We start from the raw sequence: 57671 nt of genomic DNA, 5'->3' as shown, positions 1-57671 counted from the left end.
GCCAAGGGCGGCGGTGGTTCCGGGTCCGGTGCTCCGGGGGAGGGTGCGCCGGGTGGTGGCGCGCCAGGTGGTCCTGGTGGGCCCCAGCCCCTGAACGACCGTGAGGCCAAGCTCAATGAGCGGGACGCCAAACAGGATGAGCGCGAGACTCGACAGAATGAACGCGATGCCCAGCAGGACGAGCGTCAGGCCGGCCAGGATGCCCGCGAGGCACAGCTGAACGAGCGTGCGCACCAGGCCCCCGCGGCCCCGCACAATGCGGGTGCCGGGCCGAGTGAGAACCGGCCAAGCGCCGGACCCGCTCCCGTGGCCCCGCACCAGGCTCCGGCCGCTCCGCCGCCAGCCGCGCCGGTGGCTCCGCATCAGCCGCCGCAGCGGTACGACGATGGAGACTTGTCGCGGCGCATGTAGGCGCAGCGGCTGCGGTCAGGGCCCGGGATCGAGAATCACGGCCGTGTCCACACCGTCTACCACGGCGCGCGCCAGATCAGCCAGTCGTTGATTGGTTCGTCGCGCGTGCGCGCGAAGTAGCGCGAATGATTTATCCATGTCGATCCCGCCGCGTTCGGCGAGCACACCCTTGGCTTGCTCGATGATCGTCCGCGTATTGAGAGCGCTGTGCAGCTGCTGGTTGACGACCTCAGCGCGCATGAGGATGCGGTGGTGCAGTATCCCGACAGCGGCGACGTCGGACAGCCCCTGACCCACCGCGAGGTCCCTTGCTGACATTGGACCCGGCTGGGTGCGCAGGAGATTTACAGAGCCGACACTCTCTTCGCGCAACCGCAGCGGAAGCGCGAACGCCGCCGAGAAACCGTACTCGGCGGCGCACTCGGCGAATGCGGGCCAGCGGTCCCGTGTTTCCTGGATTTCGGGTACCGGCACGGTTTGCCGGGTGAAGTAGGCCTCTAGACATGGGCCGGCGTTTGCTTCGACTTGTAGGAGTTCCAGCAGCCGCGTGCTTTCGCTGCTGGAGGCGAATACGTGCAGGTGTTGGTTCCCGTCACCGAGCATGATGCCCGCCTCGGATACCGGCAGCAAAGTTGTCAGCCTGTCGACGAGGCGCTGAGCGAACTCGGCGACGTCGTAGTCCGCGACAAGTGTGTCCGCGAGCCCGACGAATGCACCCGCGAGTTGCTCGTAACGGTCCATCCACTGCTCCCTTACACATCAATCTTTGCCCCATCGCTTGCAGTGGTCAACGTTTGCTCACGGAGTCATCGCCGGCCGACGGGCCAGGATCCGTACCGGGGTTGGTGTCTGATTCTGGGGTGAACCTCAGCCGACGGTGTATACAACGTCGGTAGCGACATCACTGAGCAAGCGTTGATGGGAATAGGCATAGGCCTGCATGCGCGCGTACGCCTCCCGTGCGCTCACGCCTGGTTGCGCGACGACCATCCCGGTTGCCTGGTGAACCTCGCGAGTTTGCAGGGGCTGGTCCCACAGCGACCCCAGGGAATCCACCGGCGCGTCACCTCAGCCCCGCTGAGCAGAATGCTGGTCACCATGTCGGCCATCGCAACGCCGTCGGTGTTATCGATGGCGGCGAGTTCCGGACGGGTATTTCGGTACAGATCGAGGACACCTACCTGGATCGCCCCGACCTGTAGTGGCAGGGCATACATCGCCGCGACTCCGATCGCGGCAGCCTCATAGGCGAACATCGACCATCGCTCGTACGCGGCGGCCAGATCCGCCACCAGGATCGGCTGACCGGAATCGATCGCATCCACACCAGGCCCCTCGCCACCGGAAGGATCCCCACGCAGGTCTCGCATAGCCGACGTGCGTCATCTTTGTGCGCCGCGGTCCGAAGGCGCCGAGAAACCTCGCTCCAGCGGATCTGGTGCGTTCATGGCTCGCTCCCGTTCTGTCCATCGGTCAAGCCACGGCTCTACGCGCGTGACAGTACCGCCAGGCTGCCGCTCGGGGCTCGACCAGTGGATGGATGTCTGCGCAAGGGAGAGGCATGTCGTTGACAACGCAAGGCCACAGTCAGCCTGGCTAAGTAGCTGGCGCGTTAAATAATTTTGTGATCGAAAAAAATTAGTTTGCTGGAGACTTTCTAGAAAACTTTGATACTACTAACAAACGCCATCAGGCGGCGGTCGGAGGCGGCCTGTGTGATAGCTGATTGTCCCGCGTGTTGTCGCAGTGCACCTATCGTGGGAAGTCCTCGACCCCGTCGTCTGCGACGATAGATTTTACCACTGTTTACCTGCGAATTTACGCCCATGACAGCCCGTGAACGCGTCGTCTCCATGTCGGGTTGACGGGACGGTCAGGAAGGTGCGCAGCGAGACTTGGGGCACCGGTCCATGCGCTTGAAATTCACCAGTAAGCGCATTTTTGGCAATGAATCGTGAATATGCTAGTGTTTGGAACACGTTCTCGGTCAGTGCACCGTAACGAACTTGGCTAATCAAACAACATTGTCGCCAGGACCCCGCGACGAGCGTCATCATTTGTCGGTGATCCAGCGGGAGGTCGAAGACATGGCAAAAAGATCTGCGGTGCCCAGTCGCGTGTCCGAGCGGGATTTGCGATGGGTGTCTCCGCAGTGGACCCCGGGTCCGCGGGGGTCACGTCTCTGGGCGATTTGATCGGACTGTCGAGATGGACGATTTGCAAGTCAGCCCAGTGGCTCCTCTGTCTCAGGCCGCGATGGCGGTCGCCGCGGACGCCGGGCGGGGGATGGACCCTGCTGATGAGGCCGATTTGATGTATGGAGTTGCCGCGGGCAACGTTTACCGACCGGCCAACCCGCGTTCGTTCTTTGCCGTACCCGGGGGGTTGGTCGATCGCCACGCATCGGCGACCGTAGGCGATAGTGCCGAGTCGTACCAGGAATGCGCGGACGGCCCGGGAATGCTGCGCGAAGTGCGAACTCTGATTGTCGACGACAACGCCCTCCACCGTGAGTACCTGGCCGCTGTTCTCGCCTCGCACGGCGCCGTGACTTCGGGGCTCGCGTGGGACTTGTCCTCCATGCGGGCGGCGTTGGAAGAAGCGTTGCCGCGGGTGATCTTGGTGAGCATGACGACTCGCGACAGCGGGATGTTGCTGCGGCAGGCTCTGAAATCCAGCCCGCACGTCCGAGTGGTGGTTATCGGCGTATCAGAGGATGACGAAACCGAGATAGTCTCGTGCGCCGAGTTGGGTGTTGCCGGCTATCACGTACGGACCGAGTCGCTCGAGAATCTAATTGTAGCGATACATAAGGTTGCTGTGGGTGAGTTCTCGTGTTCAACAGGGATCTCGGGCATTCTGCTCAGAAGGCTCTCGTCACTCGCATCGCAGCGGCAGTCTGCGACAAAAGAACTAGCCCTTACGGAGCGCGAGGCCCAGATCTTGAGGATGCTGGTGGTAGGTCGTTCGAATTTGGAAATCGCGACGGAACTCTGCATCGCCGTGCATACCGTGAAGAACCACGTCCACAGCCTGCTGGCCAAGCTTGGCGTGAGCACGCGGGCGCAGGCAGCTGCCCTCGCCCGGACGATGCTGTACGCCGAAGATTCACCCGCGAACTAGTTCCCGAACTAGACCCTGATACATCCCAAAAATCGCTCTGAAGGTCCATGTACCAATGGCTTTCAGCCATCGATAGTGGATGAATGCGGTATTGGTTAACTCGCGACCACCACGTGGCGTCGCTGTCGACCAATCTGGCGGCTCCCCGAGGTCGGCATACAGGTAGTCGGGCACACCTGCAATCACGCCTTTGGTTGTCTTCAATCGGTTCAGGCTGTTTCTTTCCGTGAGCGATTCGAGCGGGGAGTCCGCTGATGTGTGGCATCATCGCCTGTCGGACGTCGGGGCCGGCAATCGAATATCTCCGTATTGCGTTGCGCCGTCTTGAATATCGTGGCTACGACTCGGTCGGGGTGGCGGTCAGGACCAACGATGGCGGAGTCGAGCGATTGCGTGCCGTCGGGCGGGTTGACGCCTTGGATCGGCGGCTGAGCGAACGCACCGGTGCGGAACTGGACGGCGTCGGAATCGGCCACACACGTTCGGCCACGCATGGCTCGGCGACAGAAGATAATGCACACCCGCACGTCGACTGTTTCGGCGAGATCAGCCTCGTGCACAACGGCATCATCGAGAATGCAGACCGGCTGCGACACGCACTTCTGATATCGGGTCACCGGTTCGCCTCGGATGTCGACAGCGAGGTGTTGTGTCACTTGATCGAGGATCAACGGCGGATGTGCGGCGACCTGTTCGAAGCAGTCGAAGCTGCTCTCGTTGCACTCCAAGGTTCCTGGGCCATCGCGGTCCTCGAGCACTGCACTGGTCGGCTCGTGGTTGCAGCCGATCACTCGCCGCTTCTCGTTGCGAGTACTCGGCACGGCCAATTCGCAACGAGCGACATCGCTGCGATCGCTGATTGGACCGACGAGTTCCGGGCCCTTGAGGACGGCGACGTCGTCGAACTGGGCTTCACCGAGCGCTGGCGAAATCACGAACTCAACACCGCACCTCGTGCCGCGTCTCGATGTCTGCTGCGCCAAGGCGTCGTGGAACTCAACGGCTACTCCGACTACATGGCCAAGGAGATCGACGAACAACCCGAAGTGGTCGCTCGAGTGCTCGACGAGGTGGCCCCGGCTGTTGCCAGCGGTGCGCTGTGGCGGGATCTTTACCTGGAGTCCTTCGACCGTGTCCACGTCATAGGTTGCGGCACTTCGTTGAACGCCGGCCAGGTGCTCGGCAATCTGGTACGTCGTATCGGTGGGCTGCCGGTGACCAGTTGTGTGGGAAGCGAGGACGGCGATTCCATCCTGGAGCCGCGTACTTTGCGACTCGCGATCAGTCAGTCCGGTGAAACCGCCGATGTTCTTCATGCAGTCGAATCCCACGGAATCACGGCTGCGCCCCTCCTCGCTGTCACCAACAATGCGCATTCCACGTTGACCCGTCGAGCGGATGCGGTGGTGTTGTGCAACGCGGGCACCGAAATCGGCGTTGCGGCGACCAAGTCGTTTGTGTGCCAGGTCGTTGCCGGTTCGGCGGTGATGATTTCGGCGATGGTCGCTTTACGCCGACTCTCTACGGCGTCGGCACAGTGTCTTGTCGATGAGCTTCTACGTCTGCCCGATCAGCTGGCCGCAGCGATAACCACATCGAAATGCATTGTCCCCCAGCTAGCTGATGGTATGACATCCGAGTCTGGTGTGGTTTTTCTCGCCAGGAGCACCGGGCTGCCTTACGCCGCTGAGGGCGCACTGAAACTGAAGGAACTCACCTATCGCTGGGCTGAACTCTGCCCGGCAGGCGAACTCAAACATGGTCCATTGGCATTGATCGATAACGGAACTCCTGTCATCATCATCGATAGCGGTGACCCTAAACTCGCCACCTGCGTGGCTGAGGTGAGGGCCCGCGGGGGACGTGCGATCACGATCGGACCGGCCGACGCCCTGGTGCCGCTGGCCGACAATCCGCAGCTGCCGTGGGGTCCACTCACCAGCGTCGTTCCACTTCAAATACTGGCTCGCACACTCGCATTAGCGCTGGCGCGAGACGTTGACAAGCCTCGGAACCTCGCCAAGTCGGTGACGGTCGAGTGACACGGAATAGATCCAGGGGCGGGTGTCTGGCAACCAGGGCGGGCGGGGACGCGGCCTGCCGCAGCTTACCACGACAGCAATGGAGCAAGCCGATGAGCGTCGGCCACAGTGCTCACATCTTCCGTAGGGTTCCCGCGACCTGTGCCGTGACTCTCGGCGCGATTCCGTGCGGTCTCGGAGTGGAATCGACGGGGAAGGGCCTCGTCGAAAACCATTCTACGAAGGGGAGTTTCGCCAAATTTTCCGCGGTAACGTCATGACCGCGACGGGCATGCGTGTCGTTGTCGTCGGTGCCGGTCTGGCCGGGCTGACAGCTGCTCTGGATTTGGCCGCAGCGGGTGTTGATGTCACCGTGCTTGAGGCGCGTGATCGGGTGGGAGGCCGGATGCGCGGCGTCCCGGTGTCAGAAGGTGTCGTGGCCGACGGAGGGGCTGCCTATCTGGGCGTGCGGCACACCGAGCTGCTCGGGTTGGTGCAGGAGTGCGGACTCGGCCTGGTCTCAACCGACGTAGAGGGTGACAGCACTTTCCTGCTGGCCGGCCGTCGCACGACAACTCCGAGTCGGGTGCCGCCCCTGAACGCTGTCGCGCTCGACGGTCTGTTCGATCGCCTTGAGGCACTCGTCGATCAGGTGGACGCGGACGCGCCGTGGCAGAGCCCGCAGGCGCGACAACTCGATCGGATGTCTGCCGCGAGATGGCTTGCCCACGAGGTCAAACATCCCGATGCGCAAACCTTGTTCCCGTTGTACATCGGCGAGATGATGGCGGCTGATCCGGCGGCGATCTCTGCTCTCCACATGGCCTTCTATCTCCGCTCCCGCGGAGGAATCCACTATCTCGATGCCTTCGAGGGCGGGGCCCGGCGGTGGCGCATCGACGGCGGCGTGCACCTATTGTGTCTGGCGCTTGCTGAACGGCTTGGCGACCGGGTGCGGTTGCAGCATCCCGTTTGCGTGATCCATCAGGACGTCGACGGTGTTGTGGTGCAATGTGTTCAGGACGTTGATGGCACGCGGTCCGAGTATCGAGCGGACCGGGTGGTCGTGGCGATACCGCCTCTTCTGGCGCAGCGGATCGAGTTCCGGCCGGTACTTCGCGCGCCGCGCGCGACCGCGTTCACGGGTCGTGGTTGCGCGATCAAGGTGCATCTGGGCTATCCCGCGCCCATCTGGCGTGATCGTGGCTTGTCCGGATGGTCGCTGAGCGCCAACGGGCCGTTGCTGTCCACGGTCGATGACTCTCCGCCGGATGAGTCTGCCGGTGTACTCACAGGATTCATCACCGGCGCAGCGGCATTCACCTTCACGGGGCTGCCGTTGTCCGCGCAGCGGGGCGCGGCCCTGGCCCACGCCCACCGGCTCTTTCCGCAGTTACCCCCACCGACGCGATGCACGATCACCGACTGGCTGGCCCAGAAATACAGCAGGGGATGCTATGCCGCTCTGTTCGGCCCCGGCGACTGGCTGCGACTTGGCCCGACTCTCACCGCACCGCACGATCGTGTCCATTGGGCGGGAACCGAAACCAGCCTGGAATTTTTCGGCCTGATGGAGGGCGCGATCAGGTCGGGCCGACGCGTCGCCACCGAGTTGATCCACGGCGCCGAGTCGACGACTCTCTCGCGAGAGGTCGTAGAGCGATGACCTTATCCACCGAAACAACACGCGCCGGCTTCGCTGCCGCCAAACGTCGAGCATCCTGGCTTGTGGCACAGCCATTTCGGGGTTATGGCTCGGTCACGCTTGCCCCGGACGGCGGCACCGTACCTGACCCGTACGGTGCCGCCGCTGGCGCCGTGGCGAGAGTTCGGTTTCGATCCCCGACATCGCCCCCGCAGCCTGAGCACTCTCCCGTCAAAGTGCTCAGTTTCCGATCCGCGCTCGGCGCGGATGCCATCAGGCCAGGGCGCGCGGCAAGCAGGCGAGTTGGCGGGCGCTGAGACCCTCACGGATCCTTTGGATCTGGTCGGGTGCAAACGCTTCCATAGGCTGCGTCTTGATCGGCCGGCGGGAGGTCCACGTGAAGGTTACCGAGTATCGGTCGCGAGCCCGAGGTGGGGTTGCGCGGTGGAGCACCTTGGCGGTATCAGGCATCACGACTGTCCACTTCGGCCCCGCCGCCAGGCGCCACTCGTCCTGCGGCACGATCGACCGGAGCTTCTCGTCCGAGACGAAGCCTCCGACATAGCGGAGCCGTTCGACTGCCTCCTCGCTGCGGGCCCGCCTGACGTATGCGAACGGTCCGCCGTCGGCGTCGACCTCGTTGAGCCACACCAGTATTTTCAGCACGCGATAGTCCTCGATGTCGCGATGCCACTGCCGAACGTCGTGCGGAGGACGCCCGTCGGCCACCTCGCGGCGTACATCCGGACCGTAATAGCGGGCAGGCAAGCCCAGGTAGTTCTCGACGATGTCGAGCAGTTGCTCGTTGAGACCGAATCGCCAAAGATCGAGCTCGGTCAGGAGTTCCGATCGCGACGGGCGCAGTGTGCTCGACGTCGCAGTCCGAGCCGCCAATTCTTCGACGAACCGTTCCAGCGGCTCCTTCACGAGCTCGGCACCGGGCAGATCCAATTCGTCGAGCGTCGTGACATGCACGCCTTTGTCACGGATTTGGGCGACCACCTCACGATGAGATTCCCCGAGTGCCGGCAGGCAGGAAACGTATCGGCGGAGTCGCCGTTCGTACCGCTCGTGGGCCAGCCGCTGCACAAGAGGGACTCGGAAAAGCGCTTGGCGCTTGGCGCGGTTGGCCAGTCGATTGACCTGCTGGACCGCAGCTGGGAGATCGGGCAACGTACACCTCATCACATGCTGCCCGGAGCCTACCAAGCGGTTGGCCCCGATCGCTGGGATTAGCCATGGTTGAAGCCAGATGGTCCCGTCGAACCGCCGACGTCCGGCTCTCGTCAGATCGCTCGATCGGCCACTTCCAACATCGACAATTACGCCCGACCCGGCGTTAGCCTTGGTATCGAATCGAGGACGGTGAAATGAGGCGCGACCAGATAAGCCGGGTTTGTGGCGTGCTCCTCCTAGGGCCGCTGTTGCTGGCATGCGGCCGGAGCGTATCGAGCGCTGTGCACACACCGGCTGCCATACGCGCCCCGGTCACCGCCGGCCTGACGCTCCCGCCCGGCCAGAGCCTTCCGAGCGATGCCGCATGCGCTGGGCAGGTAACGCCAGGAGGGGAAATACGGCCTGCCAACATCCCTTTCAACCAGACCCGTGGGCGCCAGAAGCCACTGCCGGGCCTCCTGTCACGAGTGAGCGGCGACTACAGCGGCACCACCGATGAGATCATCCAGTGGGCGGCGTGCAAATGGGGAATTGATCCCGACGTGGTCCGAGCCCAGGCCGTGCGGGAGTCGAGCTGGTTCATGACCCAGGTTGGCGATTTCACCACTGACACCCGGTGGTGCGCTCCCGGTCACGTTCCCGGCGGAGATGGCGAACCTGGATGCGCCCAGAGCGTCGGGATCCTGCAGGTGAAGTACCGGTACTTCGTTGACGCCTTCCCGGAGGCGTCCCAGTCGACTGCGTACAACCTCGACTACACCCTCGGGGTGTGGCGCACCTGCTTCGAGGGACAGGAGCAGTGGCTGGCCGATCAACCACCCAAGTCGCGCTACCAGGCGGGCGACCTGTGGGGCTGCCTCGGCCGGTGGTACGCGGGGAACTGGCGCAGCGATATGGCGCTGGGCTACATCGACGAAGTGCAGCAGGCCTACCGTACGCGGGCGTGGGAGGCCCAAGACTTCATCGAACTTCAGGCTCCCTCCCAAACCGGCTGACCCGACAGCAGCCTCTCGAGAAGCCAATGAAAATCCTTGTGGTTACCCGCGACGCGCCCAGGCTCATCTCGGGTGCCGCCAAGCGAAATGCCTACCTGCTGCGCGCGTTGTGTGAGGCGCATCGTGTCACGCTCGTGATTGTCACCGATGATCCGGCGGTCGCAGCGCGCGACGGCGCGGGGTTGGAGGCCAAGCTGGAGGCCCTGCATATCGTGGGGGCGCCACTGAGCCGCTACAAGCGAGCCTGGCAGCTGGCCTCGCCGGCGTTGCGGCAGCCGAGCGTGACGCTGCGGTTCAGCCCGCCACGAGCGGGGCGGGCGATTCGCGCGTTGCTCACGGGGGAGCGGTTCGATGCGGTCGTGTACCAGAGCGTGATCGTGGCGAACCACCGGCTGCCGCCCGGCCCCACCGTGGTGATTGACGAGCACAACGTCGAATACGAGCTGTTGGAACGATCGGTGCCCCAAGCGCGGTCGACGTCGCGACGCATTCACTACGCACTGGAGGCGGCGGCGTTGAAGCGCCTGGAGCTGGCGTTGCTGGCGCGCGCCGATCTGGTGTCGGTCACGAGCGAGCGTGAGCGGGAGATGCTGGGAGCGCTCCTGCCTGGCGCGAGCGTCGTGGTCACGCCGAATGGCGTCGATACCAATGCGTTCGCGCCAGGCCCGCAGGGGGCGGGGACGCCGCATCGGGTCATTTTCACCGGATCCATGGACTACCACCCGAACGAGCAGGCTGCGCTCTATTTCGCAGACACAATCTGGCCGCGGGTATGTGCCGAGATTCCCGATGCGACATGGTATCTCGTGGGTATCCGCCCGCCGGCCTCGGTCAAGCGGCTGGCCACGTTGCCCGGCGTGGTGGTTACCGGCGCAGTAGCGGAAACGCAGCCATATCTATCCGCGGCGGCGGTAGCGATCGCTCCGCTCAAGGTGGGCGGCGGCACGCGGCTCAAGATTCTCGAGGCCCTGTCGATGGGTAAGGCGGTCGTCACGACGGCGCTGGGCTGTGAGGGGCTGAATGTGACGGCCGGTGAGCATGTGCTGGTGGCGGACGATCCTGGCGACTTCGCAGATGCCGTGATCCGGGTGATGCGCGATGACGGCCTACGAACGCGGCTCGGAGCGGCCGGCCGGGCGTTGGTGGAGCGGGAGTACAGCTGGACGCGGAGCGGGCGTACCTTCGTCCACGCAATAGAGCGGTGCGTCGACGAACGTGGTTCGGTCGTTCGGCCCCCAGCAAGGCGCCGGCTTCCTTTTGGCGATCGCGGAGTCAAACCCGAGCCACGGCGGTATACGTAACCCATGCTCGAGATGCTCAAACGGGCGCTCCGCAGGATCGGCCTGTACGACACACTGCGCCGTTCGCCGGTGTACGGAGTTTATCTCCGGCTCTTTCACCCGAAGCTCGCATCTCAGCCGCGACGCGAGTTGCGCTTCTATCGCCAGGCGTTGCCCGCGCTGAGGCCGGGTGACCTGATCTTCGATGTGGGAGCGAACGACGGCTTCAAGACCGCCATCTTCCTGAAGCTCGGCGCACGTGTGGTCAGCGTCGAGCCGGACCGAGCGAGTGTTTCAGTGCTGCGCCGCCGCTTCTCGAACAAGCCCGTCACCATCGTGCCCAAGGCTGCGAGCGACGACGTGCGTACGGTCCAGTTCCACGTGGCCCAGCCGGGATCGGCTCTCAACACCCTGAGCGACAAGTGGGTTGAAGCGCTCCAGGACAGCTCCACCTCGCGATTCGGACCCGACGTTCGATTCGAGCAGAGCTATGACGTGCAAACCGTCACCGTCGAACAGCTCATCGCTGACTACGGCCGACCGTCTTTCCTGAAGATCGACGTGGAAGGCCACGAGTTGGCGGTGCTGCGTGGCCTGCGGCAGGCCGTCCCACTGGTCTCGTTCGAGCTGAACCTGCCTGAATTCCGCGCCGAAGGCCTTGAATGCGTTGATATCTTGGAGCACATCAGCTCGGGAACCGAATTCAATCACGTGATCGAGGACAGCTTCGAATCTCCCTTCTGGCTCTCCGCTTCGGAATTCAGACGATGGCTGGAGGAGACGGACCTCCGCTATCTCGAGGTCTATGCCCGTACCTCCGCCGTCGAGATGTCGAGCGACGGCTAGCGATCGACATCGCGACAGGACCGGCAAGCGAGAGGGCAGTTCAGGCCTCGCGCCGGTCCGTGCGGACCCACGTCTCGGCACGATGGCCCAGGACGCGGCGCACGTGGAATAGCTTGCGCAGCACGAGCCCGGGGCCGCCCGCGAGCGCGCGGTAGGCCGACGGGGGCGCGGCGGCCGCCCACAGGCCGAGCAGTACAAAGCAAGCGATCACCGCGAGCGCGAGCGCGAACGGTACTAACAGCCACCAAGTGATCGCACCGGCGAGCGCCAACGCGCCCGCGACTAGGGCCCCGGCGGATGCGAGCCCTGTGAGCAGACCCAGCGGCGGCACGAGGATGCCGAGGGCCGTTTCGAGCAAGGCGGGCCTCTTGCGCAGACCGCTCCGGATGAGCGCGGGCACCAGCGCGCGCGCCACATACAGCTTGCCGCCCTCCCAGCGTTGACTTTGCAGGTCGGCAGCCTGCGCGGACGGCGCGGTCGGCGAATGCAGGATCGCGGCGGGGACGAACTCGACCTTTTCCCCGGCGAGCCGCAGGCGCACGGAGTATTCGAGGTCCTCGGCGCTGGTGAAGGCGTCCCACGGATGTAGCCGCAGCACGTCGGCGGCGAAGAACATCCCGTTGCCCTGAAGCGTGCAGGTGAGGCCGAGCCTGGCGCGACCGCCAGAGCGCACGCGGTTGATCAGGAGAAACGCGGCCGCGCGCAGCTGCGAGCGCGGCTCGTTGTCCGGGTCGAGCAGCGAGACGCCCTGGGCCGCGTCCGCTCCACCCTCATAGGCCGCGACGAGCGCCGCCAGGAAGCCGCGGTCCGCGACCGTGTCGGCGTCGACGACCGCGATCGCATCGGGCCCGTCGATCTCGCTGAGCAACACGTCCATGGCGAATCGCAGGGCGTGGCCCTTGCCGCGCGCATCGGGGGCCGTACGCACGAGCACGCGCGCACCGGCGGCACGAGCCAGTGCGGCCGTGTCGTCGCTGCAGTTATCGGCGACGACCACGACCGCGTAACGCTCATGCTCGAGCGTCTGGTCGAGCAGCGCCGCGACGCACCTGCCGATCAGGAGGGCCTCGTCGTGCGCCGGCACCACTACCGTCACGCGTCGGGCGGCACGCATCGGCGCGTGCGGGGGCGCGGGACGGATACGGTCAACCGTGGCCGCCAGTGTCAGCACAAGCAGGTAGACGGCGGGCACGAGAAGTACGATTCCGGTCCCCAACAGCACCGCCTCGACACCGATCTCGAGCAGCCTCGACGCGCTCACCGGGCCGGTGTCCTCTCCGCGGTGCGCAGGGTTTCGCCGATCTGATCTTCCGCACCGGCGCGGCGCTTACACTGATCGCATCGCACGTGCTCGCGAGCGATCGAAGGTAGAAGCGCATGGCACGTCGCCCGACCGCAGCTTGCAGATCTGCACACCCGGGTAGCCAGGTGAGTGCCGTACCGGGGGCGCGTCGGCTCGCGAGGACGGACTGGCTGCCGTGGGGCAAACGGTCCGAACATCCCCGCGTGTGCATCGTGCGCCAGAACGACGGGTTCGACGAGTCCGTCCAGCGCGAGGCGAGCGCCCTCGCCGCCGCCGGCTTCGAGGTGGACGTGCTGTGCATGCGCTTCGCGCCGGGGCAGGACGACATCCGCCCGGCGCCGGGGATCAAGGTGACGGGCCTGCCTGCGTCGCTTCACCGCGCCGGGCTGCTCAGTTACTGCGTCGACTACGCGTGGTTCTGGTTGCTCGTCGCGGTGACACTCGCAGTCCGGCACGCGCGGCGCCCGTATGCCGTCGTCCAGATCAACACGATGCCTGACGTCCTCGTGTTCTCCGCCATCGTCCCGAAGCTGCTCGGCGCCTGGGTGGTCGGGTTCTTCAAGGAGCCGACGCCCGAGTTGTTCGAAACGCTGTACGGCAGGCCCGGTCTCACGCGCGCGCTCGCACGCGTCGAACAGGCCGCCCTCCGCTTCGCGGACCACGCTCTCACGGTCACCGACGAACTGAGGCAGGTATACGTCGAGCGCGGCGCTCGTCGCGAGGACATCTCGGTGATCCGTACGGCCAACGCGTCGCGGCCGATCCCACAGGCGGTTGTCCGCAACGCCGCGTCTACGAATGGCTTTCTCGTACTGTGTCACGGCACGATCGAGAAGCGCTACGGGCCCGACACGATCGTCGATGCGGCTGACCTGCTGCGCGACCGGATTCCGGGCCTGCGGGTTGTGTTCACCGGCCGCGGCGGCGGCATTCCCGAGCTGCTCGACCAGATCGAGCGGCTCGGGCTCGGCGACATCGTGACGTTCGAGGGCTGGGTCTCCCGCGAGCGGCTCGACGAGTTGCTCGCGACCGCCGACGTCGGTGTCGTCGCACAGAAGGCGTCGCCGTACTCGCACCTCGTGACCACGAACAAGATGATCGACTACTGGAACTTCGGGCTGCCGACGATCGCGAGCCGGCTCCGCTCCGTCTCGGCGGCGCACGATGACGACCGGCTCGAGTACTTCGAGCCCGGCAACGCCGCCGCACTGGCCGCCGCGATCCAGCGACTGCACGACGATCCGGTACGGCGCGCGCAGCTTTCCGACAACGGCCGCGCCGCACTCGATCTCAGCGGCTGGGACGCGCAGGCTGACCTCTACCTCGGGGTCTACTACTCGCTGCTGGCCGGTCAGCTCGGCCGTCGGCGCGGACGACGGCGTCCCCGGCTCGTGACCAGCTGATCGATCGTCGAGCCGGGGCCCGACGGGCTCAGACATGACGACCGTTCGCGAGCCTCCGCGCGACTGTTCGGATCAGCATCGGGTACTCGTACAGGCCCGGGCGTCGGTCGTCGCTGGCCCAGATCGCGTTCTCGACCGGTCCACGCATCGACGCCAGGTACGGGCGCAACGCCATCCGGCGGCCCAGGATTTCGCGCGCGGAGGTCGGGATGTCCGTGCTGTGCCGCACCCAGCGGACACCGGCGGCGGCATGCACCGGTTCGACGGGCAGACCGTTCGCCAGCCGCCACATCAGGTACGGGAAGTCCACTCCGGCACGGCCGCACAGCGACTGCCAGCCCCAGACGCGTGGGTTGATGTCGAGCAGCTTGAATTGCCCGCCATCCTGGTGGCGTTTGTACTCGAACTCGATGAGGCCCGTGTACGAGAGCGCCGCGAGCAGGGTCTCGGAGCTCGAGACGATCGCGGGCTGCTCGATCGTCTCCACGAACGTGCTGGCGCGGCCGAAGTCCGTCGGAAACTGTCGCGCGCGGCGAGCGACGACGGTCGCCAGCGGCCGCCCCCGGTCGGCCAGGGCGGCATACGACACCTGGCTCTCGCCGCCGCCGGGGACAAGTTCCTGCACCAGCAGCTGCTCCGCCGGTAGCAGCGTCACCGCCTGCTCGAAGGCGGCACGCAGCTCCTCGCGCGTGTCGGTGCGCCAGGCCTTGGCGACCGTCAGCGCATTTTCCTCCTCGTGCACGGCTGGCTTGATGATCACGGGGAGCTCGAGCGGGAGTGCGGCCGCCTCGGCGGCGCTGGCGGGCCGCCAGGTCCTGGGGTACGGCACCTTCACGCGCTCGGCCAGCTCATACGTCGCGCGCTTGTCGAACGCGATCCGCAGCGTGTCCCAGGGCGGCGTGGTCAGCACGTAATACTCGGCCAGCGCGGCGTGGTGCTGCGCAATCATCGCAGCCACCCGGTCGCTGGTCGGGAACAGCGTGCGGCCCCGTACCTCGGCGCTGCCGGCGAGCTGGAGCAGTTGGTCTGCTTGCTCGGCGTACGGCCCGGGCACGAGTGGCAGCGAGTTCGCGCAGTAACGCGAGTACGCGCCCAGCACGTCCTCGCCGTCGATGAGCACCCATACATCGATGCCGTGTCGTCCGAGGCTACGCACGAGGCCGAGCCCCCGATAGTCGCCGCCGACGACGAGCGCACCAGACATCTCAGCTACGGTTCGAGGTCGCTATTCCGCGCGCCGGCGTGGCGTCGCGGGGCATACCGTGCGCGAGTGTGGCATCGCCGGCGATACCGCGTGCGAGCGCTGGAGACACGAACTCCGTGCCGGCAACGAACCGCATCAGCGGGCCGAAGCTCCACGCCGCGGGCGCGCCGACGATGTGTAGCCCCGGCACGCTCGTCCCGAACCCGCTGTCCAAGATCGGGTAGCCGCCCACCTGTGCGATCGCGGCGAGCAGTTCACGGGCGAGGAACGGGTAGCCCCCGATGTCTACTCGGTACCCGGTCCCGAGCAGCACATGGTCGACCGTCCGGACGCTGTCGTCCGCGAGCGTCAGCTCCATCCCGCTGCCGGCCTCACGTGCACGAAGCACCTCGGCGTTCGTCGTGATCTTCACGGACGCCAGCCGCGGGGCGAGCCAGGCTGCGCCCGCGGGCCGGATCGAGCGCGGACCGGCCTTGTCCTGCAGCCCGCGCGGAAGGCGGCGATACCAGTCGGGGGCGGCGACGAGCCGGCTGAGACCTGCCGGGCCGACGTCCGGCGGCGCGTACAGCAGGCGCGTGACCGGGCCGAGCTTGTGCAGCATCGAGGTTTTCGTCTTCAGGTAGCGGACGAGCGGTGCGCGTACGAGCACTTCCACCTCGGCGCCGACCTCGTGCATGAGCGCGGCGGACTCGAGCGCGCTCTGACCGCCGCCGATCACGACCACCTTCGATCCGGCGAACGTGGAGAGGTCGGTGTGTTCCGAGGTGTGCGAGACCAGTGACCGGGGAAATCCGGAGAATTGAGGCGGACGCGCAGCGAACCGCCCGATCCCGGCCGCGACGACGACGCGTGCGGCGCGCAGGGTCTCGCCCTCGGTGAGCGTGACCTCAAACTCGCCATCGGCGCGGGAAACGCGCTCGACGAGCCGCTCGTCGCGGAGTTCGGTCAGCTTCGTCGAGACCCACCGCCCGTACTCGATGAAGTCGGCGAGCGCGACAGGCTTCGTCACCGGGCACTCGACCGCGCGGCCGTACGCGTCGAGTGTCAGGCTGCCCTCGGGATCGCTGATGTTCGACGCGACGTAGGGCGAGCGCAGCAGCATGCCCCGCGGCATGTCACTCCAGAAGGACATCGCGGGGCCGAACACGCAACTCGTGATGCCGTAAGCCCGGAGGTGCGCGGCGGCCGAAAGTCCGTACGGCCCGGCGCCGACGATCGCGACGGGGATGCGCGGTGTTTTCATGGTGATCGTCCCTTCGGTGGGTTCGGTAAGCGCATGTGTTCGGCGCGAACGATCGGGAAATCGGCCGCGACGTGACGGCCTTCAGGTGAAGTAGCGGTAGAGAAGTGAGCCGGCTCGCTCGGTGATGTGGTCCGGCACCGCGTCATCGGTGAGCAGACGCGCCAGCGTGCCGAGAAGTTCGCTGACGTCTCGACGACCCGCAGGGTCGCCGGTCAACGACCGGAGCGTCACGATCCGCCGCTCCTCGCTGACCCACTTGCGCTTGTACGCGATGAGCCCGGGCTGATCGAGATCGCTGAGACCCCAATCCAACAGGCGAAACCCCCGGTCGGACGCCCAGCGCAGGGCGGTCCAGAAGAGCGCATCGTTGGGCCGCATCGGAAGCGCTGCCGCCACCGATGCACCGAACTTGTAGTACAGAACGTCGTTCCACGCGAGGTAGATCGCTCCCGCAATCGGCTCGCCGTTGACCCGCGCAAGCAAGGTCACGATGCCGTCGTGCGCGGAGAACTCCTGCCAGATCCGCTCGAACAGGGCGAGCGGCTGGGCCAACAGCCGGTACTTGTACTTGCGCAGCGATACATGCAACCGGTGATAGATCCGGATGGCGTCGATCCCGGTGAGCACGTCGACGTGGACACCGTTGCGTTCGGCCGTGGCGATGTTCCGCCGGACGGCCGGGCCGAGTGACCGGTAGATCTCCTGCACCGGCTCACCCAACGGCGTGCCGTGCCAAGCCGCCTGCCCCGTGGGCACGAGGCCGTCGCCGGTCGTCGGCACGGCCGTGTCGAGGCAGCGAATCGTGAGCGGGGCCCCGTCGCGCAGCGCGCCGGTCAACAGGGACGGCCACATCGCCCGATCGGACACGAGTGGCTCGGCCCTGTCCGAGAAAGGAAGGCTGACCAGTCGGTCGCCACGCATGTCGCTGATCGGAACGAAGGCGAAGCCGTCGGTCGGACATCCCGTGGCATCGGTGACGATCCGCGCCTGCGGTGTGAACCCGTAGGTGTCGCACACCGACCTGATCCACGGGGGCGAGGTGAACAAACTCCCGTTGCTGCTCCCTGCAAGGGTGTGCCAGCGGGCGTCGGTACGCGGGTCCGAGACGATCACCTTCGGGCGGGCGATAATCTGCATATTCACCGCGCACCGTCCGCGCGCAACACTGCGGGAACCGTCCGGGCGATGATCGCGATATCACCGCGCAGCGTTTGCCGACGCACGTAGTGGACGTCGAGACGGAGCATGTCGAGCGTGCCCATGGTGCTGCGGCCGCTCACCTGCCAAAGCCCCGTCAAACCAGGCTTCACCGTGAATCGATCGTCGAACTCGCTCGGAAACATCTGAGCCTCCCACTCCAGACATGGCCGGGGCCCGACCAGTGTCATATCTCCGCGCAGAACATTGATCAGTTGCGGCAATTCGTCGAGGCTCGTGCGGCGTAGGAAGGAGCCCAACCGGGTGACACGACTGTCGCAGTCGAGCTTCCAGCTCCCCCCAATCGAGGTGTCTTCACCGCGCAGTTCACGAACAATCATCTCTTGCAACGCCGTATCGTCACCGCCCACATGCATCGTCCGAAACTTGTAGAACCAGAACGGCTGTCGGTCGAGTCCAACGCGCCGCTGGGCGAACAGCGCGGGTCCTGAGCTGGTGACTTTGACGGTGATTCCGATAGTGACCAGCACGGGGAACAGTATGAAAAGTGAAGAGCCGGCGATCAATACGTCTGCGATCCGCCGCGCCACGCGCTGCCGTGTTCGGGTGGTGCACTCGGGCGACCCCACGGAGCGAGAACAGCGGTTGTTCGCTCGGCGCAAGTGGAGATCCAACACCGACAGGAACATGCTCACCTCCTTGCCTGCGTCTGCATGGTCCGGCGCAGCTCGGCTGCCGCAAGCTGTGCCGCCGCACCATCCAGCATGTGAAGATGGGCGGCCGGCACGGTGAAGATCTCCAGGCGTCCCTGGACGTACTGGCGCCAGCCGTTGGACTCGTCTGACCGATGGCCAATCCCGCGGCGTGGGCTGAACCGCTCGGCGCTCTGGACGAGGAGTACATCGCCGGCGTAGGGCTGTGGCCGGTAGGCTGATTCCGCCTGAATTACCGCTCTGTGTAACGCATCTAGCCTGAACCGGTAGGGCCACCAGATCGCCAACTCGGCACGTGTCCACATCGCCGTAGCAGTGACCATCCTGCTGATCCGGTCGGCGGCACGCTCGGCGACATAGTGTAGCCCGCCGGAGCGCAGATTCGCCCAGTGCGCGCCCACCCGCTCGGCGTGGGACCAGTTGGCCAGCAACGGGTTGACGGTGTCGAAGAGGATCAGCATTCTCACCTGCTCGCCGCGTTCGGTCAGTAATTGGGCCATTTCATAGGCGGCCAGGCCGCCGGCTGAATAGCCGGCCAACACGTAAGGCCCGCGGGGTTGTACGGCGCGGATGTCATCGACAAACTCCTGGGCCATGCCCCGGATCGATGTGTGCGGGCGCAGTCTCCCGTCCACCCCGCGATGTTGCAGGCCGTAGAAGGGTTGCTGGTCGCCGAGCGCGGCGGAGATGCCAACGAAGGTCATCGGATTGCCCCCGATCCCTGAGACGCAAAAGATCGGCGGCAGCGAACCGCGTGGCTGGATGGCGACGACCGTCGTCCACCGTTGCGACGTCGACGGCGAACCACGCAGAGCGTCAATGTGTTCGGCCAACGACGCGATCGTTGGTGTTTCGAACAGCGAGGCCAACGGAAGTTCGACCATCAGCGTTCGGTGGATCTCGTCGAAGATTCGGACTGCAAGCACGGACTGCCCACCCAGTTCGAAAAACTCATCGTCGAGCCCGATATCGGTTGTGCCCAACGTCCGGGCCCAGATGCGTAGCAGCGTTGATTCGGTCGAGGTGCGCGGTACGCGCCGACCCCGCTCGGCAGGGAGATCGGGGAAGTTTCCCGGATCCGGGAGCGCCCTGCGGTCGATCTTTCCGTTGGTGTTGAGCGGCGGCGATTTCATCGAAATATACTTGGCAGGAACCATATACGACGGAAGTCGCTGGCGGAGTTGCTGTGTGAGTTCGCGCGCCGACAGCGCCGCGTCGGCTGCCGGCACCAGGTATGCCACCAACCGCGGCTCGCGGCCCTGCGCTTCGTCAAGCGTCACGACTGCGTGCCGAATACCGGCGAGCTCCTCCAGCCTGGACTCGATCTCGCCGAGCTCGACGCGGAAGCCGCGGATCTTGATCTGATGATCAAGTCGTCCCCGACACTCGAATTCACCGGTTTCCCTCAGTCGTGCCAGGTCTCCGGTTCGGTAGATGCGATCGCCCGCCGGGCCGTACGGGTTCTGGACAAACCTCTCGTGAGTCAGGTCGGGGCGGTCCAGATAGCCGCGCGCCACTCCCGCGCCGCCGATGCACAGCTCGCCCGTCACACCCACTGGCGCCAGCCGGCCGTGACCGTCGATCACATATATCTGGGTCCGCTCGATCGGCTTGCCGATCGAGATGTCGTCGGCATGCACAACGCGCTTGATTGCCGACCAGACCGTGGTCTCGGTCGGGCCGTACATATTCCACAGCTCGCCACGGTGCAGCAATTGACGAGCCAACTCTGGACTGAGCGGCTCGCCCCCGACCAACATGCGAAGACGGCGATCACCGCTCCAACCGGCGTCGAGCAGCATCCGCCACATCGTCGGCGTGGCCTGCATGATCGAGATCGACCCACGATCCAGCACCTCCCGCAATCGGCGAGCGTACGCTGCGGTATCCGTGTCCGCGATGTGCACCGTCGCACCGGCATGCAGCGGCGCGAACAATTCGAGAGCGGCGATGTCGAACATCGTGGTCGAAACGGCCAGCAGCACATCGGATTCAGTGAGGCCGGGCGTCCGCACCATCGATGCCACCAGGTTCGACAACGCGCCCCGCGTGATCTGTACACCTTTCGGCCGCCCAGTCGAGCCCGAGGTGAACAGGACATACGCGAGCGCGTCTGGATGCGTGGACACCGTCCAGGGTGCGCCCGCAGAGCAGTCGATGCCTGGTTTCTCGGCATCGACGAAGACTGTCGGAACGCTTCCCGCATGTCGTGCGAGCAGTTGATCTGTTGATGTGATCAGCAACTGAGGACGGGCGTCCTCCATGATCATGCACAGCCGACTCAGTGGTTGCGCAGGGTCCAGCGGCACATAGGCCCCACCGGCCGTCAGGATGGCCAGCAAGGCTGTCAGCTCGTCGGCACCGCGCGGCATACAGACCGCCACAATCGATTCCGGGACAACTCCGAGCTCGCGCAGCCGTGCCGCCAATGTGACGACGCGAGTGGCCAACTCGCCATACTTCAGCCGCCCTTCCGAGGCGATGACCGCAACCTTGTCGGGATGTCGACGGCACTGTTCTGCGATCCGGGCGATCAGGTCGGGGGCCGGCGCAGGCTCGGGTCCGCGCGCGGCCGTCAACGCGAAGTTGCGTTCGGCGTCCGACGTCAGATCGACATCAGTGATTCGGCAACGCGGATCGTCGAGCACCGCATCGACAAGACGCTCGAAATGACCGAACATGCGCTGACGTTGACTGTCGGACAACAGCTCCGCAGGGGTGTCGAAACCGATGGCGAACGTGGCCCCAGCAGAGGTCGAGACGGTCATCCGCACGCGGGTGGCATTCGCGAAATCGCTCCTTGCCCCATCGAAGGTCATCTGGGGCAGGGTCCAGATCGGTACGGCGTCGGCCCGACATCCAAGCCCGGAGAAGTTGGGCTGTCGAGCGTCGATCAGGTTGAGCGAAACATGCTCGATGTCGCGGTCGGGAACACAGCACTGGCCGTGCTGCACGGCCTCCAGCAGTTTGTGGTGCACCTTCTCACTCAATGACCGGAAGGTCTCGCCCTCGACCAGCTCGACACGGATGAAACCCTGCTCGTACAACAAGCCGAACGCCGCCTGCCACCGACCATGTCGGTTCGACAGCGGTACCGCGACGGTCACGTCGGTTTGCCCGCTGGTGCGACTGACGAAGGCCACCAACAGCGTCACCATCAGAGCAAGCCACGACCGTGCCGCGTCGCCGGTCGCCAACTCCGAGGAGCTGAGGCGCAGCAGCGCGGCAGCCCGCCTGGCGCCGAAGTCACGCTGGATACGCTTGACCACCGGCGTGGAACGGGTCTGCGACTGGCCGTACAAACGCAAACGTGGGCCACCGCGGCGCAGCTCACCCCGCCAGAATTCTGCGTCGCGCTCGCCGTCCGCCGACCCGCGATATCTGACATCGGCACGGACATATTCACGAAATGGCGAGGGCAGCTGGGGTGTTCGTCCGTCATAGCGGTCAGCCAGATAGTTCGCGAACAACATCGCCGACACCTCGTCGGTGCAGATGTTGTCGAACAGCACGCAGAACACGTGCCGGGTTGGCGAATGCCGTACGAGAAACGACCGATGCATCGGACCGGGAAAGGCGAAGACCTGCTTACTGCGCTCGGCCAGCCAGGCGTCGAAGCCCTGCGGATGCGCCGACAGGTCGACGACCTCCAGCGGCGAACGCCCGACCGTCATCAGCCACTGCCGCGGTTCGTGCTCGTCGACGGCCAACCGCAGGAAGTCCAACTCATCGACCGCGGTGTGGTAAGCCCGCTCCAACCGGTCGACATCGAGGATCCCGGTGAGTTCCACGGTGAGCAGCACATTGTGTAACGGCACGCCCGGGTACATCTTGCGCTCTACCCACAGCAGTGTCTGCCGCGCAGTAAGCGGAAACACATTCTCCACCGCGCCACCGCCGCAAGGGTAGTCACCGGAGATCCACGTATGCGAGCGGCTACCTACGTCAACCATTCCGTCCTCCCCGGTTTCGGTGATGCCAGCGGCTGTCCCCGCGCACAACCCGCATCGCCAATGCCGGCACAGCGCACGGATACGGGTGGCATGCCAGTACGCCCACGTTCTGCGCGAGCTGCGGGTGAGCTATTTACGTGTGGGCGTGGCTCGGTCAAGGAATCGGCCTGCGAATAGCAGATTGCGACCAACAAGCCCATGACGGCGGTGACCCCGAGCGCGTCGAACACCCCGAAGGTGATGGCGATCAGCATGAGCGCGAGCAGCGATGCCCGGCTACCCGTCCGCAGCGCGTGCCACTCTGCGCCGTCCTTGCCCGGCATCCGTCGAAAAACTGCCCGAGCGAGCAACAGTAAGACAGCTGCCGCGGCGGGCAGCCCTATCTTCCACGCCAGCCAGTGATAGCCCATGTCCGCGAACGGTGTTGTGCTGGTGTCGAAGGTATCTCGAACTCCCCAGGTGACGGTCGCCCCGAATCCGGAGCCCGTGACGGGTCGCGCGGCGATCGCCTCGTTGAGCACATGCGCCTCAGCCAGGCGGTGCGTATATGAATTGTCACTGCCGATCCGACCCACCGATGTGAGGCGATCAAACGCCGTCTGCGCCTCGGCTTGTGCAATCGCAGCACCCGCTGTCAACAGGGCCGCGATGACCCCGCTCCACCTGACTGCGCCGCGACGGGCACCACCGCCTGACGTGACCACCACAAACACACAAGCCACCGTGGTCGCAACCACGAAAGATCGTTCGAAAGTCAAGAGCAGACAAGTGATGTTCAGAAGCAAAATCACCGCGAGCAGAGCCTTTATGGTCACATTTCGCACGGGGCCGGTGACCAGTGCGGCCCACGCCATTGTGACGGCGACGGGGTATGCGTAGAGGCCGCCCTGCAATTGGCCCGAACTGAGACCGCCGCGTACTCCGACGTCACCCGATGCGGTGAAGTCGACGGAGAACACCCACTGGGCGATGCCCCACATTCCCAAGGCAAATCCGAGGCCCAACAGAACCCACGAAAGTTTCCGGCGGGCAGAGCGTTTCGCCAGGAGAGGCCACGCGAGCAGGAATGCGCCCACGCCCAGGGTGACGTGACGCCACTCGTGTCCTGCCTCACTGAGGTCGGCCCCGCGCCACAGCCCCCAGACCAGCGAGGCAGCGCAAATCGCTGCGACGATGGCGCCCAGGAGTATTGGTAGATCGAACACCAGCCGCCGGCGAACGAGCAGCCAGCCGATCCGCACCAGACCCAGCACAAGCAGCACGTCGATAAACAGCAAACCGGCCTGGTCGGTTCCACCGATGACCTTCAATGTGTCCTGCATCTGCCACGGCACCAGGACGGTGACGACGACGAGCACCGCCAGCGCCGCGACAGGTGTGGCAAAAGCGAGCGGTATCAATACCAGCCAGGCGACAGCGGCCCAGGGGTCGGTGGGCAGAAAGACCCCGAAGGCCAGCGCAGCGATACACGCCACGACGACGTAGCGGCATGACCGGGCTGTGCCGAACGGATTCGACGTCCACCAGGTGCCGGGGCCGGCGTTGTCCGTCATGACCGAATCCGGCCAAGGGTCCGCCAAAGTACCGGCCCAACCGCCAACAGGCCGGCGACGGCTGCGACGCAAGCCGACACCGAATCGGTTGCCTCTGACGAGAGTAGGCCGATCAGAACGGCGGAACTGACGACGAGTTGCACGACAAACGCCACCGCAACCGGACGCAGACTGCGCCACAGCGCCTCGGTGGATGTGTCGGCGCGTCGCGCTCCTGCTGTGAAAAATACTGCGGCACAAGGTAGGAACACGAGGAGTTGGGCGAGCGCTGCGCCGAGAATGCCGCCGATCGGGACGAGAATTCCGAGGGCTGTCACAGTCGCCACGCACTGTGCGACCATGACCTTTGCCCGGAACGGCATATAGCCCTTGCCCGTGAGAGGTTCAGCGATGCAGTTGATGACCGCATTGCCGATGCCGACCACCAACAACACCTGGAATACGGGCACCATGGGTTGCCATTCCGGTCCGAGGATCCCAGGCAGAACTGTGGGCGCAATGAGAATGCCGACCGGAAGCAACGGCAGCATCAGCATCGACATCAACTTCACAGACTGCTCTGTTCGCTCGCTGCAACTGTCAGGTTGTGAAGCCGCGGCCGCAAAGAGCACCTTGCCCACCTGTGCGGAGAACTGTGTCCACGGGGCCATCGCGATCGTGATCGCAATCGAGTACATGCCGACCAGTCCGGCATTGCTGAACAGACCGATGATCAGCTTGTCGAGGCTGCTGGTCACCGAATGGCTGACCGTGAACAGAAAGAACCACCGCTCGATGCGTGCACCGTGCCGGCGGCGGGCATGGCCCGAGCGGGGTACGTGAGCGCGAAGTGCGGGCAGGCACAGCACAGAAGAGAGGACCGCCAGCGTTCCGTACAAGACAAGCTGTCGAGCCACCAGCGCCCATACCCCGAGACCGTCCAACGCAACGAGCACAGCTACCAACGCCGACGTAACGTTCGCGACGGCAGTGAGGCCGGCGAGTAGACCAAACTGCATCGATCGCTGCAGCAGCGCCGTTGGCACCACGGCGACTGCGTGCAGCGGTAGGCAGATGGCTATTACCGCGACCGCTGCGGCGTCGCCACCGGCGGCGAACCGGTCGACCACCGTGCCGGCCGCGGCTGCCATCGCCACTGCCAGCACGACGCCGGTCAACAGACAGCGCCAGAGGGCACGCGTCAGGTCGGCGCGACTGAGTTCGGGCTCCACGATGACCGCGCCCCATGTGCCTTGGTCGACGAGCAGGACGCCGACTCCGACGATCGCGGTAGCCACGGCGACAGTGCCGAAGCTGTTGGGGGACAACCACCGAGCGAGCACAATCAGTGAGCCGTACGTCAAGCTCTGTGCGACCAAATTGCTACCCGTCATCCACCACGCCGAGCGAAGCAAGCTTCGATTGGTAAGCGCCGGTGTCGGTGGTGTCGCCTGTGCGGATTCGGTCATGTCCGTCGCAGCCCTTCGGACATACGCAACGTGCGAACTGGGGCTCGGCAGGGCCGGGAGATGTCAGACGGGTTCGAGGTCACTTCGACTGTCCCCGTTCGGGGGCTCCGCGAGAGCCATTGCGGAACATGGTGATTGCTCAATTCGGTGGTTCGCCGGACGACGCAACGCCGCCATACCTGCCGCAGCCAGGCTCCCTACGAACAGCCCACCGGTCGCGGCTAGCGCCAGTACCACCCCGGTCGGGAGTTGCTTGCTTCCCACCGCCGCGCCGGTGGACTCGATCCTCATGGTCGGGTCCGCGCCGGATTCGCGAATCATGTGCAGGGTCTGCAGGCGATCAGACTGTTGCGCGGCAAGAGGATTGGTGTTTGAGGTGTCGGTGTTTGCGGCGGGATTGGCCAAAGCGCTCGCCTGGATCTTGGCGATTCTGCCATCCAACTGGGCGGAGATTGAGCGCCACCTGTCCGCCAGGGTCGCAGTGGCATACGCTTGGGAGAGTTTCACTGCTTTCTCGGCGCTGGCTGACCGAGCCACGATTTCGACCACATTGGTTTGCTCGAAGGATGAAACCTTGACGGCTGCGGCGACCGATTCAGGAGTCCAGCCGCCGCCCAGGTAGTCGGCCGTGACCGTCGCCGCGCGGGCGGAATTCAGCTCCACCGCCACCGTGGCGGCTGTTCGAGTGGCGTCACCGGAGTCGCGCACAAGGTCGGTGCCGAGGAACGTCTCGTCCCACTGTGGCAGCGGAACCACCTCCACCCTGGTGGTCGCTGTGTACGACGGCACCTGTCGGCTTTGCGTCCACATGGCAGCGCCGACGGCGATCACCATCACAGCGACGATCAACGGCCACCTCCGGGCGATTTCACGGGTCCCTATCGAATTGCGAGTATGTCGAGATTGGGTCATGTTCGGATCTCCGTAAACGTGAACGTTGGGATGAACGACGCGATTCGAGGTTTGCGACCCTCGATTGCGGTTCTGCTCAGATAGGCGCCGTAGCTTCCGTGAGCCCCACCGCGTTCGTAGCACCTGCCGAAGCCGTCCCACTACGTCGCCACCTTCGACAACACTTCGCACACCCGATCGACTTGCGCGTTCCTGATCGTCGGAGACATTGGGAGGGAAAGGATTTCCTCGGCGGCCTGCTCGGTAACGGGTAACGAATCGGCAAATTCTTCGTATGCCGGCTGGCGGTGGCATGGCACCGGATAGTGAATACCCCAGCCGATTCCGTGGCGCGCCAGTTCGGCTGTCACCGCGGCGCGGTTGTGCGCGCGGATCACTGCGAGGTGGTGCACGGATTCTGCGTCGGGATGTATCGCAACCGGCCGGAAACACGGCTGGAACTGTCGGCGGTAGCGGTCCATCGCTCGCTGCCGCGCGCGGTTCGCGTCGTCCAAGCCGGCCAGCTTCACTGTCAGTAGGGCCGCCTGCAGAGTGTCCAATCGGCTGTTTCGTCCACGCTGGTCGTGGCGGTGCCGGTCCACCGCGGTCCGCCCATGATTGGCGTACTGCCGTATCCGAGCGGCGAGCTCACGGTCTTGGGTCACCACTGCACCGGCGTCGCCGAGTGCGCCCAAGTTCTTTCCCGGGTAGAAACTGAACGCTGCCGCCGCGCCCAAGCTGCCGGCGCGCCGCCCTCGCAGCCGGGCTCCGTGCGCCTGTGCGGCGTCCTCGATGACGGCCAGACTATGCCGCTGTGCAACCGGGAGAAGGGTGTCGATATCGGCCATCTGCCCAAAAAGATGCACTGCAATGACGGCCACCGTGTTCGGGCCCGCGGCAGACGCTACGGCGTCGGCGTCGATCAAGAGGGTGTCGGGTAAGACGTCGACAAACCGGGGGCGGGCGCCGACTGCGCATACTGCCTCTACAGTGGCGACAAAGCTGTTGGCGGGAACAATGACCTCGTCGCCCCGCCCTATCCCAAGACCGGCCAGGATCAGTTCCAGGGCGTCCGTCCCGTTCGCGACACCGACGCAAGCGGTGGATTCGCAATAGGCCGCGAAGTTCGCCTCGAATATTTCGACCTCGGGTCCGCCGACGAACTGACCGTGGTGCAGGACGGCCTTCCAGGCGAGCTCATAGTCGGCGTGCAGACCGCCGTTGATCGACGCGAGATCGAGAAAGGGCACCGAACCTACGTCTTGGGTCACGAAGCGACCTCCACGGCGGTCGCGATCGGTGAAATCCGTTTTACCCCACGCGGCGGAATCGGGGCCGGAGCGCCGGTGGTGATGGCCCGGTCGGTGGCCTCGAGCACCCTCACTACTTCCAGGCCACGTTCCCCGGAGGTGTCTGGCCGTCGGCCGGTCCGAATGCAGTCGAGGAAGTGCGTGTCCTGTACCAGCAACGGCTCGACGAAGTGCACGTACGGAGAGATGATGTCGCCCGTGCGGTAGGTAACCGGCATCTCATAAGGCGCCGGTCCCTCCGCCAGCTGAGCCGGGACAACGCCCACGTCGTAGATCCGGATACGTTCTGTATCGGAAACGTCGTTGTATACGATCATCTTTCGCTCACCGACGACCGTCACCCGACGCACCTTGTACGGATCCAGCCAGCTCACATGAATGAATGCCGGTACCGAAACACTCGCGAAGTCCAGTCGCAGATAGGCGACGTCGGCGTGGACATCGCCCACATTCCGCTGTGCCCACGCGGCCGCGACCGTGGGAAACTCGTCCAGCAGATAGGACACGATAGAGATATCGTGCGGCGCGAGGTCCCAGATGACATTGCAGTCGTTCTGGTAGCGACCGAGACTCAACCTTGCGGTGTCTACGTACAAGATTCGGCCCAGCTCACCGGAGTTGATGATCTGCTTCAGTTTCCAGACGGCAGCGTTGTACTCGAAGGTGTGGCCAACCATCAAAGTCAGCCCGCCGCTGTCGGCGGTTTCCACCATCGCTTCCGCAGCCGTCACTGATGTGGCCAAAGGCTTCTCGACCAAGGTGTGCAATCCTGCCCGGAGCGCCCACAACGCGACAGGTCCATGGGTACATGGCGGGGTGGCGATGACGACGGCGTCGAGCTGATTGGATACGTCCTGCAAATTTTCCGCAATGCGTACGGCGGGAAAGTTGGTTGCGGCCTCGCGGAGCCTGTCCGGTTGTTTCTCGATGACCGTGACTTCCACGTCGGGTAGGCCGGCGAGCACTCGGAGGTGTTTCGACCCCCAATATCCGTAGCCGATGACACCCACCCGAATCGGGTTACGGGCTATCTCGTATGGCGCACAGGCGGCTGCGAACAAGCCGTTCAAGCTGGTCGATTGGGTCGAGTTCATCGCATGGCCTTCCACCAAACACCGGCGAGACGGGTGCCCGCTGGCACAGGCCTTTGAGGACCCGGTTTCTCGACGAACATTTTTCGCGCGGCGCTCGCGCAGATGACGCAGGAGCTGATCACAGCTACCCTCCCCCTGAGCGGTTCGAATTCGCGACGACGGAATACCTCCCCGCGCCCGCAACGAGAGCCCGCATGATCAGCAGCTCCCGGCCGAGGAGCACATCCGACGGGAATTCGCCTGCAGACAGCTGATGAATGCAGGGATGACAGGAGTGCAGATGCCGCCGGCACCGCTGTGGCCAGACCCAAGCTGCCGTGGCTGTACCGGCCCGATCGGAGAGATTGCCACGGCGAGCGCCGTTCACTGAACGTGGCAAACCGGCATGGGTGCAGCAGGGCGGCGCGGATGGCTCGAGTCCCGGCGTCGTCAGCAACCGGCGTGACACGACGGTGGCCGGTGAACCGGCTGATGATGACGACCGGTTCGCCAGCGGCCGCCGAGAAAGATCCCGAGCAAATCCGAAGTGCACCAGATTACTATCGGGGGCGCAAAGGCTGTCGTACATGGACCATCGGAGCGAATTTTCCGCTAGGTCCTCGGCCTAGTTCCGAGGCTGCCCTCGGGCACTGGATGGTACGGGCGAAGACCGTGGCGTCGGCGCGACTGCTGGCGCCGAGCACGGGCAACGCGGTGTGTGCACGTGATTTTTGACGGTGTGGACAATGATGCGTAACTGGTCGGCGATTTTTCGGTCCGGTAGGGCCCACCTCGAGTATGTGAAGGATCTGGGCCCGCCATGGCGTGAGAACTAGTTCCTTGGCCACTGGCTGCCGGCGCACCGCCAGCGCCGACGACCGGCCGATCGCAGTTCGGCCAGATTCTCGCCCACCGTTCCGATTGTCGGCGGCTCGCTTTGTGTTCACCGAGGCAGGTACCCGTGAGGTGCAGCTGAACGAGTACCCGCGCCACGTGTGCCGCTCGGTGTTTGCCTGCGGGTCCATGGCGTCGATTCCGTTGGCCGTCGGGTCGGGGCACACGTGAAATCAGCCGCTGTGGTGTTTGTGCAGGGTGGGATGTGTGTTGTCGTGCAACTTTGTCCGCCGCCGGCCAGGGCGACCTGTCGAAGACCGGCTTTGCGGTAATCGTGCAACGAAACCTGTTGTACCACTCCTGATTTCATCAGACCGTTGAACCTGACTGCGGCGCGAAGACAATGTGCACGACTGAATCCGGGCTCATCGGGTCGATGAGCCGTTGCCGCCGTTCGTGAGTGTGCGGGTTTGGCGGCGGCATCGGAGCATGGATCGTTCGGAGTTTGCTAGACGGCAACCGTATCGCGGTTTCGGAAATCGCTTAGGGCGGCTTTTAGATTTGCCAAATCTGCACCAGCACGTCGATATGCCGAGGCGACCGCCTCCTGGGGACGACGGTATCAGTCGCAGTGGAGCTGCGAAAATGCCACATCATAGGCCGCATTTCCTCACCGTTCGGCCGGGGTTCTGGGTATCTACCCGTATCCGATGGTAATGCTTGCAAAACTCGAGAAAGTTGCTAACTTTGAGGCTCTGCGGGTGGCCCGCGTCGGGTGCTCACAGATAGCGATTGCTCAGTTGAGAGTAAAGAGAGGTTTGCCCTAGCACGCCGCACGACTGCTTCGGCGTGAGTATGCGGGCCCAGTGGCGGAACAGCTCGGAATAGCCATGATCATCCGTACGGGCTCGATGACCCTCGGGGGAGGCCTGTTTCGGCCGATTCGATAGTTCAGATCATCTGGGGTGGGGTGCTATCGCCTGTATAGACGGAGTTTGACATTGGGAATCCACCCCATCGGTGCTCACGGTTTGCCAGTAGCTGTTGCGTGTGACGTTTCGCTGCCAACCCGCGCTGACCAGGTGACTTTGTACGCTGCCCGGAATTCGCGCATTCGCCAGTTGAAGCCGGTTCCGGCATGAATGCGGTCATGCGGCCCTCGGTCTCGGTGGTCATTCCTGCGCTGAACGAGGAACGCAACCTTCCGCTCATCGCCCTAGCTATGCCGCCCGAGATCGACGAAATCATTGTTGTCACCGGGGATTCACAGGACAACACGACCGCGGAGGGGCACCGGTTGTGGCCGTCCGGTACCCATCTGAGGCAGAGCCGACGCGGTAAGGGCAATGCGTTGGCATGCGGATTCGCTGTGGCTTCCGGCGATGTCATCGTCGCGCTCGATGCAGACGGAAGTGCCGATCCGGCCGAGATTCCCCGTCTCGTCGACGCTCTTGTCGCCGGCGCGGATTTCGCCAAGGGTTCCAGATTCGCCCGCGGCAATCGGCGTGCCGACATCACCTGGTTCCGGGCGGTGGGGAACAAACTTCTGAACGGTCTGGTGAACATTCTCTTTCGCGCGCATTACACCGACGTGTGTTACGGCTTCGGTGCATTCTGGCGACACTGCCTCGATGTCATCGACATGCCGGATGTCGCTGTGAGTACGCCGCAATGGGGCGACGGGGTCGAGGTCGAAACACTGATCAACGTCCGCCTGGCCGCCTGCGGGGCCAGGGTTGTGGAGGTCGCGAGTCCCGAGTCCGGCCGCATCCCGGACTACGGCAGCGCGAACGCAATTTCGGATGGTCTTCGGACGCTCTGCACGGTTCGGCGGGAATTCCGCCGAGCGCGGACCGCGTCGCGGTCGTCGGCAGCGCGGACGAGAGGGCTTCGACAGGTCGAGCGCGGCTGACGGCGTCGACGGCGCTGCCGTCCATCGTTTGCCTATCTATCGTCAGCGACTGCGAAACCGGTCCTCTGTGCCTGCCTCTCGAGGCTCCGTGGGCCTGTTTCTCATAATTAACTTGCGATCAAAATTAACTAAAAATGCATGATCTCGACAAAGTGCGACTGGATGTCAATCGATCGTATGACTGTGACAGTGCGCTCTGGCTGTGATGATGGTCCGGTCCGTACCGCTGAGAGGGATTCGAGATGGAAGTGGTTCTACCATTTGCCAGAACAACAATTCTAAGGAAAGATGCTGCTGGTACGACCGAGTGAACCTCGACTTCTGTCGCGTTCCAGCTAACTGATGATGCATCGCCAGAGCGTGGGTGGAAGAAGCTCCGCCCGCTGAAGGAGGGTCTGTGGCTGACTACGACGCCGCGTCTCAAGTCTGGGCGCACCGCATCTCTTCACACCGCTGTCTGAACCATCTCGCCATCCCGTGATCCCCAGTCACCCGAGACGCTGAAAGAACGCAATCGATGCAAGATGCCGTGAGCATTAGAGACGCCATACCTCACGCCGTGACGCGGCCGACCGTTTCGGTGATCATTCCCGCGCTGAATGAGGAACGAAACCTCCCATACGTCGCCGAACGCATGCCGGCGGGAATCGATGAAATCGTGGTCGTCAACGGCGATTCGAAAGACGACACGGCGCGGGTCGCGCGCAGGCTCTGGCCGGACGGGGTCCATGTTCGGCAGACCCGACGGGGTAAGGGCAATGCCCTGGCATGTGGATTCGAGGTGGCAACCGGCGACATCATCGTGATGATCGACGCCGACGGCAGCACCGACCCGGCGGAGATTCCGCTGTTTGTCGAGACTTTGGTTGCCGGCGCCGATTTCGCCAAAGGATCGCGTTTCACCGAGGGCGGCGGCAGCGCGGACATCACCAGGATCAGGCGGCTGGGCAATCGTTTCCTGAACCAACTCGTAAATGTCCTGTTCGATATGGACTACACCGACCTCTGCTACGGGTACAACGCATTCTGGCGGCGCTGCCTTGACGTCATCTCCATGCCCGACGTGGCGGCCGACGGACCGCAGTGGGGCGACGGGTTCGAAGTCGAGACCCTGATCAACGTGCGGCTGGCCGCCCACGGCGCCAAGATCGTCGAGGTCGCCAGCTACGAATCCAGCCGCATTCACGGCGTCAGCAATCTCAATGCGGTCAGCGACGGATTGCGGGTACTGGCCACCATCCAACGGGAATTCAGCGAACACGGTCGGCGCGGCACCGCCCGCCCGGCCGACGGCATTGAATGCCAGGCGATCTCGTCCCGATGAACGCTCCGCAGACCGTGGGCCCCGCGCCGGACATCGAGCTCATCCAATACGCGTCGCGGATGGCTGGACTCGAGGATCTTCCCATCGGGCGCACCGAGATCGAGTTGAGCGCTCCCGGGGCCGACCTCGTGCTCGCGGACGACCTTCGTACGGCGACGAAGATTCTCGCGCTGATCCGATTGCACTCGTACCCTGTGGGGGTTGCGCTGCTCGACGGCCGCTTCGGCCTGTCGTGGCAGGCGCACGCTCCGGCGGTGTGGGCAGCTCTGGGTGGAGAGGTCAACCGGCATCTTGCGGCAGACGGGCGTCCCCCTGTCGACAGCCTGGCCGAACTGGTGCTGACGACGGACGCGCCGACGTTGCCGAAGTGTTTGCAAAGACGTGAAAGTGTCCTCGCTGCAGCACCGTTCGCCACCGTCGCGGTGGCCACCCGAAACCGACCCGACAGTTTGCAAGGGTGTCTGGAGGCGCTCCTGCGGCTGTCGTACCCGTCCTACGAGATCGTCGTCGTCGACAACGACCCAACGACCGATGAGACGGCGAACATGGTCAAGGAGACCTTCGGTCCGCGCGTTCGCTACATTCGCGAGAACCGGCGTGGCGTGGCCTCCGCACACAACTGCGCACTTGAGGCCGCGCGCGGCGAGTTCGTCGCCTTCGTCGACGACGACGTGGTCGTCGACACCCACTGGTTGACCGGCATTGCCGAAGGATTCGCCGCCGGAGATGACGTCGGCTGCGTAACCGGTTTGATACTCCCCGCCGAGCTCGTAACCCCGGCCCAGTTGCTGTTGGAGAAGCATGGCGGCTTCGACAAGGGTTTCGAACAGCGCGTGTTCGACACCGGTCGAAACCGGCCTCAGGACAAGCTGTTTCCGTTCACGGCGGGGCGCTTGGGTTCGGGCGCAAACATGGCGTTTCATACCGCGAAGCTTCGGCGCCTCGGCGGATTCGACGTCGCGCTCGGGATCGGGACGTTCGCACGTGGTGGGGACGACTTGGCCGGATTCTTCCAGGTCGTGGTGGCGGGACATCAGCTCGTCTACCAACCCGGCGCGGTGGCGTGGCATCGACACCACCGTGAGATGGCGGCGCTACAGAACCAGTCCTACGGGTACGGAATGGGTTTGGGCGCGTTCCTGGCGAGCTCCCTGTGGAAGAACCCCAGGATGCTGGTCCAGGTAGTGCGTCGGTTACCCAGCGGGTTCAGCTACGCGTTCAGTGACTCTTCGGCTCGCAACGAAGGGCGCTACGACGGGTGGCCGCCCGAACTCGCCCGGCTCGAGCGGCGTGGATTGCTGCTGGGTCCTGGCGCGTACGCGGTCAGCCGGTGGCGCGCCAGACGGCGGCCGGTCAGCGACAAGGCTGTTGATGCTCGTCAAGGATAGGTCCCGGGTCCCCGGCTGGTCGGCCCTAGGAGCGATGGTGAGGGATCTGCGGAATCCTTTGCTCCGCAACGGACATCTGCTCACCCTGAGTTCCACCCTCACGTCGGTCATCGGCTTCTTCTTCTGGACGGTCGCGGCGTGGAAGTATGACCCCGCGACCGTCGGACGGAACTCGGCTGCGATCTCTCTGATGGTTTTCGTCGCGGCAATCGCGCAGCTCAACCTGTCGAGTGCGGTTGTTCGTTTCGTACCGGTCAGCGGTCGCCGCAGCACATCGCTCATCGTCGTGATGTATTGCGTAAGTGGTTGTGTGGCACTGGTGGTGGGTGTCTGCGCGGTGGCGATCCTCAAGGTGCTGACACCGGACTTGGCGTTCTTCGACGGAATGCTGTCACAGGCGATGTTCGTGGCCGCGACCGTGATCTACACGATTTTCGTGATACAGGACAGCGTCCTGTTCGCCTTGCGCCGGCCGGCGCTGGTGCCGTTGGAGAATTTTGTCACGGCAGTGTTGCGGGTGGGTTTGGTTGTCGCACTGGCCACGGTCATTCCGAGGCACGGGATTTTCGCGTCGTGGGTGTTGGCCCTGGGAGGCATAGTCCTGGCGGTCGGGGTGTTCGTTTTTGTCCGCGCGATCCCCAGGCACCGCCGTGAAGCGGAGGGCGTCGATGAGTTACCGCCGTCGCGGCAGATCGTGCGCTTCGTGGCGTGGGACTATCTCGGCTCAATCTCGTCGATTGGTTCGACCTCTGTCATCCCGCTGATCGTGGTCGCGATCCTGGGCGCCGAGCAGAACGGGTTCTTCGCTGTCGCGTGGCTGATCGCGTCGGCACTGTACCTGGTCAGCTTCAACATGGGCTTTTCGTTGGTCATGGAATCCGCGGTCGACCAGTCGCGTCTCGGACGTCAGGTCCGTGATGTCTTGGTGCACACCGGGAAACTCATGGTGCTGGTTGTCATGGTGCTGGTCGTCTTCGCGCCTTACCTGCTCGGAATATTCGGCCACTCCTATCAGGCGGCCGACAACACGTTGCGCCTTCTTGCTCTTGCCGCGCTGCCGAACCTCGTGGTGGTCACAGCAATCAACTCCTCCCGTGCGCAACGCCGCATGGGGTTGGTCGTCTGGACGCAGATCGCCCAGTGTTTGCTTGTGCTACCCCTGAGCTGGCTGTTGCTGCCGGGGATGGGCCTCGTCGGCGTCGCTATCGCGTGGCTGGTCACTCAACTCCTGATTGCCGGGGCACTTCTCGTCCGACAGGATCTATGGCTGACGATTCGTCCCGCGCAGTCGCCCGGGACCATGGCGCTTGTGGAAGGGGAGCCGACACCATGCCGGTGATTCCGATCCTGCTGTACCACTCGGTCACATCCGACCCGGACGATTGGATCGCACCGTACACGGTGACTCCCCGCGACTTCGCCCACCACGTCGACCTCATTGTGGAGAGCGGCCGAACAGCGATGACCGTGTCGGAACTTCACGCTGCGCTGGAAGGTCGATCCCCGCTGCCGGAGAGACCGGTCGTGATCACCTTCGACGACGGATTCGCCGATTTCACAGAGGTTTCGGACGTGTTGGCCGCTCATGCCCTGCCGAGCACGCTGTACATCACGACCGGGGCGCTCACCGGGCGCGCCTCCCGGCCGGCAGGCATGGCATTGCCACCCGCGCCGATGTTGGATTGGTCGCAGCTTGCCGAACTGGTGGACCGAAAAGTGGAGATCGGCGGACATACCCATACCCACCCGCAATTGGACACATTGCGTACCTCCGTCGCTGCGGACGAAATCCGCCGCTGTAAGCACCTGCTCGAAGACGAACTCGGCTACGAGATTTCCAGCTTCGCCTACCCGCACGGGTTCCACTCGGCGCGAATAGTGCGGGCTGTCGAAGCCGCCGGTTATCGGTCGGCGTGTGCCGTCATGGATGCGCTGAGTTCGGGAGCCGACCGCGCGTTTGCGTTGGCGCGGTTGACCGTCCGCTCGTCGACCACATCCGAGCAGATCGCGGCCTGGCTCGACGGTCGCGACGCTCGGGTGGCGCCGTATCCGGAGCGACTGCGCACCAAGGGATGGCGTGCCTACCGGCGCATCCGGGGCGCCGGGTCCACCCGAGGCGTGTTCGCCGGCACGACATCGTCGGAGGGCTCGTATCTCTGACGCCGCCTCGTCATCCGGTAGTCGACCTGCCGTGCGAGTGGACGAGCCGGCCGAGAATTCTGGCGGCGGGGGCCGACGACCAACCGAGCATGGCCACGAACGGCCGCAGGTCATCTTTGGCCAGCCAGCCGAACTCCGTTCGGCCCGCACTGCCGGGTACCGACGGCGTGGAGTATGTGCTGCGCCGATACGCCTGCAGCGCAGGTAAATCGAGGTTCTCGACGATGAACCGACGCCCGCCGACGGGCGGTGCGGCGGGCACGTCGCGCCCGGTCAGGTTCAAGTGCAGGGCCCTGACGACATCGACGCCCGCTTCGTTCTCGAACAAACGGAACTGGGCCCCCACCCGCGGGTTGAAGTCCAGCAAATAGTAGCGGCCGTCGCGCCGATCGTAGCGCCAATCGAGGTCGGCGATGCCCTGGAACCCAATGCTTTTCATCAATCGGCTGGTCTGGTCGGCCAGCTCTGTGTTGTCGATCGAGTAGGCACAGGTGGTCACGCCGGCGTGAGGTGGCCACGACCGGACCTTCACGCCGGTGAACTGCACCAGGCAGTCGGCGGAGTCATCGCAGTAGACATGGACGATCCAGTCCTCGGCCTCGTCGGTCGGGAGGTAGTCCTGCAGGATCACGCTGAATCTGTCGCCCCAGGCCCGGGCGAGATCATGGAGTGCCGCGGCGTTATCCACCCGTGTGGTTCCGCCGACAGCCGGTGCCCGGTGCCGTTCGAACGCCTCCAAGTTCTTCGCCACCAAGGGGAATTCGGCTTCGGCCGCGACCTGTGCCAACTCCGCCCGATCGGTGGGAAAGTACGCGCGCGGCGTCGCGATGCCGTGAGCGACGCACAGTTCCCGCAGCCCACGCTTGCTAGCGAGGCGGCGCGGCAAGGTCGACTCGACCGGTGGGAAGAGGAAACCGCCGCCGAGGTCGGCGGCGTGTTCGGCGATAAGCACAGCGGCCTCGTCGTCGGTGGGGACCAACACCGTGGGGCGGCCGATGCGCCGCTGGATGTCGATGAGCCCCTGCACCAGCCAGGCAGGGTCCTCAAGCCCCGTGGTCGGCCAGACGAAACGGCCACTCAGATAACGAGATAGCGCAGCCGGGGTCCAGCGGTGCTCCGTGATCGCGTAGACGGGGATACCAAGACGGCCCAGGCTGCGGATCGCTCCGAGGCCACCGTGATGAAGTGGATAGCGATCGATCTTGACGATCAGCGCCGGAACCGACCGATCCGCGTGGACAAGCGAATGCGCCACGTCCGCCTCCTCTACTCGGCAGAACTGGTTCGCGATCGGATGACTTTGCTGCACGAGTGACCGGAACTCTACAAGCCGCTGGTCGCGCCGGGCATGACGGGCACCACCAGAACTCGGTTCAGCGAAGTTCCAGAAAGCCGATCGGATCGGATCGAATCGCGTCCACGGCTTTTCGTATCGAATTCCGGTCGTAGACATTGTCGTGAAACGTGAACGAGATGGTCCGCTCGCCACCGATCATTCCGGTGAACACGGACACGTGAGACGGCGATGCGGGGTCCAGAAGCGCACTAACGACTTTCGGTTCATTCGGCCGCCATGGTCCATCGTCGAAGGGCGTCAGCGGGCCCACATCGGAGTAGACCATGTCTGCGGGGGATCCGGGTCGCCACACGCATGGAACGCCAGGGCTCTGCGGTGCCGGCCATGCCAGCGAGCGAGCGGATACCAGGCCCATCGCCAGCACCGGAAAACCGGAGGCGACCTGCTCCTTGATCTCGCGCCCGACATCGGTCAACGCCTTGTCTGCGGGAGCGAGCACCTTCAGTCCGAATATGAAGTTGTCGTTCACGCGGCGTCCTCGCGGGAGATACCTTCGACAATCGATGACCAGCCTGACCGTGTCGGCGATGTCGACACCGGTCGCGGCGAGAGCTCGTCGGACGATCATGAGCCATGTCGCTGCCCGGCCGACCTTGGGAGCGTTGGCTTCCCGCCATCGATCGACAGCCTGTCCATACTCTGCGCCGAGGTGGAGATCTTCCACCGCAACCGACGGACTCCACGGCATCGGGTCCGTTGCGATCTCAGCGTGCGCTGTTCCTGTGCGTGACATCAGTGCCCGTCTGGATGCCGATGCCACCCGCGATGGATGAACGGCGAACGTGCGCACGAGTGCCCGGCTCAGGGCGAATCGCGTGTCCGGCTCTGCGATCCAGCGTGGATTTCGGCCGTCACGCATGGTGAACAGCGCGTGGACGAAGTCGACGAATAACCGTGCGTCGCCGAGGCCGTGGTCGACGTCGACCGCGATGTGGCGGTCCGACACGTGAACCTCGAAGGGCCGGCGGACCGCGGACTGCCGCCGGATGTATTGCACGACCGCCGCGCTGCCGGTATCGGCAACCTCCCGCGGCAGCGCGCGGATCGCCGGGGACAACCGGCTTTCGAAGGTCCAGCGCCTCGCGCCAGAATTCGGCAGCAGCCCGACGCGGGTGTAGGGCCCGGACCGCGCCGCGGCATGCAGGCCGGCCTCGATGAGCTCGGCCGCAGGCACTGAGATGTTCTCCAGGCAACCGACATAGCGAGCGCCTGCCAGTTGTATGTCCAGGCCGCTGGCGAAGTGGCTCGATCCAATTCTGGGCGATCCCATCGCCACGTGTTCCTTTCCCCGTCCGCGGCACCCGGCCCGAACAACCCTTGTCTCAGGCCACGCTAATGCAGACAACGGAGCGGTACGGGCTCATCCACTGCGTGGGACCCACCGATGTTCGTAGCTAATCTCTCCTCAAGTTTGCCGATGCAGGTAAGTTGGCTGGGTATCGTCGGGTTTCAGTCGCGCGCAGACGTGATGTTGCAGTTGCTGTGGTGCCGTCACGCCTGCCTCCCTGGCGTGGTCGTGTCAGGCAGGCGCGGCCAGCACTAGGTCAGAAAGGTGACGCAAGGGTGTTATGTCGGTTGTGCCAGTCCGATCGGTTAGTCAGCGTCGTGGATCTCGGTGCGACGCCACCGTGCGAGCGGTTCCTCACCTCTGCTGAACTCGACCTGCCGGAGCCGACCTTCCCCCTGCACCTCCGGTTGTGTGAAGACTGTCTCCTGCTACAGATTCCGGCGCTGATCACTCCCGAGGACACCTTCACCGAATATGCGTACTACTCGTCTTACTCGGACAGCTGGGTCAGGCACGCGCATGAGTTCGTCACGGAGAATATCGAGCGCCTGGCACTCGACGCTCGCTCGTTCGTGGTGGAGGTCGCCAGTAACGACGGATACCTCTTGCAGCACCTTGTCGCCGCGGGTATCCCGTGCCTCGGCATCGAGCCGTCGATCAACGTCGGTGCGGCAGCGCGCGATCGTTCAGTGCCGACCAAGACGGCGTTCCTGGACGAGGATGTCGCACGCGCGGTCGTGAGCGAGCATGGGACCGCGGATCTGGTGGTTGCCAACAACGTCTACGCGCATATCCCAGACCTGGTCGGCTTCACCCGGTCGCTGCGTGGGCTGATGGGCGATGCCGGTTGGCTGAGCATCGAGGTCCATCACGCGCTCAATCTGGTCACCCTCGGCCAGTTCGACACCATCTACCACGAGCACTTCCAGTACTACACGCTGTTGTCCGCAAGCCGCGCGTTGGCTACCGCCGGGCTGGACACCGTCGACGTCGAACTGTTGACGACCCATGGTGGCTCGATCCGAATCTGGGCTCGCCCTCGGGAATTGGGTGTCGCGCCGAGCCCGAGGGTCGCCGAGGTACTGCGCCTCGAGGAGTCTGTCGGACTCCATGCCGTGGACGGCTACCAGCAGTTGCGTCGCAAAACCGAGGCGGTACGGCAAAATCTCCTACGTTTTCTCCTGGACTGCCGGGCACAGGGAAAGCGCGTCGTCGGCTACGGCGCGCCCGGCAAAGGCAACACCCTGCTCAACTACTGCGGGATTCGCACGGATCTGCTCGAGTACACCGTCGACCGGAATCCGTACAAGCACGGGCGGTTCACGCCGGGTACACGCATCCCGATCCACGACCCGGCACGCATCGCCGTGGACCGGCCCGACGTGGTTGTCGCATTGCCCTGGAACCTGGAAGCCGAACTGACCCAACAGCTCGACTACATCGCGGAATGGGGTGGGGAACTGGTGTTTCCGCTTCCGTCGCTGCACACCGCGGCACTGTCGCGGACTCTACCGGTGGGGAGTCACAAGAAATGAAGGTCGTTCTGTTCTGCGGGGGCTACGGCATGCGGATGCGAAACGGCGTTCACGACGATCTTCCCAAACCGATGCAAGCGGTGGGCCCACGTCCGCTGCTCTGGCATGTCATGCGGTATTACGCCCATTTCGGGCACAAGGACTTCATCTTGTGTCTGGGGTACGGCGGAGTTCGCATCAGGGAGTACTTCTTGACCTACCAGGAAGCACTGTCCAACGATTTCACATTGCGCAACAACAGGATCGAGCTACTGGATTCGGATATCAGCGACTGGAACATCACTTTCGTCGATACCGGTCTGGATTCGCCCATCGGCGAGCGGCTCCGCAGGGTCAGGAATCACCTGGGGGACGATGAGTACTTCCTGGCGAACTATGCCGACGTGCTCTCCGATGCGCCACTGGACGTCATGGTCGACAAGTTTCACGCGTCGGGAGCCGCGGCATCGATGATGCTCGTGCCGCCGCAGCAGTCGTTCCACTATGTCGAGGCGGGCGAGAACGGCCAGGTCACCGACATCCTCCCGGTGTCGGGCCTCTCCATCTGGGTCAACGGAGGCTTCTTCGTACTGTCGCAAGACATTTTCGAGGTTCTGCCACCCTTCGGGGATCTGGTCGCCGACGTCTGCGGGACGCTGGCAGCCCAGAGGCGCCTGTTCGGGTACAAGCACGGCGGGTACTGGAAGCCGGCCGACACCTATAAGGAGAGAGCCGAACTCGACGCCGCCTACTACAACGGTGAGCGGCCGTGGATGCTCTGGGAGCGAAGATGATCCGCCTGACGACCGGTGCCCTCGGCGAGGTCGCCGTCGTCGGCGCACACTGCGACGACATCGCCATCGGCATGGGCGGCACCCTGCTCGCGATGGCCGCGGCCGAGCCGGGACTGCGCGTTCGAGCCCTCGTGCTGTCCGGCCGCGGTACCGAACGCGAAGACGAGGAATCCTCCGCGCTGGCCGCGTTCTGTCCCGGCGCCGACGTCGAGTTGACGGTCTGTGACATCCCCGACGGTCGCGCGCCGGCTCACTGGTCTCGGATCAAAGACGTCCTGAGCGCATCAAGCCGATCCTGGAATCCCAGTGTCGTTTTTGGTCCTCACCGCGGCGATGCGCACCAAGATCATCGGTTACTCGCCGAACTGCTGCCCACCGAGTTCAGGGACCATCTCATCCTCGGCTACGAGATTCCGAAGTGGGAGACGGATACCCCGCAACCGCTCGTATTCCATCCGTTGACAACCGAAGTCGCCCGACGTAAAGCGCAACTGCTGTGTGAGCATTACCCATCTCAGGTCACCCGCGACTGGTTCGACGAGGATGCGTTCCTGGCCCTGTCTCGGCTGCGCGGCCTGCAGTGCCGCAGCGCCCACGCGGAAGGGTTCATTGCGGAGAAAATCACCATCGAGTTCGGCGCCCGCTGAGCCACGACCGGTCAGCGGTCGGTGATGAGTCGGCTCGATGTGTCCATGTAAGCCGCGATGTCATCGAGACACGCGGCCCGGGCCGAGCCGGGATCTGAGTCGAATCGTTTGTACCACTGCACAGTTCGCTCGACCGCCTCGCCGAGACGCCAGCGCGGCGTCCAGCCCATCAGCGCGGCCGTCTTCTCGATGGACAGGCGAAGGGTGCCGGCTTCGGGAGGGTCGTCGGGACGGCTGCCGTCGATCCAGCTGCCAGAGCCCCATTCGGCGAGGGTGAGATCGGCGAGAGAGGACACGGTGGCGTCGTCGTCCGGCACCGGCCCGAAGTTCCAGGCGTCGCAGTAGTGTGCCGCGTCGGGCCCGCTGAGCCGGGCCGCGAGGGTCAGATACCCGGCCAATGGTTCCAGCACGTGTTGCCATGGCCGAATCGCGTTGGGACGGCGCAGCAGTACCGGTTCGCCGGCGCCCGCCGAACGCATGATGTCCGAGATGATGCCGTGCGGGGTCCAGTCTCCGCCGCCGATGACATTGCCGGCTCGTGCCGAAGCCACCGCGATTCCATGCTGGCTCAGAGTCTCGGGCCGAAAGAAAGAGCGCCGGTATGACGCCGTCACCAGCTCGGCGCCCGCCTTGCTTGCGCTGTAGGGATCGTCGCCGCCCAGTGGGTCGTCCTCCGCGAACCACCTGCCGCCCTCGTCGTTGGCATAACATTTGTCGCTTGTCACGACGACCACGGCGCACGGATGGTCGACGGCACGCAGCGCGTCCAGGAGTACCGCCGTGCCAACGACATTGACGTCGAAGGTCTCGACCGGTTCCCGGTAGCCCTCCAGGACCACGGTCTGGGCGGCCAGGTGCAGGACGACGTCGGGCCGGCACTCCCGGATCACGCGCGCGAGGGCGTCGTGGTCACGGATGTCGGCCCGGTGATCCGCAGTGAGCAGTTGATCCACCGAGGACGCGACGAAATTGCTGGGCCGCGTCGGCGGGTCGAGTGCGAACCCCGTCACGTGCGCGCCCAGTCGGGTGAGCCAGACCGTCAGCCACGAGCCCTTGAAGCCCGTGTGGCCCGTCAACAGGACCGACCGACCCGACAACGCATGATGGAGTTCGCCTGGCCAACCGTCCGGTGTTGTCACGGCTTCATCGTAGCGAGGAGGATGCACCGTTATGGTTTGCTGCTCGTGCGGCGCACATGCGCTGGAGACGCTGCTCGATCTGGGGCCGCAGCCGGATCCCGATTGCCTGATCGAGCCGGGCGATCCGCGTCCGGCCCCGCGGGCCCATGTTGTGTTGACGATTTGCTCGTCGTGCGGGCTCGTGCAGCTGCCCGGGCCTCGGCCCGACGGTCCTCGTCCAGCGCACGGGCATGCGATGGCGGTGCCGAACGGTGACCCGTGGATCGGCATGATCGAGCGCATGCTGCCGTCCGGACCGCGTGTCGTTGTTGACGTGGACGGGTCCGGTGGGCTGCCGGCGCAAGACCTGGCGAACTCGGGCCGCGTCCTCGCCGGATTGCCCCCGGACGGATCGGAACCGAGCGCGTTGATCCTCGTCGGCCATGCATTGGCGCATGTGTCCGATTTCGACGGTCTGCTCCGTCGCGTCGAGGCATCGCTCGCGCCAAAAGGCGTCGTCGCCATCGACTTTCACCACCTGCTCGGCCTTGCCGATGGTCAATTCGACGTCGTGGCGCACACCCACCGGACCTACTTGTCGCTGGTCAGCCTTGAACGCGCACTCGACCGCCACGGCCTCGGGGTGATCGCCGCTCGGCGTATCGCCGAATACGGTGGCACCGTGCGGGTGTTGGCGGCGCGCCGCGCGGACGACCTCGTCGTCGGCGACGATGCCTTCTCTGCGCAACCCGTCCGGGCCGTGGAGATGGCAGCGAAGATCGACTGCGCCATAGGATTTGTGGGGTTGCGGCGCCATGTGCAGGACACGTGTTCCCAACTTGTTGACCACCTCGAAGAGTTGCGTCGGTCGGGGCGCACAGTGGCGGGATACGGCGCCGCGGCGCGAGGCATCACTCTGCTCAACATCGCCGGCATCGGTAAGGACCAGATGGCGTTGGTCGTCGATCGAGCGCCGGCAAAGCAGGACAAGCTGTTGCCGGGCTCGATGATTCGCGTCGGTGCGCCATCGGAGATCGCGACGGCCAGGCCCGACGATGTGATGATCCTGCCGTGGCCGTCGGCGAGCGTTATCGCCGGTGATCTGGCATACACCCGTGCTTGGGGTGCACGGTGTTTCGTCGCCGTGCCGCACCTGGAGGTGCTGCGTTGAACCCCAGACCTTTTCGGTTCATCGCCCCGATGCCGAAGCTCGGCGGTTCCGTGCAGGTCTGGCGAGATTCGATCCGCCGCATCGAGGATCTGGGTTTCTCCACCCTTTCGGTGTCGGACCATTTCACCGCGGGCTGGGTCATGGAGCCACTCATCGCCCTGACCGCGGCGGCCGAACTGACGAGCACCATCCGGCTGCTCACCCTCGTGCTGTCCAACGATTACCGCCACCCGGTGCAGCTGCACAAGGCGTTCGCGACCCTCGATGTCCTCAGCGGTGGGCGGGTGGAAATCGGATTGGGCGCCGGTTGGATGGAGTCGGAATACGATGCCGGCGGCATACGGTTCGATCCCGCGCCGGTTCGCCTCGCCCGGCTCGAAGAGTCAGTCGCCGTCGTCGACGGATTGTTCGGTGCCGGACCATTTTCTTTCAGCGGCCGGCACTACACGATCAACAGTCTCGACGGGCTGCCGAAACCGGTCCAGCGGCCCCGGCCGCCCGTGATGATCGGTGGTGGTGGCCGCACAGCATTGGAACTGGCCGCGAGGGTCGCGGACATCGTCGGTGTACACGCGCGGCTGCGGGGGAGCCGTCCAGGTGCCGGGGCTGCTGCGGATCTACGCGCCGACCGGCTCGCAGACAAGGTCGAGTGGGTGCGGTCGGCGTGGCGGACGGCGGGACGCGGCGACGGTGGTCCGGAGCTCCAATTCACCGTCTATTTGGTGGATGTCACCGATTCGCCACATGCCGCCCGGCGGTCGGTATCCAGCTTCGCTGAGAGTCTCGCCGCCGACGAGGCCGTGATGGCACATTCGCCTGCCGTGCTGACCGGCAGCGTCGAAGGTTGTGTCGAGCGGTTGTTGGAAATTCGTGAGCAGTTTGGGTTCAGCTACTTCAACTTGGGCGCTGACGTCGACATGGTGGCGCCGATCGTCGAGCGGCTGGCCGGGCGGTGACTGTGCGCTGCGGCCAGAGCGGCTTCGGCGGCGCGCTCACCGCTGAGGAACGACTCGTCGGTCCATGAGTGATTCCACTCGCCGTAGCGGCCGCAGGTGTGGATGCCGACGTGATCGAGGAACTCGCGGACGACCGCGACGGCATCTGCGCGGTCGTGGTCGTAGATCACGTTGGCGTAGCGGCAGAACTGCGCCTCCGACACCAGAATTCGATCGTCGGGGCCGATGATTCCCATGGCGCGGAGATGATGCACGGTCGGATCTACGAGAGCGTCGGGGGACGTCGTCAGCGGCTGGTACTTCTCAGAGAAGTACCACTCGACCTGGATCGCGCTCGTCCCCGTCGGGACCACCCGTGGTGAGAGACGGTGCGGAAAGCTGATGCGCGAGAAGGGAATATCGGCATCGTAGACGTATCGGATGTGAGTGTCGCCGCCCAGCCCGGGGCGATCGACACCGAGGTTTACCAGAACGACCGACGAGAAGGCCAACCGCTGGGCCGCCGCGAGAACCTCATCCGGTGCGTTGTCGATGAGCGGCACCAGATCGGGTAGTGGAACCGAGGAGATGAGTTGCCTGAAAGCGGTTTCATGGCCGTCGTCGAAGCGCAGTGTCCTCCGCGCGGGGTCGATGCCGATGACGCGGTGGTTCAGTCGAACATCGGTGCGCGCTACCCACGACGCCAGGTACGCGGCGTAGCCACCTTCCGTCGGGTAGCGAAAGTGTGTGACGTAGTGGAGATTTCGTTGAGGCTCCGCGGATAGCGCGCCCCGCAGCGCCTCTTCCAGCGACGGCCGGTACATCCGTGGGCCGAGCCAGTCGGTTGTCAGGTTCGCCATCGGCGTGGTGTGGTACTTGAGCCCGTAGGGCATCGGAAATGTCTCGGCGAAGGTGTCTCCGTAGGACCTGCGCAGCCACGTCTCGTAGTCGCCGGGCGGCGGTTCATCCGCGGGCGTCGACGACACGGCGACCAGATCCATGAGGATGCGAACCGTGAGGTCGACCGGCAGCCCGTGCAGGTTCACCTGGACGGGGTGGGTGACCGTGCGGCCCTGCCAATAGCTGTCCAGCCCGATTCTGACGGCCTCATAGCGGCCCTGCACGGCGTCGGCGAGGAGTCGCTGGATCCGCTCGTCTTTGGCGAACGAGACATGCGGGCCCTGGTCGAAGATGAAACCGCCGGCAAGCTCGTGGCTGGCAGTGTGGCCTCCGACGTAGGAGTTCCGGTCGTATACGACGTACGGAGTGCCCGCCGCTTCGAGGCGATGACCGGCGCCGAACCCGGCGAATCCGGTTCCGATGACGACCAGCGGGGCTTGGCTCACGTGTGCGCTCCTATTTCGTCGGGGCGCGGCGGCCACGTGCACGGTGGCCTCGGGGTGCTCGTGAAGCCATGACTTATTGTGGCCCTAGCAAATTGCTTCTGGCAAACTCGGGCAGCTGAGACGGTGAAATGTCGGTTAAAGTGTGAGCTGGCGAATCGCTGATAGTTTGCCGGTAGCATGAGTCGACCGGTGGTGTGGTGGGCGAGAATCGAGCAGAGGGATTTCGGCTTGGACCATGAGACGTTGCTCGGCCCGGCGCCGCGTAGTGCCCGCTCGAGTCTCCCCAAAGTGTCGTTGTGCATCCCCGCATTCCAGGCCGGCCCGTATTTGCAGGATACGGTCGACAGTGTCCTGGCACAGGACTACCCGAATCTCGAGATCGTCATCGTCGACAACAACAGCTCCGACGAGACCCAGTCGATTCTCGAGAAGATCACCGACGACCGGGTGCGAGTGATCCGTAATGCCGTCACAGTGCCGAGCGTCGACAACCACAATCTTGCGGTCAGCTCGAGCACGGGTGAGTTCGTCAAACTCGTCAGCGCCGATGACACCCTTGAGTCCGACTGTGTGACCAGGCAGGCTGCGGTGCTGGAGAACCGGCCGGACGTCAGTCTCGTGGCCGCCCGTGCCGACTTCATCGACGATCACGGCAAGCTGCTCATCGGGAGCCGGGGACTGCGCGGCATCACCGGTCTGCAATCAGGACAGTCTGTCGTCCGACAAATCGTGCGCAGCGGCAAGAACCCGATCGGCGCGCCTGTGTCGGTGATGTTCCGGCGCACCGACTTCGATCGATGCGGCGGGATGCGCGGCCATGTGGTGTTCACGATGGACTTGGACTTGTGGGTACGGCTCTTGGATTCCGGCGATTTCTATGGCATCGACCGGACGTTGATGTCCTATCGCGTGCGCAACGGGTCGGCCACCGCGTTGACGTCGGCACGTATCCAACTCGCCGAACAGAACGCCTTCGCAACTGAACTGGCTGGGGACCCACGCTGGGCGGTGCCCCGCGTCGACCGTGTGCTCGGCCGGATCAACTCCGTCGACGTCCTGATGAAACGGGCCATCCTGTTCAAGGTGAGCAGCCTGCGTGCTTCCCGGCGCCGTCATCTTCCGGCTGCCGCCACGGGCATCCGCCCCAGTGGCGGCGCGGCGCCTGGCGCGAGCGGCATGCCGGTGGACGGCTCAGGCGGCGTGGCCACGTTGTCGGTGGTGATCTGCGCGTACACGACCCGGCGTTGGTCAGATCTGTGCCGCGCGGTGGACTCTGTGCTCGACCAGGTCGACCGGGACACCGAAGTGATCGTGGTCATCGACCACTGCGACGAACTGCAGACTCTGGTGTCCGACCGCTACAGCGGTGAGGTCCGGGTCAAGGTCATACCGAACACCGAGCAGCAGGGGCTGTCAGGGGCGCGGAACACGGGCGTCGGCGCTGCGCTGGGTGACGTGGTGGCCTTCCTCGACGACGATGCTGAGGCTGACCCGGGGTGGGCTCGACGGCTGATCGGTCACTATCAGGACGCCACGGTGGCCGGCGTCGGTGGGTATGCAGCGGCCGTGTGGCCTGGGGCGAGGCCTGCATGGATGCCCCGTGAGTTCGACTGGGTGGTCGGCTGCAGCTATACCGGTCAACCGACAAGCGTTGCGCCGGTTCGAAATCCGATCGGATGCAATATGTCTTTGCGGCGGTCGGCACTGGAGTCCGCCGGCGGGTTCAAGTCGGAAGTCGGTCGCGTCGGCTCGGTTCCGGTCGGCGGTGAAGAGACTGAGCTGTGTATCCGCGTCCGCGCCGCAGGGCGCTCCGCACAAATTCTGTTCGATCCGGATATGCGTGTGCACCACCACGTTTCATCCGATCGAGCCACCGTTCGGTACTTCGTTCGGCGGTGCTACCACGAAGGCTTGTCGAAGGCTGTGGTGATGGCTCTGGTCGGGGTAGCCGACCAACTGAGCAGCGAGCGCGCCTACGTCACGCGGGTGCTACCGCGGGCGGTGCTTCGTGAGGTCGGGTCGATGTCCCGCGACGGCTTGGCACGTGCGGCGATGATCTGCGTCGGGCTGGGGGTGACCGCCGCAGGGTACGGCCGGGCGACCGTGAGCCGTAACTTCCGGCGGCGTCGGCGGTAACCTTTCGGCCCGCCAAGATACCTACGCGGCTCACGCCGGGTATTGGCGCGTCCAGTCCACGAGTGTCTGGCCGCCCTGGCTGATGTCCCCACCGAAGTTGTCGAGCTGTATGCACAGGTGCATCGGGCCGGGCGGAAACTGGGTGGTATCTGTGGTTTCCCACCACACCTTGCCGTCGAGATACATCGCGATACGACTGTGTGTCCATTCGACGGCCCAGCTGTGCCACTGAGTGGCGTCGACATGGACGTCGCCGTTCACTTTGTCGTCGTTCGCGCCGTAGTGCAACCACCCTTCGACGGACTGGCGCGCCGGCTCGGTGGCCTCCATGAAATCGATCTCGCCACCCTCCGGCCAATCGACGACATCGGGCCAGAGCAGCAGAACCGAGTGGTAATCCGGCGCTGCCGCAGGGGATTTGGCGCATACCTCCCAGCGGCCGTACATCTGACCCGGCATCCACGCCATGCCCCCGGAGTTGCCCGCGGAATCACCGGTGATGGTGAGGACGCCGTTGGAGATCGACATCGCCTTGGGGGTGCGACGGCCGTTGCCGTTGTGGCCGGGGCTGTCGTAGACACCCCAGCTTCCCAGTGACCCAGGATCGGAGAAATCGTCGACGCGGTTGGGCGTGCCCCATCCGAAGGCCGCCGCCGCGGTGTTGGGGCAATTACCGTTGTCGGGTTCGGCCATCGCCCGCGGCTGAAGGCGGCTCGTCGACACTGCGGCGAGCGTGATCACGCCGGCGGCAACGGTTGTGGCGGCGAGAGCTACGTGCGCAGCACGCCTGAACGCGAAGGACATCCGTCTCCTTGGTTGGAGGCATCCGGGCCGGACGCGACCGATGGGGCCGACCGCAATTGCATGGGAGAGTTGCTGGGCAGCGACCAGCCTACTGTGCGAGGCCGCGGTATTGCCTTGCTGGCATTCCGAACGAGTGCGAATGTTGCTGGTTGTTGCTGGTCATCTAGTCGATATGGGATTTACCTCACTGTTCCCATGTTGTTGCCAAAGTGGTAGGTGAGATTTCTGTGAACTTGCCAGCAGAACGAATACGGTTGGTCCGCTCGCATCCGTGTTAGTCCGCTGCCAAGTCCGATGGAGTCGTGATGATCCGGTTGTGCTGTGCTCTCGTCTCGATCGTGGCCTTGGTGTCATTCGGTGTCGGTGCGTTGCGGGCACCGGTCGCAATGGCGGCGGCCACCGCGGGCGTCGAAGCCGAGACGATGACTGTCGCGCCGCCGACAGCCGGTTGGGTCGTACGCGACCGGTCTGCTTCTGGGGGCGCCGCGCTGGTACTGAGAGGAACCTCTACCGCGCGCTGGGGTGCGTCGTTGCCGGCGTCGGTCAAGGTCACGGTCCGTGCGGAGGGACAGCAGTGTCGAGGCGCGCCCGTCATGACCGTCACTGTCGACGGAACCAACATCGGGAGCGGCACCGTCGGCGCGACGTCCTGGACGGATTACTCGGCGTCGGCGACGATCCCTGCCGGTTCGCACTCCATCGGGGTGTCTTTCACGAATCCGTACAGCAGAGGCAACTGCACCCGGTTGCTCCTGATCGATACGGTGACCGTTGTGCCCGACGCCGCACCGCCGACGACCCCACCCGGTTCGGGTGACGTCACGCCGGCACCCGTCGCAGATCTTCCCGGGTGGAAGCATATTTTCGCCGACGACTTCACGCGCGATGCACCGGTCGGCAGCTGGGCCAACCCATCCGACCCGAGCAAGATCGTCTACGTGGGTGCCCAGGGACAGCAGTGGTTGACCTACCCGCAGACCTACACCGACACCTATCAGCACCGGCCGTATCGGGCGGACCAGGTGCTCAGTGTCGCGAACGGGATGCTCATCTTCGATCTGCACAACGTCGACGGTCAGCCGGCGGGGGCCAATCCCGCACCGCTATTGCCCAACGGCAGCCTCTATCAGACCTATGGTCGGTACTCGGCGCGTTTGCGTGTCGACACCCCGGATCTCAGCGAGTACCACATCGCCTGGCTGCTGTGGCCGCAATCAGAGAAGTGGCCCACCGACGGCGAAGAAGACTTCCCAGAGGGTTCGCTGGCGGGAACCCCGAGCGCGTTCCATCATTACGCGTTGTCGACCGGCGGCCAGGAGACGGCTGACGCGGGGGTGCCGTTCACCGGGTGGCACGTGTACACGATCGAATGGTCGCCCAGTCGCGTCAGGTTCCTCCTCGATGACACGCTGGTCCTCGAGAGCACCAGGTATGTCGCGAACAAGCCGATGCGCTGGCAGCTGCAAACCGAAACCCAGGGCAACGGAACGCACCGGGGCCGCTTGTTGGTTGACTGGGTGTCCATCTGGTCCTACACCGGGACGTGATTCGGCCCGTACCGCATGCCGCAGTGAGTTTGCCGGAGAGTCGGCAGTGTGATTTTTCGGACCGCGTCAGCTAACAGGTACCCTGTTTCGGTGGCGCTCGGCATCGACCAACTCGCGAGACGGGTGTGGCCGACCGCGCCGACGTCTTCCGAGGCCGGGCAGGGAGAGTCCCAGTCGGTTGAACTCGACCAGGATGTGTCGAACGGACCGCCTGTCGGCACCCCGCTGGTCGTCCTCGCGTCCTCGGTCCTGATCGCGCTGTCGCTGGCCTTGACGTTGCTGACGATGGGCGGTGCCGCAGACGTCCTGCCGGCAGGGATCCGGACTGCGATCGTGTCCCTCGTCGCGATCACCCTGCCGGGAATTCCGGCGGCGGCGCTGCTGAAACTGCCCACGAACGGTGTGTTCGGCAGCGTTGCGGTCAGCACGTCGATCGCGTGCAACATACTCCTTTCGCAAGCCAACATCATCGGCAACTGGCATCAGCCGTATGGGATCCAATTCGTCCTGTTGATCGCCTCGGCCGTGGCGACGTATTTTCTGGCCCGGCAATGGCGGTTGAGCCGAGAGTCGGTCAGTATCGCCACTGCCGTGGCGGCTGTGCGGGAGCGCTTGGCGCCCGCGGGCAATCGAGTCCCCAGCATCGTTCTGCTCGCCGCGGCGATCGGGTGCTTCGTCTCGGCGGTGCTCCGGTTGGACACCCTGGCGGTCGGCAACCTGGGCGTGATCGCCGCACTTGGCGTGGACTATTTCATCGGTCTCGCGTTGCTGGCTGTTGTTCTCGTGATCGAGTACCGACGGGCGGGAACCGACCGGGTCCTGCTGGCGGTGTCGAATGTCGTTCTGATCGCGTACATCACGATGCCCGTGGGTTGGGCTGACCGCACGGCTCCGTTCGTGACCGCATACGTGCACCAGTTCATCAGCGACTGGGTCCTGCGGCTCGACGCGCTTCCGCCGCCGCTCGACGCGCGCATCAGCTGGGCGGGGTTCTTCTCGGCGGCAGCCCGGTTGACGACCATCGGCGGACTCGGAACCAGCGGGGTCTTCCTGGTCAGCGCGTCACTGGTATTCGGGGTCCTCTTGATGTTCCCCGTGTACGCGATCGGTCTGGCGGTCGGCCGTACGGAAAAGCTGGCCTGGCTGGCCGTGACGTCGCTGACCCTCTTCAACTGGTATCAGCAGGACTACTTCGCGCCGCAGGCCGTGGGCATGCAGTTCTATGCGACCATCCTGGCTGTTCTGCTCTGGCAACTGCGCACTTCCACGATTCCCGCGCTTCACGGGGGACGGGTACATCGCTGCCTGACCGCCTGGATGCGAGTACCCGGCAGGGTCGCGGGCAGAGGCCCCCGCTGGACGCAGTGCATGGAATTGCTTCTCCTGCTGATCATCGCCGCACTGGTCGTCGCGCACCAGCTCACGCCACTGGTGACCATCGAGAGTCTGATCATCTTCTCGTTCCTGGGCTTGACCCGTCACAAGTTGCTCTGGGTAGCCGCGGGTCTTGTTTTCGTCGCCTGGTTCCTCTACGGGGCCTACGCATTCTGGGAAGGACATCTCGGTGGCCTTCTGGCCGACATGGGCGGCGTCGACCAGAACCTGAATTCGAGTGTTGCGCCCAAGATTTCTGGCGATCCCGGCTACAGCCGCATGCAGTACCTGAGGATCGGCGCGTCCCTGCTCTTGCTCGGCTTCGCCGCCTTGGGGTGGCTCAGGCTCCCTCGCGCCGGCGGGCATCGAGTCCTGGCGATGCTACTGGCCCTGAGTCCGTTCGGCATCGTTGTGGTGCAAAGCTACGGCGGCGAGGTGGCGATTCGATGCTTCCTCTACGCCTCACCCATGTTGGCCGCGCTCATGGCGATGGCGCTGCTCCCGATGATCCAACTGCGACTGCCCGAGCGGGTCCGCTTGCTGTCAGGTGTCGCCGGAACCGTCATAGTGTTCTTCCTGGCGATTCTCGTGACCACCAACCGCGGTCTGAATGTCTCGTTTGAGCACACGACTCGTGAGGAACTCGCGATATCCAGCCAAGTCGTCCGGCAGGTCGATCCTGATCAGCTGGCCTATTGGGGCCAGGGCGCGGCGTACGGGATACCCAAGGGATTCGACCTGTCCGACGACTGCGTCGTCTCTGCTCGAGCGCTCGCGAATTGCACGGCGTCCCCCGCGGTTCGGTACGCGATCATCTCGGATCAGGACAAGAACTACCTGCAGTACCGGTCGGGTGTCCGGCCCGATGAATTCGCCAGCGCCATCGACATCTTGACGTCAGAGAAGGGGTTCGAGGTGGTGTATCACTCAGGGCAGATGATGGTTCTGAAGAAACGGGATGCACCCGCGGTCACGCTCAGGTGGCCGTCATGATCGGGGCCGCCCTGTTCGTCCTCGCAGGCGTTCTCTACGTGTACACGAACTATCGACGCGAGCGAACGGTGCCGGACAACGGGGCGTCGCGGCCGGATCGCGGAACGTCGCTGCTGATGTTCGAGACGGTGTGCTGCGCGCTGGGTGCGGTCGCGGTCGCGGTCGTCCACATGATGACCTTCGTCTCCTGACGTGCTTCGGCCACCGCCTTGCCGGCCGCTGGAACTCGCAGCGGATTAGCCAGTATTGCCTGGGTCAGGTACTTTTTCCCCGGGCGGTGCAGATTTGGCAAAGCTGTCACGACCCCGATTCGGTCAGGCCTCGTGCAGCGGTCGACCGGCCGCATCGCTGGATTCGGGCGTTATCGAGAGGCGTCGAGGTGACTGTGAGTGACCGCCGGGGAACCCTGACGGCGATTTGCGACTCCGGTCATGAAAATCCGACAGAGCGGCTGTTCTGCGGGGAATGCGGCCTCGCGCTGATGCCTGAGATTGTGACCTGCCCTTTCGGGCACGTGAATTCAGAATGCCAGCGATTCTGCGGGGATTGCGGGGCGCCCGTCGCGCCACCCGCCGGAGCCCCGAACACTCGCGCCAAGGCACGATGGGCCACCGACCTGACCGGCCGCCATCAATATCGGTTCTGGGACGGTCACACATGGACTGCGCATGTGTCCGACAACGGCAAGTTCGGCTTCGATCGCTATTCCGGCGCCATCGGGCGGCCGGATTCCTGGATCGCCGTTGCGGTTGCGCTCGCCACCGTCTGTCTGCTTCTGGGGGCTGCTGTCGACGTATGGGTGCAGTTGTCACGCGCGGGTTCCGGTGGTGAAAGCGCTTCGGAGGCGGCGACGACGACCTCGGCCGCTGCTGAAACGTCAACTCCGTCCGCTCCTGGTGCTCTGCCCATGCCGGAAGCCTCGGACCGTCCGGTGGTGATCGCTTCACCGTGCCGGCCAGGCGGCGCTAATGGGACGACTGCCGACGGTTCGGTCGCCTACTGCGAACTTCTGGCAACCACCGACAAGTATCTGTGGTCCCTCTACCAAGGAGATATCCCGTTCCCCGATGTCAATGACGGGGACGACCCTTCGGTCGGCGTCTGCATGGTCCAAACGGAGCGGGACATGCCGGATTGCGTTGACTACCTGAAACGAGCCGGCGGTCCGCAGGGCTGATCCTGAGGTGCGTCGAACACCTGGAAATCATTGCCCATTCAAGGAATTCGGGGCGCGCGACCGCCGCGTACCAGGCGTGATGCCAGCTCGCCCAGCCTGCCGCGGAAGGTGTTGGGCCGATAACGGCGGCATGCACACAACGCGCAATCAGTGCCGCGCCGATAGTGCTGATGCGCCGAATGCTGATGACCACATTGGCAATCGCTGTGACGCATCCGTCAACGATAGCGAATTTCGGACCGAGGTGTCGTGACATCGGGCGGGTCGACCACCGGCCCGCGAGGGGCCGGATCGCAGGGATAGCGGGAGACCGTTGCCGCATGCACGGGCGGGGTCCGGAAAGGCGTGAAAACAAAGCACATTCAGCGGGGCGGCGGCGCGCGCCCAGCTATGCGGGAACAAGCTCCACGCCGGAGAGCACGACGGTGTTGTCACGGCTCGGTGCGGTCAGCACGCCGACGAACCTGCCGTCGTCCTTCCAGATGTTGGCCTGCAGCGTTTCTCCGGGGAACACCACGCCGGCGAACCGGGCGCCATAGCTGGCCACCTGCGTCACGTCGCCGTCGAGCAGGTTGTCCACGATGGCCTTGCAGCCGATGCCATAGGTGCACAGGCCGTGCAGAATCGGCCGGTCGAACCCGGCGGCCGCGGCGAACGCGGGGTCCGAGTGCAACGGGTTGCGGTCCCCGCACAGCCGGTACAGCAGGGCCTGTTGCGGCAGCGTGGGCAGCGGTATTTCGAGATCCGGTGCGCGGTCGGGGATTTCGACTGATGTCGACGGCCCGCGCTCGCCGCCGAAGCCACCTTCACCGCGGGCGAAGATCGACCGCTTGGTGGTCCACAGGACGGTGCCTGCCGGATCGGTCACCGTGGTCTCACTGACGATGACCGCGGCCTTGCCCTTGTCCCAGATCTCGGTGAACCGCTGCACCGACTTCGCGGTCCCACTGGGCGGGATCGGGCCCGGAACGCTGACCGCCTCGCTGGCGTGCAGCACCTTGGACAGCTCGATGTCGATGCCCGGGAACTGCACCGTCGGCGGAGCGGTCATATGGAAGCTGGCCGCGACGTTGCCGAAGGTCGGCAGCACCTGGGGCGTCTCGTCGATGAGGTAGCGCAGCTCGCGCTGGGCCATCGGGTCGGCACCGGCACCGAGGCCGAGGTGGTACAGCTGGATATCGCTGCTGGTCCACGAGAATTCGATGGGATCAAGCTCTGCAGCAAGCGCTACAGCGGCGTCGATCGGCATGTCAGCTCCCTGCGTTCGATGTCGCCGGAACCGTCGCGGCGATGTGGAGGGCCGCCAGGTATCCGAAGGTCATGGCAGGGCCGATGGTCCCGCCGGGGCCGGGATAGGTGTGTCCCATCACCGGTGAGCTGACGTTACCCGCGGCGTAGAGGCCCTCGATGACGGAATTGTCGTCGCGCAGCGCCCGGCCGTGAACATCGGTGCGCACGCCGCCCTTGGTGCCGAGGTCGCCGGGCACCATCTTGGCCGCGTAGAACGGGCCGTGTTTGATCTCGCCGAGGTTCGGGTTCGGCTTGTTGGTGGGATCGCCGTAGTAACGGTCGTAGGCGCTGTCACCACGCTTGAAGTCCGCGTCCACGCCGGTACGGGCGAAGCCGTTGAACCGCTCGACGGTCTCGGCGAACGCGTCGGCAGGCAGGCCCATCTTCCCGGCGAGCTCGGCCAGCGTCGGCGCGGTCACCACCACGCCGGATTCCAGCCATCGCTTCGGAATGCGTTGTCCGGGCTGAAGTCCCGCGAAGATGTAGCGGTTGCGGTACTGCTGGTCGAAGACCAGCCAGGCGGGGACGTTCTCGCCGGGACCCGGTCCCTGCCCGTACTGCCCGCCGTACATATGGTGGCAGGCTTCGACGTAGGGCATGGACTCGTTCATGAACCGCTTGCCCGCCATGTTGACGATGATCGAGCCGGGGGAGTTGCGCTCCGAGAGCGCGAACCACGGGGCGTCGACGAGCGGGACCGTCGGCCCCCACCACGCGTCCTCCATGAGTTCCAATGCCGCACCGAGCTTTTCGGCGGCAATGATGCCGTCGCCGGTGTTCGCCGCGGCACCGACGGTCCAGTCGGTGGTGATCGGGGCGCGCTGGTACTTCACCCGCATCTGCTCGTTGTGCTCGAACCCGCCGCTACCGAGAATGACGCCGCGACGGGCCCGGATCAGTTCCGGCTCAGCCGATTCCGGTGACCCTGCCGTGCGCACATAGATCCCGCGGACCGCGCCGTCCTCGACGTACAGGTCGGTCAGTGCGGTGTTGAGCAGAACCGGCACGCCGGCATCGCGCAGGCCGATGCGCAGCGGCGCGATCAGGGCACGACCCATCCCGACCAGATTCTTGCCGGTGGCGTTGGCCCACATGGACCGAACGCCCACCTTGAGGCTGCGCAGCACGCCGCGCGGATGACGCTTGAGCTGGTTGAGCCGCACATAGTCCTGCTGCATCACGACCATGTTCATCGGCACCTTGCCGTATGGCGGTTCCAGGCCATCCAGATCGGGGCCGAGCTTCTTGGCGTTGAACGGTTTGGGTTCCACCGAACGACCGGTGGGCTTGCCGCCCGGTGACTCCGGGTAGTAGTCGGAGTATCCCGGCACCCAGCAGAGCTTCAGTGGCGAGTTCTTGAGGACGAACGACAGCATCTCCGGACCACGGTCCAGATAGGTGTCGATCTTCTCCGCGGGAACCACGTCGCCGACGATCGCGTGGAGGTACGTGCGGGCGGCATCGCGGGTGTCTTTGACCCCGTCACGCTTGAGAATCTCGTTGTTCGGGATCCACACCCCGCCTCCGGACCGCGCGGTGGAACCTCCATAGTGCGGGGCCTTCTCGACAAGTACTGTCGAGAGGCCCTGGTGGGCAGCTGTGAGGGCGGCGACCATGCCGGCAGCACCGCTGCCGACCACGACGACGTCATACTCCTGTCCAGTCATGTAGAACACGTTATAGAATTGGCCGGCAATCCAACAACTGTCCCGGTCAAACAAGTGAGGGGACTTCATCACAATGCTTAGCGTCGAGGTTCGTGATCAGCTGGCGGCAGACTTGGCTCAGGCTGAGCGCAGCCAGGTTCCGATGA

At 64.7% G+C, this 57671-nt stretch carries 45 protein-coding genes (1 of these 45 running past the window's edge); 23 read left to right on the top strand and 22 right to left on the bottom strand.

All coding sequences use genetic code 11. The features are described from left to right. Positions 1 to 411, top strand: the 3' portion of a protein-coding gene (locus A5784_RS02270) for a hypothetical protein (protein WP_064941929.1). Its footprint begins 387 nt before the window's first position; the window shows 411 of its 798 coding nt (coding positions 388-798); its start codon lies beyond the left edge, outside the window; it ends in the stop codon at positions 409 to 411. A 15-nt stretch (positions 412 to 426) separates the two neighbouring features. Here A5784_RS02270 and A5784_RS02265 read toward each other — a convergent pair whose 3' ends face one another. From A5784_RS02265 to A5784_RS02260, 3 genes are all read right to left on the bottom strand, one after another. Next, the gene (locus A5784_RS02265; protein WP_064941928.1) at positions 427 to 1152 is read right to left on the bottom strand and encodes a GAF and ANTAR domain-containing protein; all 726 of its coding nucleotides are present in this window, start codon (positions 1150 to 1152) and stop codon (positions 427 to 429) included. A 126-nt stretch (positions 1153 to 1278) separates the two neighbouring features. After that, a complete protein-coding gene (locus A5784_RS39770) occupies positions 1279 to 1401 on the bottom strand; it encodes an ANTAR domain-containing protein (RefSeq protein WP_082944628.1) in 123 nt (40 codons plus the stop codon). Next, positions 1377 to 1736, bottom strand: a complete 360-nt coding sequence (locus A5784_RS02260) for a GAF domain-containing protein (RefSeq protein WP_064941927.1) — start codon at positions 1734 to 1736, stop codon at positions 1377 to 1379. The genes A5784_RS39770 and A5784_RS02260 overlap by 25 nt, the downstream gene beginning before the upstream one ends. An 883-nt stretch (positions 1737 to 2619) precedes the next feature. Here A5784_RS02260 and A5784_RS02255 point away from each other — a divergent pair. The 3 genes from A5784_RS02255 to A5784_RS02245 all read left to right on the top strand — a co-directional run bounded on the left by A5784_RS02255 (position 2620) and on the right by A5784_RS02245 (position 7221). Next, entirely contained in the window at positions 2620 to 3534 is a 915-nt protein-coding gene (locus A5784_RS02255; RefSeq protein WP_064941926.1) for a LuxR C-terminal-related transcriptional regulator, read from the top strand. A gap of 254 nt (positions 3535 to 3788) precedes the next feature. Then, positions 3789 to 5576, top strand: coding sequence for a glutamine--fructose-6-phosphate transaminase (isomerizing) (gene glmS / locus A5784_RS02250; RefSeq protein WP_064941925.1), 1788 nt, complete (start codon positions 3789 to 3791; stop codon positions 5574 to 5576). Between the two features lie 256 nt (positions 5577 to 5832). Then, entirely contained in the window at positions 5833 to 7221 is a 1389-nt protein-coding gene (locus A5784_RS02245) for a flavin monoamine oxidase family protein (RefSeq protein WP_232005915.1), read from the top strand. A gap of 252 nt (positions 7222 to 7473) precedes the next feature. Here A5784_RS02245 and A5784_RS02240 read toward each other — a convergent pair whose 3' ends face one another. Continuing rightward, complete coding sequence (locus tag A5784_RS02240) at positions 7474 to 8202, bottom strand: hypothetical protein (protein ID WP_156750337.1); 729 nt, start codon at positions 8200 to 8202, stop codon at positions 7474 to 7476. Positions 8203 to 8843: 641 nt separating this feature from the next. Here A5784_RS02240 and A5784_RS02230 point away from each other — a divergent pair. The 3 genes from A5784_RS02230 to A5784_RS02220 are packed head-to-tail and all read left to right on the top strand — an operon-like array spanning position 8844 to position 11497. Further along, a complete protein-coding gene (locus A5784_RS02230) occupies positions 8844 to 9371 on the top strand; it encodes a hypothetical protein (protein ID WP_156750336.1) in 528 nt (175 codons plus the stop codon). A 38-nt stretch (positions 9372 to 9409) separates the two neighbouring features. Beyond that, complete coding sequence (locus A5784_RS02225) at positions 9410 to 10672, top strand: glycosyltransferase (RefSeq protein ID WP_197514611.1); 1263 nt, start codon at positions 9410 to 9412, stop codon at positions 10670 to 10672. A 3-nt stretch (positions 10673 to 10675) separates the two neighbouring features. After that, positions 10676 to 11497, top strand: coding sequence for an FkbM family methyltransferase (locus A5784_RS02220; RefSeq protein ID WP_064941919.1), 822 nt, complete (start codon positions 10676 to 10678; stop codon positions 11495 to 11497). 40 nt (positions 11498 to 11537) lie between these two features. Here the strand turns inward: A5784_RS02220 and A5784_RS02215 are convergent, their stop codons facing one another. Continuing rightward, positions 11538 to 12758, bottom strand: coding sequence for a glycosyltransferase family 2 protein (locus A5784_RS02215; RefSeq protein WP_064941917.1), 1221 nt, complete (start codon positions 12756 to 12758; stop codon positions 11538 to 11540). Positions 12759 to 12925: 167 nt separating this feature from the next. Between A5784_RS02215 and A5784_RS02210 the strand changes: the two genes are divergently transcribed. Then, on the top strand, positions 12926 to 14203 hold the full coding sequence (locus A5784_RS02210; protein ID WP_197514610.1) for a glycosyltransferase: 1278 nt from the start codon (positions 12926 to 12928) through the stop codon (positions 14201 to 14203). 28 nt (positions 14204 to 14231) lie between these two features. Here the strand turns inward: A5784_RS02210 and A5784_RS02205 are convergent, their stop codons facing one another. The 10 genes from A5784_RS02205 to A5784_RS02160 form a co-directional block, all read right to left on the bottom strand. Beyond that, complete coding sequence (locus A5784_RS02205; protein WP_064941913.1) at positions 14232 to 15407, bottom strand: carboxylate--amine ligase; 1176 nt, start codon at positions 15405 to 15407, stop codon at positions 14232 to 14234. 1 nt (position 15408) lies between these two features. Then, positions 15409 to 16650, bottom strand: a complete 1242-nt coding sequence (locus A5784_RS02200; protein WP_064941911.1) for an NAD(P)-binding domain-containing protein — start codon at positions 16648 to 16650, stop codon at positions 15409 to 15411. 81 nt (positions 16651 to 16731) lie between these two features. Further along, the gene (locus A5784_RS02195; protein ID WP_064941909.1) at positions 16732 to 17787 is read right to left on the bottom strand and encodes a GNAT family N-acetyltransferase; all 1056 of its coding nucleotides are present in this window, start codon (positions 17785 to 17787) and stop codon (positions 16732 to 16734) included. A 2-nt stretch (positions 17788 to 17789) separates the two neighbouring features. Further along, complete coding sequence (locus A5784_RS02190) at positions 17790 to 18497, bottom strand: sugar transferase (protein ID WP_082944626.1); 708 nt, start codon at positions 18495 to 18497, stop codon at positions 17790 to 17792. 2 nt (positions 18498 to 18499) lie between these two features. Further along, positions 18500 to 22474, bottom strand: coding sequence for a non-ribosomal peptide synthetase (locus tag A5784_RS02185; RefSeq protein WP_082944625.1), 3975 nt, complete (start codon positions 22472 to 22474; stop codon positions 18500 to 18502). After that, a complete protein-coding gene (locus A5784_RS38085) occupies positions 22462 to 24027 on the bottom strand; it encodes a hypothetical protein (protein WP_064941906.1) in 1566 nt (521 codons plus the stop codon). The genes A5784_RS02185 and A5784_RS38085 overlap by 13 nt, the downstream gene beginning before the upstream one ends. Next, positions 24024 to 25475 carry an oligosaccharide flippase family protein gene (locus tag A5784_RS02175; protein WP_082944623.1) on the bottom strand — a complete coding sequence of 484 codons (1452 nt, stop codon included), beginning with the start codon at positions 25473 to 25475 and terminating at the stop codon, positions 24024 to 24026. The genes A5784_RS38085 and A5784_RS02175 overlap by 4 nt, the downstream gene beginning before the upstream one ends. A gap of 63 nt (positions 25476 to 25538) precedes the next feature. Continuing rightward, on the bottom strand, positions 25539 to 26309 hold the full coding sequence (locus A5784_RS02170; protein WP_156750334.1) for a YveK family protein: 771 nt from the start codon (positions 26307 to 26309) through the stop codon (positions 25539 to 25541). A 218-nt stretch (positions 26310 to 26527) separates the two neighbouring features. After that, the gene (locus A5784_RS02165) at positions 26528 to 27637 is read right to left on the bottom strand and encodes a DegT/DnrJ/EryC1/StrS family aminotransferase (RefSeq protein WP_064941900.1); all 1110 of its coding nucleotides are present in this window, start codon (positions 27635 to 27637) and stop codon (positions 26528 to 26530) included. Next, entirely contained in the window at positions 27634 to 28953 is a 1320-nt protein-coding gene (locus A5784_RS02160) for a Gfo/Idh/MocA family protein (protein ID WP_197514609.1), read from the bottom strand. The genes A5784_RS02165 and A5784_RS02160 overlap by 4 nt, the downstream gene beginning before the upstream one ends. A 1768-nt stretch (positions 28954 to 30721) precedes the next feature. On the opposite strand from A5784_RS02160, the gene A5784_RS02155 reads away from it, so the two are divergent. From A5784_RS02155 to A5784_RS02135, 5 genes are all read left to right on the top strand, one after another. Continuing rightward, positions 30722 to 31495, top strand: coding sequence for a glycosyltransferase family 2 protein (locus A5784_RS02155; RefSeq protein ID WP_064941898.1), 774 nt, complete (start codon positions 30722 to 30724; stop codon positions 31493 to 31495). A gap of 517 nt (positions 31496 to 32012) precedes the next feature. Next, on the top strand, positions 32013 to 32819 hold the full coding sequence (locus tag A5784_RS02150; protein WP_064941896.1) for a glycosyltransferase family 2 protein: 807 nt from the start codon (positions 32013 to 32015) through the stop codon (positions 32817 to 32819). After that, complete coding sequence (locus A5784_RS02145; RefSeq protein ID WP_197514608.1) at positions 32816 to 34207, top strand: glycosyltransferase family 2 protein; 1392 nt, start codon at positions 32816 to 32818, stop codon at positions 34205 to 34207. The genes A5784_RS02150 and A5784_RS02145 overlap by 4 nt, the downstream gene beginning before the upstream one ends. Positions 34208 to 34544: 337 nt before the next feature. Further along, positions 34545 to 35546, top strand: coding sequence for an oligosaccharide flippase family protein (locus A5784_RS02140; RefSeq protein WP_232005914.1), 1002 nt, complete (start codon positions 34545 to 34547; stop codon positions 35544 to 35546). Then, a complete protein-coding gene (locus tag A5784_RS02135) occupies positions 35537 to 36367 on the top strand; it encodes a polysaccharide deacetylase family protein (protein WP_197514606.1) in 831 nt (276 codons plus the stop codon). Before A5784_RS02140 ends, A5784_RS02135 begins: the two co-directional genes overlap by 10 nt. 10 nt (positions 36368 to 36377) lie before the next feature. Here A5784_RS02135 and A5784_RS02130 read toward each other — a convergent pair whose 3' ends face one another. Next, positions 36378 to 37622 carry a carboxylate--amine ligase gene (locus A5784_RS02130; RefSeq protein ID WP_064941892.1) on the bottom strand — a complete coding sequence of 415 codons (1245 nt, stop codon included), beginning with the start codon at positions 37620 to 37622 and terminating at the stop codon, positions 36378 to 36380. Positions 37623 to 37740: 118 nt separating this feature from the next. Continuing rightward, positions 37741 to 38994, bottom strand: coding sequence for a hypothetical protein (locus A5784_RS02125; protein ID WP_156750333.1), 1254 nt, complete (start codon positions 38992 to 38994; stop codon positions 37741 to 37743). Between the two features lie 293 nt (positions 38995 to 39287). On the opposite strand from A5784_RS02125, the gene A5784_RS02120 reads away from it, so the two are divergent. From A5784_RS02120 to A5784_RS02110, 3 genes are read left to right on the top strand one after another with little or no spacing between them, the layout of a single operon-like run. Beyond that, positions 39288 to 40547, top strand: a complete 1260-nt coding sequence (locus A5784_RS02120; RefSeq protein WP_064941888.1) for a class I SAM-dependent methyltransferase — start codon at positions 39288 to 39290, stop codon at positions 40545 to 40547. Further along, complete coding sequence (locus A5784_RS02115) at positions 40544 to 41320, top strand: glycosyltransferase family protein (RefSeq protein WP_064941886.1); 777 nt, start codon at positions 40544 to 40546, stop codon at positions 41318 to 41320. The genes A5784_RS02120 and A5784_RS02115 overlap by 4 nt, the downstream gene beginning before the upstream one ends. Beyond that, positions 41317 to 41967 (top strand): PIG-L deacetylase family protein, encoded by a 651-nt coding sequence (locus tag A5784_RS02110; RefSeq protein WP_064941884.1) that lies wholly within the window; start codon positions 41317 to 41319, stop codon positions 41965 to 41967. The genes A5784_RS02115 and A5784_RS02110 overlap by 4 nt, the downstream gene beginning before the upstream one ends. Positions 41968 to 41978: 11 nt before the next feature. On the opposite strand, the gene rfbG is transcribed toward A5784_RS02110, so the two are convergent. After that, complete coding sequence (gene rfbG, locus A5784_RS02105; protein WP_064941882.1) at positions 41979 to 43106, bottom strand: CDP-glucose 4,6-dehydratase; 1128 nt, start codon at positions 43104 to 43106, stop codon at positions 41979 to 41981. A gap of 31 nt (positions 43107 to 43137) precedes the next feature. Here rfbG and A5784_RS02100 point away from each other — a divergent pair, with 31 nt between their 5' ends. After that, positions 43138 to 44256 carry a class I SAM-dependent methyltransferase gene (locus A5784_RS02100; RefSeq protein WP_064941880.1) on the top strand — a complete coding sequence of 373 codons (1119 nt, stop codon included), beginning with the start codon at positions 43138 to 43140 and terminating at the stop codon, positions 44254 to 44256. After that, positions 44253 to 45212 carry a TIGR03621 family F420-dependent LLM class oxidoreductase gene (locus tag A5784_RS02095; RefSeq protein ID WP_156750332.1) on the top strand — a complete coding sequence of 320 codons (960 nt, stop codon included), beginning with the start codon at positions 44253 to 44255 and terminating at the stop codon, positions 45210 to 45212. The genes A5784_RS02100 and A5784_RS02095 overlap by 4 nt, the downstream gene beginning before the upstream one ends. On the opposite strand, the gene A5784_RS02090 is transcribed toward A5784_RS02095, so the two are convergent. Beyond that, the gene (locus A5784_RS02090; RefSeq protein WP_064941876.1) at positions 45146 to 46537 is read right to left on the bottom strand and encodes a protoporphyrinogen/coproporphyrinogen oxidase; all 1392 of its coding nucleotides are present in this window, start codon (positions 46535 to 46537) and stop codon (positions 45146 to 45148) included. The two genes, A5784_RS02095 and A5784_RS02090, sit on opposite strands and share 67 nt — an antisense overlap. Before the next feature lie 177 nt (positions 46538 to 46714). On the opposite strand from A5784_RS02090, the gene A5784_RS39010 reads away from it, so the two are divergent. Then, positions 46715 to 48673 carry a glycosyltransferase family 2 protein gene (locus A5784_RS39010; protein WP_232005913.1) on the top strand — a complete coding sequence of 653 codons (1959 nt, stop codon included), beginning with the start codon at positions 46715 to 46717 and terminating at the stop codon, positions 48671 to 48673. 30 nt (positions 48674 to 48703) lie between these two features. Here A5784_RS39010 and A5784_RS02080 read toward each other — a convergent pair whose 3' ends face one another. Further along, on the bottom strand, positions 48704 to 49477 hold the full coding sequence (locus A5784_RS02080; RefSeq protein WP_064941874.1) for a glycoside hydrolase family 16 protein: 774 nt from the start codon (positions 49475 to 49477) through the stop codon (positions 48704 to 48706). A gap of 305 nt (positions 49478 to 49782) precedes the next feature. Between A5784_RS02080 and A5784_RS02075 the strand changes: the two genes are divergently transcribed. From A5784_RS02075 to A5784_RS02060, 4 genes are all read left to right on the top strand, one after another. Next, positions 49783 to 51024 (top strand): carbohydrate-binding domain-containing protein, encoded by a 1242-nt coding sequence (locus tag A5784_RS02075; RefSeq protein WP_232005912.1) that lies wholly within the window; start codon positions 49783 to 49785, stop codon positions 51022 to 51024. Positions 51025 to 51114: 90 nt separating this feature from the next. After that, positions 51115 to 53391: a hypothetical protein gene (locus tag A5784_RS02070; RefSeq protein WP_064941872.1), complete on the top strand. Its 2277-nt coding sequence runs from the start codon at positions 51115 to 51117 to the stop codon at positions 53389 to 53391. Further along, positions 53388 to 53582 carry a hypothetical protein gene (locus A5784_RS02065; protein ID WP_156750331.1) on the top strand — a complete coding sequence of 65 codons (195 nt, stop codon included), beginning with the start codon at positions 53388 to 53390 and terminating at the stop codon, positions 53580 to 53582. Before A5784_RS02070 ends, A5784_RS02065 begins: the two co-directional genes overlap by 4 nt. 479 nt (positions 53583 to 54061) lie before the next feature. Next, positions 54062 to 54568 (top strand): hypothetical protein, encoded by a 507-nt coding sequence (locus A5784_RS02060; protein WP_064941868.1) that lies wholly within the window; start codon positions 54062 to 54064, stop codon positions 54566 to 54568. A 388-nt stretch (positions 54569 to 54956) separates the two neighbouring features. Here A5784_RS02060 and chsH3 read toward each other — a convergent pair whose 3' ends face one another. Continuing rightward, positions 54957 to 55817 (bottom strand): enoyl-CoA hydratase ChsH3, encoded by an 861-nt coding sequence (chsH3, locus tag A5784_RS02055; RefSeq protein WP_064941866.1) that lies wholly within the window; start codon positions 55815 to 55817, stop codon positions 54957 to 54959. 1 nt (position 55818) lies between these two features. After that, positions 55819 to 57525, bottom strand: a complete 1707-nt coding sequence (kstD, locus tag A5784_RS02050) for a 3-oxosteroid 1-dehydrogenase (protein ID WP_064941983.1) — start codon at positions 57523 to 57525, stop codon at positions 55819 to 55821. Positions 57526 to 57671: the final 146 nt, after the last annotated feature.

The organism is Mycobacterium sp. 852013-50091_SCH5140682, assembly GCF_001665685.1.
GTDB lineage: Bacteria > Actinomycetota > Actinomycetes > Mycobacteriales > Mycobacteriaceae > Mycobacterium.
The sequence above is the reverse complement of the archived record's forward strand: the minus strand, read 5'-3'. Positions and strand labels throughout refer to the sequence as shown.

Bases quoted from the DNA above. Each gene is read 5' to 3' on its own strand.
- A5784_RS02265 (WP_064941928.1), bottom strand. From the start codon at position 1,152: ATGGACCGTTACGAGCAACTCGCGGGTGCATTCGTCGGGCTCGCGGAC.
- A5784_RS39770 (WP_082944628.1), bottom strand. From the start codon at position 1,401: ATGGTCGTCGCGCAACCAGGCGTGAGCGCACGGGAGGCGTACGCGCGC.
- A5784_RS02255 (WP_064941926.1), top strand. From the start codon at position 2,620: ATGGACGATTTGCAAGTCAGCCCAGTGGCTCCTCTGTCTCAGGCCGCG.
- glmS (WP_064941925.1), top strand. From the start codon at position 3,789: ATGTGTGGCATCATCGCCTGTCGGACGTCGGGGCCGGCAATCGAATAT.
- A5784_RS02245 (WP_232005915.1), top strand. From the start codon at position 5,833: ATGACCGCGACGGGCATGCGTGTCGTTGTCGTCGGTGCCGGTCTGGCC.
- A5784_RS02220 (WP_064941919.1), top strand. From the start codon at position 10,676: ATGCTCGAGATGCTCAAACGGGCGCTCCGCAGGATCGGCCTGTACGAC.
- A5784_RS02205 (WP_064941913.1), bottom strand. From the start codon at position 15,407: ATGTCTGGTGCGCTCGTCGTCGGCGGCGACTATCGGGGGCTCGGCCTC.
- A5784_RS02200 (WP_064941911.1), bottom strand. From the start codon at position 16,650: ATGAAAACACCGCGCATCCCCGTCGCGATCGTCGGCGCCGGGCCGTAC.
- A5784_RS02195 (WP_064941909.1), bottom strand. From the start codon at position 17,787: ATGCAGATTATCGCCCGCCCGAAGGTGATCGTCTCGGACCCGCGTACC.
- A5784_RS02190 (WP_082944626.1), bottom strand. From the start codon at position 18,497: ATGTTCCTGTCGGTGTTGGATCTCCACTTGCGCCGAGCGAACAACCGC.
- A5784_RS02185 (WP_082944625.1), bottom strand. From the start codon at position 22,474: ATGGTTGACGTAGGTAGCCGCTCGCATACGTGGATCTCCGGTGACTAC.
- A5784_RS38085 (WP_064941906.1), bottom strand. From the start codon at position 24,027: ATGACGGACAACGCCGGCCCCGGCACCTGGTGGACGTCGAATCCGTTC.
- A5784_RS02175 (WP_082944623.1), bottom strand. From the start codon at position 25,475: ATGACCGAATCCGCACAGGCGACACCACCGACACCGGCGCTTACCAAT.
- A5784_RS02170 (WP_156750334.1), bottom strand. From the start codon at position 26,309: ATGGTGATCGCCGTCGGCGCTGCCATGTGGACGCAAAGCCGACAGGTG.
- A5784_RS02155 (WP_064941898.1), top strand. From the start codon at position 30,722: ATGAATGCGGTCATGCGGCCCTCGGTCTCGGTGGTCATTCCTGCGCTG.
- A5784_RS02150 (WP_064941896.1), top strand. From the start codon at position 32,013: ATGCAAGATGCCGTGAGCATTAGAGACGCCATACCTCACGCCGTGACG.
- A5784_RS02145 (WP_197514608.1), top strand. From the start codon at position 32,816: ATGAACGCTCCGCAGACCGTGGGCCCCGCGCCGGACATCGAGCTCATC.
- A5784_RS02135 (WP_197514606.1), top strand. From the start codon at position 35,537: ATGCCGGTGATTCCGATCCTGCTGTACCACTCGGTCACATCCGACCCG.
- A5784_RS02125 (WP_156750333.1), bottom strand. From the start codon at position 38,994: ATGGGATCGCCCAGAATTGGATCGAGCCACTTCGCCAGCGGCCTGGAC.
- A5784_RS02115 (WP_064941886.1), top strand. From the start codon at position 40,544: ATGAAGGTCGTTCTGTTCTGCGGGGGCTACGGCATGCGGATGCGAAAC.
- A5784_RS02110 (WP_064941884.1), top strand. From the start codon at position 41,317: ATGATCCGCCTGACGACCGGTGCCCTCGGCGAGGTCGCCGTCGTCGGC.
- A5784_RS02100 (WP_064941880.1), top strand. From the start codon at position 43,138: ATGGTTTGCTGCTCGTGCGGCGCACATGCGCTGGAGACGCTGCTCGAT.
- A5784_RS39010 (WP_232005913.1), top strand. From the start codon at position 46,715: ATGAGTCGACCGGTGGTGTGGTGGGCGAGAATCGAGCAGAGGGATTTC.
- A5784_RS02080 (WP_064941874.1), bottom strand. From the start codon at position 49,477: ATGTCCTTCGCGTTCAGGCGTGCTGCGCACGTAGCTCTCGCCGCCACA.
- A5784_RS02075 (WP_232005912.1), top strand. From the start codon at position 49,783: ATGATCCGGTTGTGCTGTGCTCTCGTCTCGATCGTGGCCTTGGTGTCA.
- A5784_RS02065 (WP_156750331.1), top strand. From the start codon at position 53,388: ATGATCGGGGCCGCCCTGTTCGTCCTCGCAGGCGTTCTCTACGTGTAC.
- chsH3 (WP_064941866.1), bottom strand. From the start codon at position 55,817: ATGCCGATCGACGCCGCTGTAGCGCTTGCTGCAGAGCTTGATCCCATC.
- kstD (WP_064941983.1), bottom strand. From the start codon at position 57,525: ATGACTGGACAGGAGTATGACGTCGTCGTGGTCGGCAGCGGTGCTGCC.